The sequence below is a fragment of the Pseudomonas sp. Je.1.5.c genome (assembly GCF_051129895.1).
Classification (GTDB): Bacteria; Pseudomonadota; Gammaproteobacteria; order Pseudomonadales; family Pseudomonadaceae; genus Aquipseudomonas; species Aquipseudomonas urmiensis.
Window position 1 is genome coordinate 57,062 of record NZ_JBCPSP010000003.1, and the last position, 55,658, is coordinate 112,719.

Annotated in this window: 59 protein-coding genes, 1 tRNA gene and 1 pseudogene (2 of these 61 running past the window's edge); 48 read left to right on the forward strand and 13 right to left on the reverse strand. The window is 56.6% G+C overall.

Features of this window, described 5'->3' with window-relative positions; translation table 11 throughout:
• From AAZU54_RS03730 to AAZU54_RS03810, 17 genes and pseudogenes are all read left to right on the forward strand, one after another.
• Positions 1–85, forward strand: partial view of a DUF3275 family protein gene (locus AAZU54_RS03730; RefSeq protein ID WP_434726583.1) — the 3' end only. The gene continues 521 nt to the left of window position 1, outside the view; the window shows 85 of its 606 coding nt (coding positions 522–606); the start codon falls outside the window, past its left edge; the stop codon is at positions 83–85.
• Positions 82–336 (forward strand): hypothetical protein, encoded by a 255-nt coding sequence (locus AAZU54_RS03735; protein ID WP_434726584.1) that lies wholly within the window; start codon positions 82–84, stop codon positions 334–336. Before AAZU54_RS03730 ends, AAZU54_RS03735 begins: the two co-directional genes overlap by 4 nt.
• A 68-nt stretch (positions 337–404) precedes the next feature.
• Entirely contained in the window at positions 405–659 is a 255-nt protein-coding gene (locus AAZU54_RS03740) for a hypothetical protein (protein ID WP_434726585.1), read from the forward strand.
• A gap of 65 nt (positions 660–724) precedes the next feature.
• A complete protein-coding gene (locus AAZU54_RS03745) occupies positions 725–1,321 on the forward strand; it encodes a hypothetical protein (RefSeq protein WP_434726586.1) in 597 nt (198 codons plus the stop codon).
• A gap of 35 nt (positions 1,322–1,356) precedes the next feature.
• On the forward strand, positions 1,357–2,796 hold the full coding sequence (locus AAZU54_RS03750; RefSeq protein ID WP_434726587.1) for a DUF6094 domain-containing protein: 1,440 nt from the start codon (positions 1,357–1,359) through the stop codon (positions 2,794–2,796).
• 102 nt (positions 2,797–2,898) lie between these two features.
• Entirely contained in the window at positions 2,899–5,148 is a 2,250-nt protein-coding gene (locus AAZU54_RS03755) for an SNF2-related protein (RefSeq protein ID WP_434726588.1), read from the forward strand.
• Positions 5,149–5,500: 352 nt separating this feature from the next.
• Positions 5,501–6,583, forward strand: coding sequence for a metallophosphoesterase family protein (locus tag AAZU54_RS03760; protein ID WP_434726589.1), 1,083 nt, complete (start codon positions 5,501–5,503; stop codon positions 6,581–6,583).
• Positions 6,584–6,687: 104 nt separating this feature from the next.
• On the forward strand, positions 6,688–8,820 hold the full coding sequence (locus AAZU54_RS03765; protein ID WP_434726590.1) for a hypothetical protein: 2,133 nt from the start codon (positions 6,688–6,690) through the stop codon (positions 8,818–8,820).
• A 23-nt stretch (positions 8,821–8,843) separates the two neighbouring features.
• Positions 8,844–9,325: pseudogene (locus tag AAZU54_RS03770) on the forward strand (DUF4113 domain-containing protein); the annotation flags it as partial.
• A 207-nt stretch (positions 9,326–9,532) separates the two neighbouring features.
• On the forward strand, positions 9,533–10,039 hold the full coding sequence (locus tag AAZU54_RS03775) for a hypothetical protein (protein ID WP_434726591.1): 507 nt from the start codon (positions 9,533–9,535) through the stop codon (positions 10,037–10,039).
• Positions 10,040–10,319: 280 nt separating this feature from the next.
• Positions 10,320–11,015, forward strand: coding sequence for a methyl-accepting chemotaxis protein (locus AAZU54_RS03780; RefSeq protein WP_434726592.1), 696 nt, complete (start codon positions 10,320–10,322; stop codon positions 11,013–11,015).
• Between the two features lie 13 nt (positions 11,016–11,028).
• Positions 11,029–11,772 (forward strand): TIGR03759 family integrating conjugative element protein, encoded by a 744-nt coding sequence (locus tag AAZU54_RS03785; RefSeq protein WP_434726593.1) that lies wholly within the window; start codon positions 11,029–11,031, stop codon positions 11,770–11,772.
• Entirely contained in the window at positions 11,757–12,317 is a 561-nt protein-coding gene (locus AAZU54_RS03790) for a lytic transglycosylase domain-containing protein (protein ID WP_434726594.1), read from the forward strand. The genes AAZU54_RS03785 and AAZU54_RS03790 overlap by 16 nt, the downstream gene beginning before the upstream one ends.
• Positions 12,314–12,850 carry an integrating conjugative element protein gene (locus tag AAZU54_RS03795; RefSeq protein WP_434726595.1) on the forward strand — a complete coding sequence of 179 codons (537 nt, stop codon included), beginning with the start codon at positions 12,314–12,316 and terminating at the stop codon, positions 12,848–12,850. Before AAZU54_RS03790 ends, AAZU54_RS03795 begins: the two co-directional genes overlap by 4 nt.
• 70 nt (positions 12,851–12,920) lie before the next feature.
• Entirely contained in the window at positions 12,921–13,091 is a 171-nt protein-coding gene (locus AAZU54_RS03800) for a hypothetical protein (protein ID WP_434726596.1), read from the forward strand.
• Positions 13,092–13,095: 4 nt separating this feature from the next.
• On the forward strand, positions 13,096–15,312 hold the full coding sequence (gene traD, locus AAZU54_RS03805; protein WP_434726597.1) for a type IV conjugative transfer system coupling protein TraD: 2,217 nt from the start codon (positions 13,096–13,098) through the stop codon (positions 15,310–15,312).
• 10 nt (positions 15,313–15,322) lie between these two features.
• Positions 15,323–16,075 (forward strand): TIGR03747 family integrating conjugative element membrane protein, encoded by a 753-nt coding sequence (locus AAZU54_RS03810; protein WP_434726598.1) that lies wholly within the window; start codon positions 15,323–15,325, stop codon positions 16,073–16,075.
• Between the two features lie 66 nt (positions 16,076–16,141).
• Here the strand turns inward: AAZU54_RS03810 and AAZU54_RS03815 are convergent, their stop codons facing one another.
• Positions 16,142–19,654 carry a transporter substrate-binding domain-containing protein gene (locus tag AAZU54_RS03815; RefSeq protein WP_434726599.1) on the reverse strand — a complete coding sequence of 1,171 codons (3,513 nt, stop codon included), beginning with the start codon at positions 19,652–19,654 and terminating at the stop codon, positions 16,142–16,144.
• A 213-nt stretch (positions 19,655–19,867) separates the two neighbouring features.
• Positions 19,868–21,058, reverse strand: a complete 1,191-nt coding sequence (locus AAZU54_RS03820; protein ID WP_434726600.1) for an EAL domain-containing response regulator — start codon at positions 21,056–21,058, stop codon at positions 19,868–19,870.
• A gap of 191 nt (positions 21,059–21,249) precedes the next feature.
• Here AAZU54_RS03820 and AAZU54_RS03825 point away from each other — a divergent pair, with 191 nt between their 5' ends.
• The 9 genes from AAZU54_RS03825 (at position 21,250) to AAZU54_RS03865 (ending at position 28,647) form a co-directional block, all read left to right on the forward strand.
• Complete coding sequence (locus AAZU54_RS03825) at positions 21,250–21,876, forward strand: response regulator (RefSeq protein ID WP_434726601.1); 627 nt, start codon at positions 21,250–21,252, stop codon at positions 21,874–21,876.
• A gap of 176 nt (positions 21,877–22,052) precedes the next feature.
• Entirely contained in the window at positions 22,053–22,607 is a 555-nt protein-coding gene (locus AAZU54_RS03830; RefSeq protein WP_434726602.1) for a fimbrial protein, read from the forward strand.
• Between the two features lie 70 nt (positions 22,608–22,677).
• A complete protein-coding gene (locus AAZU54_RS03835) occupies positions 22,678–23,202 on the forward strand; it encodes a fimbrial protein (RefSeq protein ID WP_434726603.1) in 525 nt (174 codons plus the stop codon).
• Between the two features lie 44 nt (positions 23,203–23,246).
• On the forward strand, positions 23,247–25,733 hold the full coding sequence (locus tag AAZU54_RS03840; protein ID WP_434726604.1) for an outer membrane usher protein: 2,487 nt from the start codon (positions 23,247–23,249) through the stop codon (positions 25,731–25,733).
• A 21-nt stretch (positions 25,734–25,754) separates the two neighbouring features.
• A complete protein-coding gene (locus AAZU54_RS03845) occupies positions 25,755–26,513 on the forward strand; it encodes a fimbria/pilus periplasmic chaperone (RefSeq protein WP_434726605.1) in 759 nt (252 codons plus the stop codon).
• 32 nt (positions 26,514–26,545) lie between these two features.
• The gene (locus tag AAZU54_RS03850) at positions 26,546–27,115 is read left to right on the forward strand and encodes a fimbrial protein (protein WP_434726606.1); all 570 of its coding nucleotides are present in this window, start codon (positions 26,546–26,548) and stop codon (positions 27,113–27,115) included.
• A 10-nt stretch (positions 27,116–27,125) separates the two neighbouring features.
• A complete protein-coding gene (locus AAZU54_RS03855; protein ID WP_434726607.1) occupies positions 27,126–27,605 on the forward strand; it encodes a fimbrial protein in 480 nt (159 codons plus the stop codon).
• Entirely contained in the window at positions 27,602–28,105 is a 504-nt protein-coding gene (locus AAZU54_RS03860) for a fimbrial protein (protein WP_434726608.1), read from the forward strand. Before AAZU54_RS03855 ends, AAZU54_RS03860 begins: the two co-directional genes overlap by 4 nt.
• A gap of 8 nt (positions 28,106–28,113) precedes the next feature.
• Positions 28,114–28,647, forward strand: a complete 534-nt coding sequence (locus AAZU54_RS03865; protein ID WP_434726609.1) for a fimbrial protein — start codon at positions 28,114–28,116, stop codon at positions 28,645–28,647.
• Between the two features lie 224 nt (positions 28,648–28,871).
• Here the strand turns inward: AAZU54_RS03865 and AAZU54_RS03870 are convergent, their stop codons facing one another.
• Entirely contained in the window at positions 28,872–29,684 is an 813-nt protein-coding gene (locus tag AAZU54_RS03870; protein WP_434726610.1) for an MrpH family fimbial adhesin, read from the reverse strand.
• 574 nt (positions 29,685–30,258) lie between these two features.
• Between AAZU54_RS03870 and AAZU54_RS03875 the strand changes: the two genes are divergently transcribed.
• From AAZU54_RS03875 to AAZU54_RS03930, 12 genes are read left to right on the forward strand one after another with little or no spacing between them, the layout of a single operon-like run.
• The gene (locus tag AAZU54_RS03875; RefSeq protein ID WP_434726662.1) at positions 30,259–30,576 is read left to right on the forward strand and encodes an RAQPRD family integrative conjugative element protein; all 318 of its coding nucleotides are present in this window, start codon (positions 30,259–30,261) and stop codon (positions 30,574–30,576) included.
• The gene (locus tag AAZU54_RS03880) at positions 30,573–30,812 is read left to right on the forward strand and encodes a TIGR03758 family integrating conjugative element protein (RefSeq protein ID WP_434726611.1); all 240 of its coding nucleotides are present in this window, start codon (positions 30,573–30,575) and stop codon (positions 30,810–30,812) included. The genes AAZU54_RS03875 and AAZU54_RS03880 overlap by 4 nt, the downstream gene beginning before the upstream one ends.
• A gap of 19 nt (positions 30,813–30,831) precedes the next feature.
• Positions 30,832–31,182 carry a TIGR03745 family integrating conjugative element membrane protein gene (locus tag AAZU54_RS03885; protein ID WP_434726612.1) on the forward strand — a complete coding sequence of 117 codons (351 nt, stop codon included), beginning with the start codon at positions 30,832–30,834 and terminating at the stop codon, positions 31,180–31,182.
• A gap of 14 nt (positions 31,183–31,196) precedes the next feature.
• Positions 31,197–31,589 (forward strand): TIGR03750 family conjugal transfer protein, encoded by a 393-nt coding sequence (locus tag AAZU54_RS03890; RefSeq protein ID WP_434726613.1) that lies wholly within the window; start codon positions 31,197–31,199, stop codon positions 31,587–31,589.
• Positions 31,590–31,597: 8 nt separating this feature from the next.
• A complete protein-coding gene (locus AAZU54_RS03895) occupies positions 31,598–32,251 on the forward strand; it encodes a PFL_4703 family integrating conjugative element protein (RefSeq protein ID WP_434726614.1) in 654 nt (217 codons plus the stop codon).
• The gene (locus AAZU54_RS03900) at positions 32,248–33,150 is read left to right on the forward strand and encodes a TIGR03749 family integrating conjugative element protein (RefSeq protein WP_434726615.1); all 903 of its coding nucleotides are present in this window, start codon (positions 32,248–32,250) and stop codon (positions 33,148–33,150) included. The genes AAZU54_RS03895 and AAZU54_RS03900 overlap by 4 nt, the downstream gene beginning before the upstream one ends.
• The gene (locus AAZU54_RS03905) at positions 33,134–34,627 is read left to right on the forward strand and encodes a TIGR03752 family integrating conjugative element protein (RefSeq protein WP_434726616.1); all 1,494 of its coding nucleotides are present in this window, start codon (positions 33,134–33,136) and stop codon (positions 34,625–34,627) included. The genes AAZU54_RS03900 and AAZU54_RS03905 overlap by 17 nt, the downstream gene beginning before the upstream one ends.
• Positions 34,605–35,042 carry a TIGR03751 family conjugal transfer lipoprotein gene (locus tag AAZU54_RS03910; protein ID WP_253131198.1) on the forward strand — a complete coding sequence of 146 codons (438 nt, stop codon included), beginning with the start codon at positions 34,605–34,607 and terminating at the stop codon, positions 35,040–35,042. Before AAZU54_RS03905 ends, AAZU54_RS03910 begins: the two co-directional genes overlap by 23 nt.
• Positions 35,042–38,026: a conjugative transfer ATPase gene (locus AAZU54_RS03915; RefSeq protein WP_434726617.1), complete on the forward strand. Its 2,985-nt coding sequence runs from the start codon at positions 35,042–35,044 to the stop codon at positions 38,024–38,026. Before AAZU54_RS03910 ends, AAZU54_RS03915 begins: the two co-directional genes overlap by 1 nt.
• A complete protein-coding gene (locus AAZU54_RS03920) occupies positions 38,023–38,316 on the forward strand; it encodes a hypothetical protein (protein ID WP_434726618.1) in 294 nt (97 codons plus the stop codon). Before AAZU54_RS03915 ends, AAZU54_RS03920 begins: the two co-directional genes overlap by 4 nt.
• A complete protein-coding gene (locus AAZU54_RS03925; protein ID WP_434726619.1) occupies positions 38,313–38,966 on the forward strand; it encodes a DsbA family protein in 654 nt (217 codons plus the stop codon). The genes AAZU54_RS03920 and AAZU54_RS03925 overlap by 4 nt, the downstream gene beginning before the upstream one ends.
• A complete protein-coding gene (locus AAZU54_RS03930; protein WP_434726620.1) occupies positions 38,963–39,538 on the forward strand; it encodes a hypothetical protein in 576 nt (191 codons plus the stop codon). Before AAZU54_RS03925 ends, AAZU54_RS03930 begins: the two co-directional genes overlap by 4 nt.
• A 38-nt stretch (positions 39,539–39,576) precedes the next feature.
• Here AAZU54_RS03930 and AAZU54_RS03935 read toward each other — a convergent pair whose 3' ends face one another.
• Together AAZU54_RS03935 and AAZU54_RS03940 are read right to left on the reverse strand one after the other, a co-directional pair.
• Complete coding sequence (locus AAZU54_RS03935) at positions 39,577–39,933, reverse strand: histone-like nucleoid-structuring protein, MvaT/MvaU family (protein ID WP_434726621.1); 357 nt, start codon at positions 39,931–39,933, stop codon at positions 39,577–39,579.
• Between the two features lie 30 nt (positions 39,934–39,963).
• Positions 39,964–40,908: a hypothetical protein gene (locus tag AAZU54_RS03940; RefSeq protein WP_434726622.1), complete on the reverse strand. Its 945-nt coding sequence runs from the start codon at positions 40,906–40,908 to the stop codon at positions 39,964–39,966.
• A 269-nt stretch (positions 40,909–41,177) separates the two neighbouring features.
• Between AAZU54_RS03940 and AAZU54_RS03945 the strand changes: the two genes are divergently transcribed.
• From AAZU54_RS03945 to AAZU54_RS03965, 5 genes are read left to right on the forward strand one after another with little or no spacing between them, the layout of a single operon-like run.
• Positions 41,178–41,594 (forward strand): TIGR03757 family integrating conjugative element protein, encoded by a 417-nt coding sequence (locus AAZU54_RS03945; RefSeq protein ID WP_434726623.1) that lies wholly within the window; start codon positions 41,178–41,180, stop codon positions 41,592–41,594.
• Entirely contained in the window at positions 41,591–42,523 is a 933-nt protein-coding gene (locus AAZU54_RS03950; RefSeq protein WP_434726624.1) for a TIGR03756 family integrating conjugative element protein, read from the forward strand. The genes AAZU54_RS03945 and AAZU54_RS03950 overlap by 4 nt, the downstream gene beginning before the upstream one ends.
• 23 nt (positions 42,524–42,546) lie before the next feature.
• Positions 42,547–43,908: an integrating conjugative element protein gene (locus AAZU54_RS03955; RefSeq protein WP_434726625.1), complete on the forward strand. Its 1,362-nt coding sequence runs from the start codon at positions 42,547–42,549 to the stop codon at positions 43,906–43,908.
• A gap of 3 nt (positions 43,909–43,911) precedes the next feature.
• A complete protein-coding gene (locus tag AAZU54_RS03960) occupies positions 43,912–44,265 on the forward strand; it encodes a hypothetical protein (RefSeq protein ID WP_434726626.1) in 354 nt (117 codons plus the stop codon).
• Entirely contained in the window at positions 44,262–45,785 is a 1,524-nt protein-coding gene (locus AAZU54_RS03965) for a conjugal transfer protein TraG N-terminal domain-containing protein (RefSeq protein WP_434726627.1), read from the forward strand. Before AAZU54_RS03960 ends, AAZU54_RS03965 begins: the two co-directional genes overlap by 4 nt.
• A 36-nt stretch (positions 45,786–45,821) precedes the next feature.
• On the opposite strand, the gene AAZU54_RS03970 is transcribed toward AAZU54_RS03965, so the two are convergent.
• The gene (locus AAZU54_RS03970; protein ID WP_434726628.1) at positions 45,822–46,175 is read right to left on the reverse strand and encodes a hypothetical protein; all 354 of its coding nucleotides are present in this window, start codon (positions 46,173–46,175) and stop codon (positions 45,822–45,824) included.
• Between the two features lie 113 nt (positions 46,176–46,288).
• Here AAZU54_RS03970 and AAZU54_RS03975 point away from each other — a divergent pair, with 113 nt between their 5' ends.
• Together AAZU54_RS03975 and AAZU54_RS03980 are read left to right on the forward strand one after the other, a co-directional pair.
• Complete coding sequence (locus AAZU54_RS03975; RefSeq protein ID WP_253131209.1) at positions 46,289–46,567, forward strand: type II toxin-antitoxin system ParD family antitoxin; 279 nt, start codon at positions 46,289–46,291, stop codon at positions 46,565–46,567.
• A gap of 5 nt (positions 46,568–46,572) precedes the next feature.
• Positions 46,573–46,929 (forward strand): type II toxin-antitoxin system RelE/ParE family toxin, encoded by a 357-nt coding sequence (locus AAZU54_RS03980; RefSeq protein WP_434726629.1) that lies wholly within the window; start codon positions 46,573–46,575, stop codon positions 46,927–46,929.
• Positions 46,930–47,177: 248 nt separating this feature from the next.
• Here AAZU54_RS03980 and AAZU54_RS03985 read toward each other — a convergent pair whose 3' ends face one another.
• The 3 genes from AAZU54_RS03985 to AAZU54_RS03995 all read right to left on the reverse strand — a co-directional run bounded on the left by AAZU54_RS03985 (position 47,178) and on the right by AAZU54_RS03995 (position 48,917).
• Positions 47,178–47,627, reverse strand: coding sequence for a carboxymuconolactone decarboxylase family protein (locus AAZU54_RS03985; protein ID WP_060501481.1), 450 nt, complete (start codon positions 47,625–47,627; stop codon positions 47,178–47,180).
• 111 nt (positions 47,628–47,738) lie between these two features.
• Positions 47,739–48,404, reverse strand: coding sequence for an FMN-dependent NADH-azoreductase (locus AAZU54_RS03990; RefSeq protein ID WP_434726630.1), 666 nt, complete (start codon positions 48,402–48,404; stop codon positions 47,739–47,741).
• A 30-nt stretch (positions 48,405–48,434) separates the two neighbouring features.
• Positions 48,435–48,917 (reverse strand): GNAT family N-acetyltransferase, encoded by a 483-nt coding sequence (locus AAZU54_RS03995; RefSeq protein WP_183675034.1) that lies wholly within the window; start codon positions 48,915–48,917, stop codon positions 48,435–48,437.
• Positions 48,918–49,007: 90 nt separating this feature from the next.
• On the opposite strand from AAZU54_RS03995, the gene AAZU54_RS04000 reads away from it, so the two are divergent.
• The gene (locus AAZU54_RS04000) at positions 49,008–50,444 is read left to right on the forward strand and encodes a PLP-dependent aminotransferase family protein (protein ID WP_434726631.1); all 1,437 of its coding nucleotides are present in this window, start codon (positions 49,008–49,010) and stop codon (positions 50,442–50,444) included.
• Here AAZU54_RS04000 and AAZU54_RS04005 read toward each other — a convergent pair.
• Positions 50,437–50,916, reverse strand: coding sequence for a carboxymuconolactone decarboxylase family protein (locus tag AAZU54_RS04005; protein WP_012314955.1), 480 nt, complete (start codon positions 50,914–50,916; stop codon positions 50,437–50,439). The two genes, AAZU54_RS04000 and AAZU54_RS04005, sit on opposite strands and share 8 nt — an antisense overlap.
• A 412-nt stretch (positions 50,917–51,328) precedes the next feature.
• Here AAZU54_RS04005 and mobH point away from each other — a divergent pair, with 412 nt between their 5' ends.
• Entirely contained in the window at positions 51,329–53,212 is a 1,884-nt protein-coding gene (gene mobH, locus AAZU54_RS04010; RefSeq protein WP_434726632.1) for a MobH family relaxase, read from the forward strand.
• Entirely contained in the window at positions 53,202–54,449 is a 1,248-nt protein-coding gene (locus AAZU54_RS04015; protein WP_434726633.1) for a site-specific integrase, read from the forward strand. The genes mobH and AAZU54_RS04015 overlap by 11 nt, the downstream gene beginning before the upstream one ends.
• A gap of 344 nt (positions 54,450–54,793) precedes the next feature.
• Here the strand turns inward: AAZU54_RS04015 and AAZU54_RS04020 are convergent.
• From AAZU54_RS04020 to queE, 3 genes are all read right to left on the reverse strand, one after another.
• Positions 54,794–54,869 (reverse strand) — tRNA-Lys (locus AAZU54_RS04020).
• 62 nt (positions 54,870–54,931) lie between these two features.
• On the reverse strand, positions 54,932–55,606 hold the full coding sequence (queC, locus tag AAZU54_RS04025; protein ID WP_186555350.1) for a 7-cyano-7-deazaguanine synthase QueC: 675 nt from the start codon (positions 55,604–55,606) through the stop codon (positions 54,932–54,934).
• A gap of 11 nt (positions 55,607–55,617) precedes the next feature.
• Positions 55,618–55,658, reverse strand: partial view of a 7-carboxy-7-deazaguanine synthase QueE gene (queE, locus tag AAZU54_RS04030; protein WP_186555351.1) — the final stretch only. Its footprint extends 607 nt past the window's final position; the window shows 41 of its 648 coding nt (coding positions 608–648); its start codon lies beyond the right edge, outside the window — the gene reads right to left on this strand; it ends in the stop codon at positions 55,618–55,620.

Below are 55,658 nucleotides of genomic sequence, written 5' to 3' on the forward strand. Positions count from 1 at the left end.
ACTCCGTGCGCAGTGCACGCGACTCGACCAACTCGGATACACCATGGACTTCAAGACACAAACTTGGAGCAGGGAATCGTCATGACTCCTCTATTCAACCATCCCGAGTTCAGTAGTCTTCTTTTGACGGTGACCGCTGCTCTTAGAGAAGTCGAGATCGATGATGTTGCAGATCTCTTCAAAGACTCAATATTCGACCGCTCGTTAGTCGAGCCAGCTATAGAAGCTCTCCGTCGTCGAGTAAAAAACAGCCACTCGGCATTTGCTCAAGACACAGCACTTCGGTTACTGCAGCGCCTCAATCGCTGCATCCAGCTCAACCGAGTCTCTCTTTAAACGCTGTTCAACCACACCCTGAGGGGCCTCCTCAGGGGGCTCCTTTGACTCACCTGGAGCAAACCACAATGAACGCACTTTTCAGCAACCTGACCGCACAAACCCTCGCCAACATCGAGGACCAACTGTCCAACAATGAGGTGTCGACTGACGAGGAACTCGTCGACCTGTTCATCGAAGAGTTTGGGCTCACGCTGGACCAAGCGGAGGCGGCTATACATCTCCGAGACCAGTACCGGATCCAAGTATTCCTCGAGGGTCACGGACCGCTGCACCAACAAGACAGTGTGGCTTTCGATCCAGTCACCAAAACCTTCAACTAAACACCAGACCACCCCAGGGGGCGCTTCCGCCCTCTGGGATGGACGCCTCCACAACGGAGGCCATCATGCACCCATCCCCCTTATTCCAGATCGAGGAATGCCCGGACCTGTACGTCGACGCCTGTGTGTGCGACGAGCAGCGCAACCTGGTGTTCATGTCGGCCTGGGGTCGTGACACCGCACTACAAGAGTTCCTGGCCAGACTCACGCTTGGCCGGGAAGAGAATGGCCTCGAGCAGTTTCACATTATCGTCGACGGGCGGAGCATTCCCGTCTTTCCCAGTCAGGACCAGTTGGAAAAGCGCACCACACGGCAATTCCGCGGGACTTTGTTCGGCAGCATGTTGCACCTCTGGCTGTTCGATCGACGCGCCTCGGTCCCCGACCCTGCCAATCACTTCGCCTTCGTCCTCCTGGAGCGCAATGAGGTCCCACACCATCGGCTCTGGCCGCTGGTGATCGAAACCTGCCCGCTTCCTCTTCTTTCCCACTGGCGCGAGCCCGTGATGGAAGTTCTTACCCAGCACCAAATGCTGACCGCCCTCCCAGGGGCGATCGGAAATGTCTGCGCCTGGCGGCTCGCCTTGAAGCTCGATGTGCTCGAGCCTTCTCTCGGAGAGCTGATTCGCCAAGGCGCACTCACTACTGAAGCTCAGGCGTAGGCCTGGGCTCACCTACCCTACCTAAGGAACTCTTTATGGCCCTGATGTTTCCGCGCCTGGCGCGCAACTTTGCCCGCAACGGCTACTACCCCACTGATGAAGTCACTCTCGAGCGCACGCTACAGGCGCTCATTCCCGCCCCTTCGGGCAAGATGAGGATCTGCGATCCATGTGCCGGCGAAGGCGTGGCCCTGGCTGAAGCAGCCCACGCCCTGGGACGCGATCAGGTCCAAGCGTTCGCAGTCGAGTATGATCGCGAACGGGCCGACCACGCGCGCGGCCTGCTCGATCGGATGCTGCACAGCGACCTCTTCGACACCCTGATCAGCCGCCAGTCGTTCGGCTTGCTCTGGCTCAACCCACCCTATGGTGACCTAGTCGCAGATCACTCCGGTGCATCTCAGTACCAAGGCAGCGGCCGCCGACGTCTGGAGAAAGCCTTTTATCAACGCTGCCTCCCGCTCCTGCAGTACGGCGGCGTGATGGTGCTCATCGTGCCTCACTACGTGCTGGACGACGAGCTGACTGGATGGCTGAGCAACCACTTCGCCGATCTACGCGTGTACGGTGCTGCTGACCCCACCTTCAAACAGGTGGTGATCTTTGGCATCCGTGTGCGCCGGCAGGATCTGGCCCGGGCTTCCACCAACCAGGTGAGGTCTCGCCTGCAGGCGATCGGCGCCGGGCAAGAGCAGGCTGAAGAGATTCCGGCCAGCTGGCCATGGGAGCCGTACCTCGTCCCGTCAGTTGCCAGCGAGCTGGAGCATTTCTACCGCATTACCCTGGAGCCCGATCAGTTCGCCGGAGAAATTCAGCGGCTGCGGGGTCTCTGGCCTGACTTCAATTTGCACTTCGGGCAGGCAGGGCTCCAGCCTCGCCCCCCCGTCAGGGAGCTCTCCCGCTGGCACCTGGCTCTGGCCTTGGCTGCCGGCGCGATCTCAGGCGTTGTTCGCTCGAAGTCAGGGCGGGTCCTGGTCGTGAAGGGAGATACCTACAAGGACAAAGTCCGCAAGACGGAATTCACCGAAGACGAAGACGGCAACGTCACCGAGGTCCGGATCCTCACCGACCGGTTCATTCCGATCATTCGGGCCTGGGAAATGACGCCATCCTCGATGCACCACGGGCAGGTGCTGATCATCAGTTCCTCGCCGGAGAGCATCGACGAAGCGCCTGCAACTGATGATCCAGTTGCAACGCCGCTGTTTAACCCAGGACAGATCGTGATGACCGCCGCTGTCAGCCATCTGGTCGAAACCGGGCAGCTCAACCCTGCCCCCGCGCTGAAACGCCATCTGGCTGGCGACTGGGGCGAGCTGTGCGATGACGATCGGGCTTTAAATCAGCAGGCCCTGATGCACGGCGACCGACTGTTCTCAAGCTACGACATCGACGTCGGCGACGAATCCAGGCTCTGGATCATCACCGAAGCCGACCGTAGCTCCACCACCTTGCTGTTCCCCAACGACTACTGACCCTCGCCCAACGGCGCCCCACTCCCCATAACCCCGCAGGGTATGCCGATACCCATTGGGTCTCGTGCATGCCCTGTATTTATTCACCTGCAGGAGATGCACATGAACGCACTGACCCAGCCGGCCGCCTCGGCTAATTCCCCTCTGAACATCAACCTGACCGACTTTATCGACGAGTTCGGCGACGAGCTTCTGAAGTCTCTCAACCGCTCCAACCCTCCGGTTTATGCCGGCGTCACCAACGAACAACGCCAACGGGTGCTGGACAACCTCAAGCGAAAGCCCTTCGCGGCGCAAGCAGAGGTTGTCCAAGCCATCACGGCGGTGCTGCTCGATCGCAATGAACAAGCCGCGATTATCAACGCCGAGATGGGTACCGGGAAAACCATGATGGCCATCGCCGTTGCTGCCGTGATGCACGCGGCGGGCTACCGCCGATCGATGGTCATCGCTCCCCCTCACCTGGTCTATAAATGGCGCCGGGAGATCCTGGAAACCATCCCCAACGCTCGCGTCTGGGTACTCAACGGCCCGGACACGCTGGTCAAGCTGCTCAAACTGCGTGACCAGTCGCGGCAAACCTACGACGGTCGCCCGGAGTTCTTCATCCTCGGCCGTGTACGCATGCGGATGGGGTTCCACTGGCGGCTCGCCTGCGGGAAGAAACGCGCCGCCGGCCGCCAGCTGCTGGCCGCATGTCCAGACTGTGGCCAGGTCCTCGAGGACCTGGAAGGCAACCTGGTCACCGTGGACGACTTCGAACGTGGCGATCGACGTCGCAACTGCACGGTTTGCAACGCTGCGCTCTGGACGCTCATGCGGCCAGGCAAATCCGATGGTGGCGACCGCCGTTCGACGATCTTGAAGTCGATGTGCCGGATACCGACGATAGGCCCGGTTCGGGCTGAGCGGCTGCTGAATGACTTCGGCGAGGATTTCCTGGCCTCGATGCTTGTCGACAACGTCTCCGAGTTCATCAATCTGATGGACGCGAAGGGCAATTTCGTCTTCAGCGACCGTCAGGCCAAGCGCATGGAACGAGCGATGGCCAACATCGAGTTCGGCTTCGGCGAAGGTGGCTACCAGCCGACAGAGTTCATCAAGCGCTACCTACCTGATGGATTCTTCGACCTGTTGGTGGTCGACGAGGGGCATGAGTACAAGAACTGCGGTTCGGCCCAGGGCCAGGCCATGGGGGTGTTGGCCGCGAAGGCGCGTAAAACCGTCCTTCTCACCGGGACCTTGATGGGCGGCTACGCCGACGACCTGTTCTACCTCCTGTTCCGCATCCTCACCCGGCGCATGATCGAGGACGGCTATCGACCCAACGCACGCGGCAGCATGGCTCCTGCAGCCATGTCGTTCATGCGCGACCACGGTGTACTGAAGGACATCTACACCGAGCGCGATGGCGATTCGCACAAAACTGCCAAGGGTAAGAAGCTGTCGGTACGCACCGTGAAGGCCCCAGGCTTCGGCCCTAAAGGCATCCACCGGTTCGTGCTGCCATTCACCGTGTTCCTGAAGCTCAAGGATATCGGTGGCAATGTGCTGCCCAGCTACCAGGAGGAGTTCATCGACGTGCCCATGGCGCCGGAACAGGCTTCGGCCTACCAGCGCTTAGCGGCCACGCTGACCGCTGAGCTCCGCCAGGCTCTGGCTCGGAGAGATACTACCCTCCTGGGAGTGGTGCTCAATGTGCTGCTGGCCTGGCCGGACTGCTGCTTCCGATCGGAGATGGTCAAACATCCGCGCACCCGCGACACGCTGGCCTTTGTGCCGGCGCTCTTCGGCGACGATGAGCTGATGCCTAAGGAGCACGCGCTGCTGAACCTGTGCCTCGAGGAGAAAGCGAAAGGCCGCAAGGTCCTCGCCTACACCGTCTACAGCGGGACGCGAGATACCACGTCCCGATTGAAGAAGGTCCTCGAACAGGCAGGTCTCCGCGTGGCTGTTCTACGGGCCACGGTTGAAACGGCTCGGCGCGAGGACTGGATTCTCGACCAGGTCGACCGCGGCGTCGACGTGCTACTCACCAACCCGGAGCTGGTCAAGACCGGACTGGACCTGCTGGACTTCCCGACCATCGCGTTTTTGCAGACTGGGTACAACGTGTACACCCTGCAGCAGGCCGCAAGGCGTTCGTGGCGGATTGGACAGAAACAGCCTGTGCGCGTGATCTTCTTCGGCTACGCCGGCAGTTCGCAGATTACCTGCCTGCAACTGATGGCCAAGAAGATCGCAGTGGCGCAGAGCACTTCGGGGGACGTCCCCGAGTCAGGACTCGACTCGTTGAATCAGGATGGGGATTCGGTCGAGATGGCACTCGCAAGACAGTTAATTGCAGCATGATTGAGAGGCCACCATCGGTGGCCTTTTCTAAAATACCAGTAATCGGTCGAGGGACCGCGATTCGGCTTCGTAGGTTTTCGTGTAGAGCATTGCGGCTGCTCTCTGTGGCTTGAATGGTTAATGGGCAACGGCCAATATCCGAAGCTCATGCGTTGAGCTCAAGGACATGCGCTTTGCGAACAATTGGACAGATTTGGACCAGGCATGGCACGGCCTAAAGCGATGTCATTGTGCCTTGCGGCGAGAGGCTTTGTGATATAGATTTAATATAAAAATATTAGCGCACTTTGTAAGCACAGAGCTCAAGAGTCAGTATTAAAGTGCCAAAATTGGATTAAAACAGCATAAGAATATGGAAAATCTGAAACTACACTGGATGCATGTTAGTGACCTTCATCGTGGACAAGCACGTACCTCTGACGTTTGGGCTGTAGTCCGGGATGAGATCCACAATGATGTCAGAAGGCAAATTAGAGAAAGCGGCCCATTAGACCTTGTAATATTTTCGGGTGACATGACCTTCAAAGGTGATCCTGAAGAATTTTCGAGCGTTAAGGATGAGCTTTTAAAGCTTTGGGAAGCTTTCAAAAAAGAAGGATGCTGTCCACAGCTATTTTTGGTTCCAGGGAATCATGATCTTGTTCGGCCTGGTAAAAGCTCACCTCTCCTTAATTTTTCAGACATTCTCAGGCAAAAGACCGCTGTAAGGGACGAGATTTTAAGTGGTAAGCCCTCTAGTTATAGAGATGAAGCTGTACAAGCATTTGAGAATTACACGAATTTCGTTCAGGAGGTTTCTGATAGCGCTATACCTCTAGCGTTAGATGTTAAGGGTCTGCTACCTGGCGACTGCTCAGTTAAACTGAAGATAAATGGTTTAAATGTTGGTGTGGTCGGCTTGAACTCTGCATGGACCCATCTGGCTGCAGGCGACATGAAAGAAAAGCTTGATATTTCGGTGCAGCAATTGAACTCAGTGGTCGGAGGTGATTTGCCAGCTTGGTCAAGATCAAATCACGTGAATATTCTTGTTACTCACCATCCGATGACTTGGTTTTGCAAGTTGGCTCAAGATGAGTTCAGCGGAGAAATTTTCAACCCCGAATATTTCGACGCCCATCTTTTCGGCCATATGCATGACAATCGCCCAGAGCTGGTAAGTGTAGGAGCCCATAATCGACGGACCATACAGGCATCGTCGTTATTTGGACTTGAGAAAGTGGAGGACAAGGAAGACCGGAGGCATGGATATTACTTTGCGGCTTTAGATGCTAGCACAAGAAAATGTGTATATTGGCCAAGAAAATTTGAGCAGAAAGTAGGATCGGTTTGGCAGGTTTCTAGGGATGGTGAGATACTTAGTCGAGATGAAAAGTGCTTTCAACAAGATTGGGCGGTACGAGAGGTTGACGGTTTTCAGCTAAAAAAGCCATAGCCTCGTTCGGTGAAGGATCTTATAGCGAACGGGGCGTACAAAAAAAGAACTTCTCTAACGGCCTGGGTCGTTATAAGTATAGATTGCCTATATTTGCTAGGCACATGGACTGTCGCCGCCTGGAAACAAGAGAGGCTATCAGTAGTTTAGACAAGTGCAGCGTGGTTTGGATAGTTGCCGAACAAGACATGGGGGGAGATGAATTTCTTGCAAACCTACTGAATGCTACTGGGGAGGATGGTAAAGTAGTTTATCGACTCGACCTTCAGTCATTTATCGGGATTAGTGATGATCTTGACTCGCTGCAGGGCATAATTATTGGCGGAAATATTAATTCTTTTTGTGAGCAACTCGAAGCTGAAGATGCTTATCTATTGCTGGATGAGGTTAATGTCGTTGGCACCGCTGATGAAAAGCGAAACTTAGTGTTGGGTGTAGAAACAATTACGAGGATTTTTTTAGATTACTGCAAAAATCTGAAGATTGTTGTGAGAAGCTCTGTGGGTTTCTCGGCACCAGGAGTTAAACCGGTTGTTTTGCAAGCCTTGGATGAGCCAGAGACCAAAATCTATATTGAACTGCATCCTTATGCTGAAAGCGTCGGGCCAAGTGAGGTAAGATCAGGCGCCGTATATGCTTATACTGCGGGATTACCGGGACGCATCGATAATCTTCTCAATGAGCTTAGGTTTAGTAGCTTCGATAGCATCGCCTTAGGGTCATCTGATGAATCAATAGATGAGCAAGCTACTATTCCTGCCTCACTCCGCCAAGAGATTGAAAGGCTTAAATGCGGAAGCGATTACGACCAAAATATATACAATTTATTGGTTGCATTAACATTCTTTAAGAATGGCGAGAACGTGTCAACTATAAAGTATTTCGGTGATTGCAGAAGGCTTAGACCTGGAATGGCTAGTCATTTGGTTAATGTTGGCCTAGCCGAGCTTGCTGAAACAAATGAGTTGAATAGCGCGCAAGCGGATAATGATAAATTTGTAGCGGTAAAACCCGCTGTCCAAAGGTTTATTCACAGAGCATTGGGTGAAGAACGGCTTGTGAAAGGCTTCGAAGAGGCAGCAACTGTTTATTTTGGTAAAGGCTGGAAAATTGGTCAGCCGTTAAAAATCCATCGCTCTTTCGGTTTTTCTGTATATAGACTGAGCTCCATAGTAGAACAGAATGCAACTTTGATTTTGGCACGCCTGATCTCCGATGCGCTTGCATCGGAGGAAGAAGAGCTAAAGCCAAAAAAAGTAGTCGATCGAATAAAGATCTTTCACGACTATTTACAGCGACTGGCTGAGTCGGGTAAATATCTTTTCGTCGTACGCTTGTGCCGCGCGTTACTTCCGAAACTTTCGGAGTATGATGAGCATCATTTTGTCAAGAATATACGACTTCAATTTTCTCGGGCTCTCAGAATGCTTGGCGAGTATGAAGAAGCAATTGAAGAATGCGAACGGCTTCTTAAAGAAGAAAACCCTTCTGAGATTAGAGCCTCGCTGTATATAAACATGGCCTATGCCTATGAAAATCTAGAGAATGTCAGTCGAGCAAAGGAACTCGCAGACACCGTGAGGAAGATCAAACGTGCTGGGTCATCACGATTTCATGCTGAAAGCATTCTTATTGGACTTTCTGATGATGAGCATAAGTATAAGCGGCTAGTCGAATTGGCTGATAAGGCGCGAGGCAAAGGTGCAAAACTTGCATCCAATACAATTAGACTAGATATCATAGCTGAGATAAATGATACTCGAGTGCAGCTGGATGAATACTACAAACTAGCTGAACAAGCCGCAAAAGATGGTGATCACTTCAACATGATGCGGGCTAGAATCTGGTGGTTCGAACTAGCCATTAAACTTGGCGTCGATATAAACCCCAAAAAAATTGAAGACCTGCTGGATGCTTATATATATTCCTGCAGCCAAAGACAGCGCCAAATGTTTATGCAAAGCCATGCTGCATTGTGGGAGCTTTTGGAAAGAGCTGAGCAGGTAGAAGGGCTACTCAAGCTGTTTAGGCACAGCTCAACTTTGCAACGCCTTACGGGAAAAGTAAAGACTGAGTTAAATTATCTGAAAAGGCTGTGCCAATATATAAACTCGAAAGGCTTTGAGGGGGTTTTTCAAGATACAAGGATGCCAGCACTACGGTACTTCGCCACAAGAGCTATAACCCATAACCTTTTATCTAAGGAACAGATGGCGTTGGTTCACGCTTCAGCATAAGCCCTTTAGATAGACCTTAAAGCAAGCGGGACGAGGTTCTGCGCAACAGGAGGTGTGTGAGGCGTGGTGCATTAGCCAGCGGATGACGGCACACCTCGAGGCGATGGATTTAGCCAAGGCGGCCCTGTGGATGCTGCAGCAGAAGTTCAGCATGGTCGTTGAGAAGACGGCCAGGGAGCTTGCGGGAACACCTTGTCTCGAGCTCGAGGAGGCGGCTCCCCCCAAACAGGAGATCTGCTGCAGTCGGATATTCGGCAAGCGGCTGACCGAGTTGACGCCGATCAAACAGGCGCTGGTCACCTATACCGGGCGATTCGCTATGACACAGCCGGTGGCCTGTGACCGGCTGATGACGGTGCTGGACGAGATCAATGGGAAGTACGGGCGCGGCACAATGCGCACCGCCAGCGTCCCCCGCACCCCCGATTGGGGGATGCGCCGCGAGATGATGAGCCGCTCGTACACCACGCGGATCGATCAACTGTGGCGGGTCTTTAGCAGATAGCACCTAGGCCTTGCGTATGCCCGAGCAGCGGCAATAAACCGGAATCCACATTTGGTCGACCTACGCAATCCAAAATCCTGGGCCAAAAGCTACACGAGGTTTTGGGGAAATTTCGGAGGCCCAATATGGCTCGCGCATTATGAAACTCTCTATAGGATTGGAATCCGCCACCTGGTTGGCGAAACCTCTATATAGATAGGAGATTCCATGAAATTACCATTGAGAAAGGCACTTGTACCGATCGTTACGTTCCTGACGGTTTGTACCGCGTTTGCGCTGCTGCAGCGCAATGGGATCAATCTGGTTCGTCTGAATTACGACGCCTGTCACTATTTGCACGGTCTCGTGTTCCCGCTCTTCTTCGGCTACCTGTACGTGCCCACTTCTGCCAAAACTGACCACGTCCCCCTGCGTGTGCTTATCGCGCAGATCCGGGCGGTTCCAATCCTGGATTGGCCTCAGGCCCTGGTTCGTAATGCGGTCCGCGATCTGAAATGCGGTATCCCATGGAGCCCATGGGCCGGTGCGGGCTGGGTAGGCATCTATGCAACCTTCAACGAGGTAATCATTGACCCTTACACCAACGGTATTCCGTTCACGTCTGCCTATAGCAACCTGGTTGCGGATCTCCTCGGGATCGGCACCTTCCTCGTGATAGTCCATGTGTCTACACGAGGTCGACCGGACGCTGGCTCGACTGCTAGCACGGCGTGATGAAAGGCCCTGGCAAAATGCCGGGGCGAGCCTTGCAGTCATAGGCGAAGAATGACTTCTCTCGTGACGCAATCAATAGCCCCGCCCTGGTTGGTCAGGACGGGGCTTCCCCAAACACTCTCCTCGTAAGCGGTGTCCGTAGCGAGTGTCACCTCCTACTCCTCTCAACCAAATCGACACTCATAGCTGTTAAAAAAATTCCAACCAAACGGGTTGCGTATTTTCTACTGAAACAAAATCACGACTGCGCCAGGGTGTACTCGGCTTCGAGAGGACACCCATGAACCTGCCAAATTTGCCGCCCAGAAAAAAAATTCTCATCGCCTTGGGGGGGATCGCCCTCGGCGCCGCCTTGCTGTTCCAGCAATACCAGCTCGCAACATTGCGCAGCACGCTCACCGAGGCGGCGGATAAAACCACGCTCAATGCGCTGCAAAGCCGACTAAGCGGGATCGATGATCGACTCGACACTGTCGCCGGGAAGCCGATGGTCTCGATGGACGATTTCCGTGCCAGCCAACAAGCACTAGCGACGCGGATCGATGCTGCACAGGCGGCGGCAGTCCAAGCCCAAGACATGGCCCGGACGTCAGCCAGTGCCAGCGAGCTGGTGGTCCTGAAAGCCGATCTCGAATCCCTTACGGGCAAAATGCAAAAAATGGCGGCATCCCGGGCTACCGCAGTAGTCACGACAAAACCTCAAGCGCCTCCCAAGCCAAAAACGAAAGCCGCCATCGCCAAGGTGCCGCCTGTGCCATTAGCGCCTCCTCCATTCCAGATGGTGGGGCTCGAATACCGCGGCGGCGAACGCTTCCTCGCCATCGCCCCATCAGGCAGCACACGACTGAGCCAGATCTACTTGATCCGCCCAGGTGAGTTTGTCAGTGGCAGCACCTGGCACCTCAAGTCCGTCAATGATCGTACCGCGACTTTTGATGTCGACGGCGCCACCCGAACCCTGAACATTCAACCCTGAGACGACCTGAGCCATGTACCGACAGATCATCTGCTCCATCGTTTGTGCCTATTGGTTGACGGGCAGCGCCGCAGCGGCCCCAACGAGCAACACCTCCAGCAGCCAGCAACAGTTCTCGGCTGAAAGTGCAGCCGGCCAAAGCAAGCTGCAGGACCGATTGGCCAAGGAATGGGGGCTCACAAATAAAGAGTTCGAACGCTATCAGGAATTGATGCAGGGGCCTCGCGGGATCTGGAGTCCAGGCCTGGACCCTCTGACGGCACTCGGCATAGAAGCTCGCTCAGACGAAGAACGGCGCCGCTTCGCCGAGCTGCAAGTCCAGGCTGAACGCCAGCGAGTGGAGAAAGAGCTCGCGTATCAACGGGCCTTTGATGAGGCGTATAAACGACTCCACCCAGGGGAGAAGACGATTGAGCTATCGTCCGCACCTGTCCTATCACCCACCACCGTGAGCGGGCCGAGCCTACAAGGTAATGGTCGACTGGCCGTGTTCGTGAAAGAGAACTGCCAGGCCTGTATCGAACAGGTTAAACAACTGCAGGCTGCGCGGACTCCGTTCGATCTCTACTTCGTCGGGAGCCAGAATGATGATGAGAGGATTCGCCGTTGGGCCATTCTCGCCGGAGTCGAACCCAGTAGCGTTAAAAGCCGACAGATCACCCTCAATCATGACAAGGGACGCTGGCTCCGTCTGGGCCTTGGCGGCGATCTACCTGCGTCAGTGACCCAGGTTGGCGGCCAATGGCGGCGCCAATGAACCAGTACTGGGTGGCCTTCATGCTCATCATGGCTGTCGCTGGCACGGCCACTGCAGCCGAGGATCCGCCGCCGGCGTACAAGTCGATCGCAATCCTGCACGGCGTTCCGCCTGCTGTTCTGTACTCCGTGGCGCTGCAGGAGAGTGGCACCAAACTCCGCGGTCAGCTCGTGCCCTGGCCCTGGACATTGAATGTCGCGGGCAAGGGCTACCGGTTTGCAACCAGGGCAGATGCCTGCAGGGCATTGAACATGGCTATCGCAATCGTCGGCCCCGCTCGGGTCGACGTTGGCCTTGGGCAAACCAATATCAAAGCCAACGGACATCGCTATACCTCGCCATGCGAAGGCCTCGACCCCTACAAAAACCTGACTGTGACAGCCCAGATTCTGGCCGAACAGAAGGCCAAGGGTGGGAGCTGGATCGATGCTGCAGGCCGCTATCACCGACCAGCAGGCGGTGCCCCAGCCGCACGATACCGCGGCTACTTCGCGAAGCACCTTAGCCGGGTCACCGGCATAAACTTCTTGGCCACGACTCCATGACAAAGAGCAATCTCCCCCTTCTCGGGGCGCTTCGAGCGCTGCCCATCCTGACCCTCGCTGCGCTGGCCAGCGTCACCGTAACCATCAGCAGCGCCGCCGCAGCGCAATTGACGATCGTTGCTGATTACGGCGGTACATCCGCACTGCCGTACTACCAGGATCTGGAGCCCGAGCCCACCCAGGCGCCTCCTGTGACAGGCCTCCAAACGACCGGAGCCTTCCCCGTAGAGACGCCAGAACTGCGCCCAGGCACCGTTCAAGGGCGAGTGATCAACGCGCCAGGCCTGCAACCCATGTTCCTGATCGGTGATGACCAGCTCTCACAAACGTGGCTCACCCAGAGGCTCCAGGACCTGCAGCGATTGCAGGCGGTGGGCTTGGTGGTGAACGTCGCCAGCGCAGATCGCCTCGAGGTTATCCGACGCTGGGCACCGGGCCTGCAGGTAATGCCGGTACCAGCCTCCGACATCTCGGTACGACTGGGCCTGCAGCACTATCCGGTCCTCATCACCTCCACCACCCTCCAGCAGTGAGGTCCCGATGCGCTCGCCCATTATCACGCTGGTCATCAGCCACCCGTTAAACCGTCCAGGACGAGAACAGATGCTCGAGCAGATCCGGCACGTGAGCGAGCTTTACGGTGGGCGCGTGACCGGGCTTTCGGGGATCAATGAGATCGCCTTCGCGCAGCGCCTGGCCGAACGCCTCACCCCAGAGCAGATCGAGGTGGCTCGCAGCGAAGCCATCTCTCTAGTCAACCTCATGAGGGCATGACGACATGGCCACCTACACCCTTGAGTCACTCCTGCGACCGCCCGTAGAGCTGTTCACCACGGCTGTCTGTTATGTCGCAGCCGCCTTGTGCATCGGTGCTCCTTGGGCCTTTGCGCTGACTCCCCTGTTCGGGTTAGTGGCTGCACTCGGCTTTGCCTACATCGGCACTGTCCGGCTGCTTCAAGCCAGAGTGGTCCTGCGCTACCAAGCCAACCTCCGACGTCTTCCTCACTACACCATGACCAGCACCGAAATGCCGATCAGCAATGAGCGCCTGTTCATCGGCCGGGGCTTCCGCTGGACCCAGAAACACACACAGCGACTCGCTGATACTTACCTGCCTCAATACGCGTCGTATGTAGAGCCGACCAAGTTGTACACCCGGGCGCGGCTGGCTGAAGAGCGCCTGGAGTTCGCCCCCTTCCCACTGAAAGCCATCACGAAACTCACCAGCTGGGATTCCAGTTGGAACCCAGCCAGGCCCCTGCCTCCCGTAGGTGGCCTGCCGAGACTGCATGGTATCGAGCCCGATGAACAAAATGTCAGCCTTCCCCTGGGCGAACGGGTTGGACATACCATCGTGTTTGGCACCACCCGTGTCGGTAAGACACGCCTGGCCGAGGTATTCATCACACAAGACATCCGACGCACCCATCGCCGTGGACGCCGGGTACACATGGGGCGACGGAGCCAAGCCCGACATCGGTGGGCACGGCGGCAGCAACCTGCGCAAGCCGCTGATCATGAAGTCGTCATAGTGTTCGACCCCAAAGGCGACGCCGACCTGCTCAAGCGCATGTACGTCGAGTGCGAGCGCGCCGGGCGCCTGGATGAGTTCTACGTTTTCCATCTCGGCTGGCCGGACATTTCTGCCCGCTACAACGCCATTGGCCGCTTTGGCCGGATCAGCGAGGTGGCCACGCGTATCGCTGGCCAGCTCTCCGGCGAGGGCAATTCGGCAGCGTTCCGCGAGTTCGCCTGGCGTTTCGTCAACATCATTGCGCAATCGCTGGTCGCCCTGGGCCGCCGTCCCGACTACGAGCAGATCCGCCGGCACGTTATCAACATTGACGAGCTGTTCGTCGAATACGCCCAGAAGTACTTCGCGGAGCATGATCCAAAGGCCTGGGAGACCATTGTCGCTCTGGAGGCGAAGATCGATCGGAAGAACTTGTCCTTCGCGATGAAGGATCGTCCACTGCGGGTGGTGGCCATCGATCAGTACCTGACACAGAAGCGTATCAACGACTCCGTGATGGATGGTCTACGCAGCGCCGTGCGCTACGACAAGACCTATTTCGACAAGATCGTCGCATCGCTGCTGCCGCTCCTGGAGAAGCTCACCACGGGACGGATTGCCGAGCTGCTCGCACCCGACTATCTGGACCTCAACGATCAGCGGCCAATCTTCGATTGGATGCAGGTGATCCGAAAGCGCGCCGTGGTGTATGTCGGCCTGGACGCGCTGTCCGACACCGAGGTCGCCGCGGCTGTGGGCAACTCAATGTTCAGTGACCTGGTCTCCGTCGCTGGCCACATCTACAAGCATGGCATCGACGATGGGCTGCCAGGCCACATGGCAGGTGGCAAGGTGCGTATCAACCTGCACGCCGACGAATTCAACGAGCTCATTGGTGACGAGTTCATACCGATGGTGAACAAAGCCGGCGGCGCCGGCATCCAGGTGACCGCCTACACACAAACATTGAGCGACATCGAGGCGAAGATCGGCTCGAAGGCGAAGGCCGGCCAGGTGATCGGTAACTTCAACAATCTTTTCATGCTGCGCGTGCGCGAAACCGCCACCGCCGAGCTGCTCACCAATCAACTACCGAAGGTGCAGATCTACAACAGCACCCCTGCTAGCAGTGCGAACGACTCGGTGAACGGCAAAACGGCGTTCACCTCGAACACGAATGACTCGGTGCAGCTGACCAGTGTGCCGATGATCGAGCCTGCGCATGTCGTGGGTCTGCCCAAGGGCCAATGTTTCGCCCTGATCGAGGGCGGCAACCTGTGGAAGATCCGGATGCCACTGCCAGCAAACGACCCTGACGATGTCCTGCCTGCCAGCCTGCAAGACATCGCGACGGGAATGCGCCGATCGGCTGCAGCCTCGAGCGAATGGTGGGAAGCGCCTGGCTATCAAGACCTTAAATCCGCTCTCCCTGAAGACCTGGTGGACGACTTCCGTCATGTCGCAACCGACGAAGTAGCGTGAGGGGAAGGCCATGGCAGCAGATGACCTCTCCAAGCGGGCGCAGCATCAGCAAGAACAGCAGGAGTCGCTGTTCAGCAAAATTATCGGATTCCCGTTCTACTTTCTCGGCGTCATGTTCGGATCGCTGTTCACTGCGATCGTAGTTGACTGGATCTGCCTCTATTTCTTCTGGCCCGAGGCCGGGTGGCGGCATGGCCAACACATGCTGATGACAGAGCTGAGCTGGTTGTCGCAGGGGTTCCTGCACAGTGCAATTGTCCAGGAGCCTGGCCGTACCGCTACCTGGTTGGTCACCGAGGCCTACAACTGGCTGGTGGTAAAGACCGGGATGCTCAGCTGGGTCCAGGGCATGGAAAATGTGGCCAATGCAGGCCCCCGGGGCGAGCTGGATGTGCGCTACATGGCGGCGCAGAGCGTGACGACCATCCAGAACTACGCCCTGGCTGCCCTGTTCACCGTTCTGATTTTCTGCGTGCGCCTGGTAGTCCTTGCCTTGACCATTCCGCTGTTCGCCCTGGCCGCGTTCACCGGCCTGGTCGATGGCCTGGTTCGCCGTGACCTGCGGAGGTTCGGCGCGGGTAGGGAATCCAGCTACCTCTACCACAAGGCACGCGGAACCATCATACCGTTGGCCATCTTTCCCTGGACGTTCTACCTGGCCCTCCCGATTAGCATAAGCCCGATGCTGATTCTGCTCCCCTGTGCAGCCCTGCTCGGAGTGGCAGTGAGTATCACTGCTAGCACCTTCAAGAAGTACCTGTGAGTACTCCCCTTGGTCAATTGGATGTACCCAAGCTATTTATCAATCACCATCAGCCACAAATTGATCTCAGCTGGTCAAGGAAAATTTCAATGCTTTATTCAACGATCCAAGTGCCGTTTCAAGTTCTTCCACCGCACGCTCCAACTCCAGCGCCGGGATCTGGGCTAGCAAACATACCGCCTCCAACTGCCGGCAGCATTCGACCACCTGCTCACCCTTGACCACTCGCGCAGCTCCTTTGATGCGATGCGCAAGCTCGCCAAGCTTGTTGGTATCCCTCTCGCGCAGCAACACATTCAACTGCTCACAATCTCTGCGGTTGCTCTTGATCAGCTCGTCGAGTATTCGGCGAAACTTCAAAGGGTCACTGCTGATCATCATCTCCAGTGGCCCCAGATCGATGACCTGCGTTTGAGGCGGCGGCATCAACTGCTCCTGGCAGTGATCAAGTGGCTCCTCGGCAAATGCATCCTCCGGCTGCAATGCGCGTAGCCGAGCATCCAGTTCGTCCAGACTCAGTGGTTTAACTAAGCAATCATTCATACCGGCCTGAATGCACAGCTCGACTTCCTCCGGCTGAGCGTCTGCCGTCAAACCGATGATCACAGTCGCAGCCAAGCCCTTTTCCTGCTCGGTATGGCGTACGGCACGGGTGAAGTCGGCACCGTTCATTACCGGCATGTGGCAATCGGTGATGACAATGTCAAAAGGTTGCTCGCACCAACACGCGTAAGCCACCTGGCCGTTTTCCGCCTCGAACACGTCATGGCCGAGGTAGCTCAATTGCTGATGCAACACTTGGCGATTGATCCGGTGATCGTCCACCACCAGCACCTGCAATCGATACCGAGGAACATCCTGAGTCAAGATCGGCTCCTCATGGAAATCGATCGGCTCCAACACTTGCAAGCGCATCTGGACATCGACCCGAGTGCCCCGCCCCAAAGTGCTGGTCAGTTCCACCCTGCCCCCCATCATTTCGCAGAGTGAGCGGCAGATCACGAGCCCCAGCCCTGTCCCCTCGTTGTGCTGGACATTACGCTGGGCCTGGGCGAACGGTCTGAACAATCGATCTTGATCGGCCGTGCTAATACCCACGCCGGTATCCTTGACACTCAAGTTGACTGTGAGCAGGCTGGCATCGCTCAAAATCCCAGCAATATGGACGATGATCGTTCCCTCTTCCGTGAATTTGATCGCATTACTCACCAGATTGGAGAGAATTTGCTTGAAACGCAGGGCATCGATCAGCACGTCACAGTTGATGCTAGAGTCAATCTCGAGGACCAAGTTCAGGCGCTTCTGCCGTGCCAGGCCGTCAAAAACGCGTGCTACCGACTCCACAAGCTCTCGCAGGTTGGCGCGCTTGGGCGATAGGCTCAGCCGTCCGGACTCAATCCGGGCGATGTCCAGAATATCGCCGATCAACTCCAACAGGCTTTTTGCCGAGGTATGGGCGATCTCGATACTGGCGCGGTCAATTGGCTTGCTGTCGGCGCGTTTAAGCGCAAGCTCGAGTATGCCGATCACAGCGTTCATCGGTGTGCGGATCTCATGGCTCATGGTGGCCAGGAAACTGGTCTTGGCGCGACTAGCTTCGTCGGCAAGTGTCTTGGCCTCTTGCAGTTGCTGCACCAACTGGCGATGTTCGGTGATGTCCAGCCAGCCGCAGATCACCCCTTTGATCTCGCTTGTAGAGTCCCTGAATGGGTGCACCCAATGATTGATCCACACTTCCCTGCCCTGCAACACGATGACATGAACCGACTCAATGGTCTGGCCGTCACGCATGGCCTGCAGGTAGTTGTGATGAAAGTCCGGGAGGCTCTCGAATTTATCCTTGGGTAGCTGACGCACCGTTTTGTTCAGTACCTGATCAGCGTGCAGGCCGACACTTTCGAGAAAGCTGCGGTTGCACGACAGAATACGCCCCTTGGTATCACACACATACAACGGGGGCGGCATGCAGTCAGTCAGAGTTTCGACGAACTGCAACTGATCGTTGAGCATCCGTTCGGCCTTGAGCCGGGCCTTTATCTGGCGTCGCAGGTAAAACACCCATACCAGCAACAGCCCCAGCAGAACCAGGGCGCCGAGGACGATTTCGTTAATCACTAGCTGGTAATCGACCCAGGTCTGACCACTCATGCCCGGTGGCGAGCGCCAACGATTGGAGATCGCATTGAGCTCATCAGGCGCAACGGTCTGCAAAACCTTGTCAATGATCGATTGAAGCTCGACATCACTTCGGCGCATCGCAAAATTGGTCGCCGAGGGCCCAAGATCGAGCATCTGGTTGATTATCAGCTTGTCGCGGAACAACCGCTCGATGTAGTAACGCGCAGCGGGTAACGCAACCATCGCGGCGTCGGCCTTGCCTTGATAAAGCAGATTCATCGCATCCAGCGAGCCGCCCGCCTCGATCACGTCGGCTTCCGGGTAGCGCTTGCGCAGTTGCGCAATGGCCACGTGGCCGGTGGGTACAGCCACACGTTTTTCGATCAGGTTTTCAAGCCTGCCCTGTTGGTCGACTCCGCTAAGCAATACAAAGGGGCTGTTGAGCAGAGGCCGGGAAAAGCGCAGGTGCTCTTCCCTTTCCGGGCTCGCTGTCATCAGTGCCAGGTCAGCTTTGCCCTGGCGCACCGCCTCGATGATCTGCGGGAAGCCGCCACTGCGCGAGACCACTTCAAAATGCAGTCCCGTACTGAGGGTGATCACCTCAAGAAGATCGGCAATGGCACCAGAAAACATCCCGTTCGAATCAAAGTAAGCGCCCGGCGCTAAATCATCGTTGATTACCAAGCGTACCACCGGGTTGCGCTGGATCCAGCGCACCTGCTCTGCTGTCAGGTCGACAGGCTCCGTCCCGGGAATGAAGCTGTTGCCCACCCAGCGCTTGGCCAGGGAGCGCAGCTGATCTTCGCCGATCGTCTCGATGGCAGCGTCGACCAGCCGCTGCAACCGGGTGTTGCCCGCCTGCAGGGCATAGCTGTAGCCACCTCCCCGCACATCGGAGAAGCGCTCGAAGCGGACATAGTTGTAGAATGCCCGATTGATCAGGAAGTACGCGCTGTACAGATCGTCCAGGTATACGTCGGCTTGCCCAAACGCAGCCGCCGCAATCGCCTTTTCATGACTGGCATAGACCCGCAGGACAGCCCGCGGATAGCGTTGCCTGAGTTCCGCACTGTGTTCTTCGGTAATTGCCACGCGAAGCCCGGCAAGATCTGAAGGTGACTGTCGGCGTTCCGAACTGCGCCTGAATACCGCCAACCGGTCCTGAGCATAGGGCGTGCTGAGCAGCAGGTCCGGGCGCGGGGCGGCGCTGCCATGAACGCTGATGAGATCGACCAGGCCAGCCTGCAATGCCTTGCTGGCCTCCTGCTCGTTGGCAAAGGCCACGACCTTTATCTGCAAGCCCAGCAATTGCGCAACTAGAGAAGTGACATCGGCGCTGATCCCTTCGTACAGCTTGTCCTGCGCATTGATCAAGAACGGCTCGGATTCAGTAGCCGCAACCCCAATCTTGAGCTCGGCTTTATGCCATAGCCATTGCCAGTCTTCGATCGAAATTTTCATGTCTCGATGACCGACGCGCGGTTGGGTGGACAACACCTCGGAACTTACAAGCAGGGGCGTAGCCAGAACCGGTACACAACTCGAGAGCAAGCCGACAAATAAACAAAAAGTACGTAGAATCATGCTAGATAAAAGAGCCGAGAGCGGTCAGGGATTGCTGTGATTGCAACATGATGATAGTTCAACGACGTTGCCGCCGCTCACTTATCAAGATCAGTCCCGCACGGCCTGCTGGGCGCAGAAAGCAAGAAAATGACTCTTTGGCATAGGCCTGGCAAACAGAAAGCCTTGGGCAAAAATACCACCCAGTTCAATCAGCCGAACCTGTTGTTCGGTAGTCTCCACGCCTTCAATCACCAGGGAGATATCTAGCGCTCTGGCCAAAGCCACCGCACAACTGATGATCGCGGCGCATTTGGGCTGGCCTTGCATTTTGCGCACGAAAACTCTATCAAGCTTGACCTCGGTGAAGGGCAACTCGCTGAGCCGATCCAATGAAGAATATCCAGCGCCAAAATCGTCCATAGCCAACCCACAGCCCAGCATACGCAGGCGCACCAGATTCTCTAGACTGGTGGCCGGAGCGCTGATTAGGGACGACTCGGTAATTTCGAACATGATCTTGGTAGTAGGTATCTGAGCGCGCTTAAGCATCAGGGGGATGCGCTCGGTCAGCGAAGGACAAGCAAGCTGGGAAGGGTGCAGGTTAAATGCCAGAGGGATCTCTCCTCCCTCCAGCTTCAGCCTCTGCTGTAACGCCAGGCCCTGCTCGAACAGTTGCCAGAACAACCGGCCGATCAGATTATGCTCTTCCATGACCGGGAGGAAATGAGCGGGCGTTAAGACCCCCCATTGTGGATGCTTCCAGCGTGCCAGCACTTCAGCCCCGACCATAACTTGACCTTGGAGGGTGACCTTGGGCTGGTAATAGGCCTCGAACTCACCATTGCCCAGGCCTTCCAGCACATCGCTCAGGGTAGGCAGTTCGTCGGAAGATAGCCGTTCGGGTGGTGCGTTGCAAAGTTCTTGATAGGTTTTGAACACCTGACAGAAATCTTCAAGCATGAATGGTTTACCCAAATCCCCCAAAAAGGTTAGGCCCAGGCAATTAATCATCGCAATCGTAGCCTGACGCAATAGTGGATCCAGCTCACTACACAACACCACTGCTCTGACCTTGCCACTGCTACTGACATGTCGTAGAAATTCTAATCCATCCATACCGACCATTTTGAGATCGCACAGGACGATGTCTATTATGTCGCAGGAGGATAATAAGGCGACTGCCTCATGGCCGTCTGCCGCTTGCAAAATATGACCTGGTAGAAATTTTTCCAGTGCCGTCACGGTAACGAGACGCTGGAAAGGTTCGTCTTCCAACACCAGAACAGTGTAATCTTCCATTGCCGATCTACACACAAGGAATAAGGAAAGACAGTGTGCAATTATACACCCACCCTTTCCATCAGAAATTTCCTGCGCTTGCCGAGAATTTTCCTATTATAAGCTAGCAAGGCATGCAATGTTGTCAAGGCATGCATATACTGTGAATATTTCTCAGGGCCGTGCCGCACAATCAATCAAGGTGAATTTATATGGATAGCGTTGTAATAGTTGATGACCACCCCGTCATTCGCATGGCCATGCGTGTTCTGCTGGAAAAGCACGATATGCGCGTGGTCGGTGAAGCGGATAATGGCATAGATGCAATCCAGCTCGTACGAGAACTCAACCCTCAACTGGTAATCCTCGACATTGGCATACCTAAGCTAGACGGTTTTACCGTAATATCCAGGATAAAAAGCCTGGATGTGCATAGCGAGATACTAATCCTGACTTCGCAACCTGCCGATTCAGTTTGCCGACGCTGCATCCAACTGGGTGCGCGTGGCTTCATCAATAAAGAAGAAGACTTGACTAGCCTAATATCCGCAATCAAGGCGATAGAAGCAGGCTATACGTTTTTCCCAGCCTTGACGCACGACAACACAAACATGCACGATCAACCAACAGAAATAGAGCAGATCCGCTCATTAACTGACCGAGAAATGACGGTACTGCAATATCTGGCCCAAGGTTACACTAACAAACAAATTAGTGAAATGCTCCTACTCAGCAATAAAACCGTGAGCACCTACAAAGTTCGTTTATTACAAAAGCTGGGCATTTCCTCGTTAATAGACCTTGCCGATTTTGCAAAGCGCAACTCCTTAACGCCATGATGCGAAGCAGACCTACTATCGGAAATTTCCTAGGCCCGCTTCAGCTTCGTCCTACTTACAGTTTTCTTTGATTCTTCTAAGCTGACCATCAACTCAATGGCGCACGAATAACAAATCTACAGCGTGTTCCATTGAGCCCTTTTCCAAGGATTTCAACATCAACCTAGGAGTATCAAATGAACGTTCGTCCATTGGCTGGGGCAATCATGGCTGTGACATTGGCAGCAACTTCGGCGGCCAGTTTTGCCAAAGATCAGGGGCATGGTGTGATCACCTTCAAAGGCGCGATTATCGATTCGCCGTGCTCCATCGCTCAAGAGTCGCAATACCAGACTGTCGATTTGGATCAAGTTTCCAACGTCGCCCTGAAGAATGGTGGCAAATCCAACCCAAAAACCTTCAAGATCGAATTGCGCGGCTGTGAATTGGGCGCCCTGAAGTCGGCCACTGCCACGTTCACCGGCTCGCCGGCCGCCAACCCAGACTTGCTGGCCATCAAAGGTACCGCTCAAGGTGCGAGCCTGGCCATTGCCGACCACACCGGCGCGCTGATCAAGCTGGGTGACGCGTCGCCTGCCCAGACGCTGAGCGAGGGCGACACCTTCCTGCAGTTCAGTGCCTACCTGCAGGGCGATATGGTGAATCCGGTTGGTGGTGGTGAGGCAACGCCCGCCGAAATCGTACCGGGCGACTTCGAGACCTTCGCCAACTTCACCCTCGCCTATCAGTAACGGACGCCGTCACTGACGTGACCCGCAGTGCGCATGGCTGCGTGCTGCGGGGGAGCTCGCGGAGATTTGGATGATTCGCTCAAGCGCGCTGGTACTGGCCCTCTGCACGTTGGGCGTGCCCGTCTGTGCTGCCGATGTATTCAAGGGACGTGTACAACTGACCGGAAGCATCGTCGACAGCGCCTGCACTATTCGTATGGGTAATGACAGCCAGACCATTGCCTTCAATCCGTTGGCACTCAATAGCCTGGTCAGCGGCAATGCGTCAGCCCAACAATCGCTGAAGATCTCTATCAGCGACTGCTTTACATCGACCACAGCGCGCGACATCGCCCCTTCGCAACGCTTCAGGCTGACATTCGAAGGTCAGCCCGAGGGCAAGAACTTTGCCATTCAGGGCGCTGCAAAAGGCATTGCACTGCGGATTGAAGATGAACACGGGAAGTTGATTTCTCCCGGCGAGTCCATAGAGCACAACACCAACACTGCCGACCGTTTGCTACTCAACTATTCGCTGACGCTCGTCGGCAGCGGACATGCACTGGAAACGGGCGACTATCACGCCACGATCAAACTGAGTATTCAGCACTTCTGAATTGCAAGCACTCAGTGTGCAGTTTCGCTCAAGGATTTAGTCACGTGGAACACCATAAGTTACTGGCCGCCACGGCATTGTGCTGTGCCGCGACGTGGGCAAATGCAGCCGAAGAATTCCAATTTAACACCGATGTCCTGGAACTCAAGGATCGCGAGAACCTTGATCTTGGGGTGTTCGCCTCGGCCAACTTCATTATGCCCGGCCAATACAACCTGTTGGTACACGTGAACCGCGATACATTGACGGAGTATGCCGTCGACTATATTCCCGCCGATAACGACCCGAAAAGCAGCGTAGCCTGTCTTTCGCCGGCCTTGGTCAATGAACTGGGTCTCAAGACACACGTCATAAAGTCACTCAAGTGGTGGCACGACGGCGCCTGCCTGGACCTGAGCAGTGTCCCGGGCATGCAGGCCCGTGGCGAGCTGGGCCCTTCGGCCCTGTACCTGAGCATCCCTCAGGATCAGCTGGAATATACCGCACCGAACTGGGACCCGCCCTCACGTTGGGATGACGGTGTTTCCGGCGTGCTGCTGGACTACAACTTCAACGCCCAGACCACCGAGCGCAAGCAAGGCAAAGGGCGTAGCGACAATCTAAGTGGCAATGGCACCGCCGGCATCAACCTCGGCGCCTGGCGGTTGCGCGGCGACTGGCAGGCCCAGCTGCAGCGCAGTGACGACCAGCCATCGCTCGATCAGTTCGCCTGGAGCCGCTTTTATGCCTTGCGCGCCGTGCCGTCGTTGCGCTCGAACCTGATCGTCGGTGAGGACTATCTGGACTCCAGTCTGTTTGGCAGCTTTCGCTACACCGGCGCTAACCTGAGCAGCAACGACAACATGTTGCCCCCCAACCTCAGAGGGTATGCTCCGGAAGTCACTGGCGTGGCGCGGACCAACGCGCGCGTGGTGATCCGTCAACAAGACCGGGTGCTCTATGACACCCAAGTGCCACCCGGCGCGTTTCGTATCCAGGACCTCAACGATGCAGTCTCTGGCCAGCTTGACGTACGCATCGAAGAACAGGATGGCAGCGTCCAGGAGTTCCAGCTGGACACCGCCAGCATCCCCTACCTGACCCGTCCTGGCACCGTTCGCTACAAGCTGGCCGCCGGCAAACCCTCCGACTGGGAACACCAGATGGACGGGCCGGCGTTCGCCACCGGTGAGTTTTCCTGGGGGGTGAGCAATGGCTGGTCGCTGTATGGCGGCAGCCTCGGTGCCAAGGACTACGGTTCCCTGGCCGTGGGCATAGGCCGCGACCTGATGGCCTTCGGAGCGCTGTCGTTCGACGTCACCCAGTCGCGTGCGACGCTGCAGGACGACACGCTCAGCGGCAAGTCCTACCGTGCCAGCTATTCCAAGCGTTTCGATGAATACGACAGCCAGGTCACCTTCGCCGGTTATCGGTTCTCCGAGCGGAACTACCTGAGCATGAACGAATTCATCGAGGCCCAGCGTGGCAGCCAGTCGCTGAACCAGAGCAAGGAGCTGTACACCGCGACCTTGAGCAAGCAGTTTCGAAACTCCGCGCTCAGCCTGTACTTCAACTACAACCACCAGACGTACTGGAACAGCCAGGCCAGCGACCGCTACAGCCTGTCGCTGTCGCGCTACTTCAATGTCGGTGGCCTGAAAAACCTAAGCCTGTCGCTGACCGCGTACCAGAACAAGGCCAACGGCACCTCCGACGACGGTGCTTATCTGTCGGTGAGCATCCCCTGGGGCAGTAGCGGTTCGGTCAGCTACAACTCCTCGGTCAATCGCGGCGATACCAGCCACAGCCTGAGCTACTACGACCGGATCGATGAGCGCAACCACTACATGGTCAGCGCCGGCCAGGCTTCAAATGGTCAAACCGCCAGCGGTTACCTGTCCCACGACGGGGACCTGGCCCAGGTCGTTGCCAGCGCCAGCTACCAGGCCGGCGAGTACACCTCGGCTGGGTTGTCCCTGCAGGGCGGTGCCACCCTCACCGGGTACGGTGCCGCGCTGCACCGGAGCAACGTCATGGGCGGCACCCGGCTGCTGGTCGACACCCAAGGGGTTGCCGACGTCCCGGTCCGCGGCAACGGCGGAATCACCCGCACCAACCGTTTCGGCAAGGCCGTGGTCACCGACGTCAACAGTTACTACCGCAACCAGGCCAGCATCGTGTTGGACAGCCTGGCCGATGACGTCGAGGCCACGCAGTCAGTCACCCAGGCGACCCTGACCGAAGGCGCAATTGGCTATCGCCGCTTCGATGTGATCGCAGGCCACAAAGCCATGGTCGTCATTCGCATGAACAACCACCGTGCGCCACCGTTCGGCGCCTCGGTACAGAACAGCCGCGGCCAGGAAACCGGCATTGTCGGTGAGGACGGCTCGACCTACCTGAGCGGCATGAAACCGGGGGAAACCATGTCGTTGCATTGGGACGGCAGCGCACGCTGTCACTTCACCCTGCCCGACCCCGTGGTCTCGCCCGACCGACAACTGGAGCTGCTGTGCCTGCCGGCCAGCGACGCGGACAACGCCACTGCTTGATTCACCACACCAGGTACATTCATGAACACAAGCTACAAACGCACTACCCTAACCCTGCTCGCCCTGTTGAGCACCTGCGCGGCGCAAACCAGCCTGGCCGCCGTGTCGCTGGACCGCACCCGCGTGATCTTCACTGGCAGCGAAAAGTCGGTCAGTCTCAGCATCAGCAACCAGAACACCCAGTTGCCCTACCTGGCCCAAGCCTGGATCGAAAACGAACAGGCTGAGAAGATCACTACCCCATTGGTGGTGGTACCGCCGATCCAGCGTCTGGAAGCCGGGGCCAACAGCCAGGTGAAAATCCAGGGCCTGCCTGCGCTCGGTCAGTTGCCCCAGGACCGTGAATCGCTGTTCTACTTCAACCTGCGCGAAATACCCCCACGCAGCGACAAACCCAATACCTTGCAGATCGCCCTGCAGACGCGGGTCAAGTTGTTCTATCGACCTGCGGCGATCGCCCCGAGGGCGGGTGTCAACCAAGCTCCCTGGCAGGAACAGCTGACCCTGACACGCCAGAACGACCGCTACCAGGTGAACAACCCGACGCCCTTCTACATCACACTGATCGATGCTGCGCCCAACCTCAAGGCTGACGGCGTCACCGGCTTCAAACCGCTGATGATCGCCCCCAAAAGCCAGCTCGATCTGGGGGTGAGCAGCAAGGTCCTGGGCGACAAGCCAGTGCTGACCTACGTCAACGATTACGGCGGCCGTCCCCAGTTGCAGTTCAGTTGCGCTGCCGGCACCTGCAAGGCCAGCCCCGTTGCCAACAAACAGTGACTTCCCATGCTGTGTTCCTGTGAGGGCCAATCATGAAGATCGGACGCCGTAGTGCCCTGGCCGTCTTGCTGTGGGGGGCCAGCCTCTCGACTCACGCGGCCAGCCCTGCGCAATCGGCCGAGTTCCAGGTCACCGGCACCCTGCTTGAGAGCGCCTGCTACCTGGACCCCAGCTCCGCCTACCAGCACTTGTCGCTGGGTGAGCTGAGCACCACTCGCCTATCGCACATGGGCGACCAAGGCACGCCCGTGGCCCTGCACCTGAAGCTGCAGGGCTGTGTGCGCAGCGACGGCGGTCGTCATGACGAGCAGCAAGGCTCGCTGGTGTGGAGCTCCATCGAACCGGTGGCGGCAGTGACCTTCCAGGCGGTGGCCGACGCCGACACTCCCACGCTGATCAAGGTAGTCGGTGCCGAGGGGTTCGGCCTGCGCTTACTCGATGTCCAAGGCAATGACGTGCGCCTGGGCCGAGCTGCCCCGGCCTGGTTCGTCTCGCCCGGAGACAGTCAGCTGATCTATTACATTCGCCCCGAGCGCACGGCGGCCCCGCTGCGCCCGGGAGCTTTTCGCGCCAGCCTTAATGTGAGCTTGGCATATGACTGAGGCGCTCATTATGACTGTCGCACGTCCCGCGCTGCTGGCCCTGCTGCTTGGCTGCAGCCCCTTGGCCCAGGCCGCCGAACAACTGCTGACGATCAAAGGTGTCATCTATGCGGCGATTCCCTGCGTGATCAACAAAAACGCGCCCATCAGCGCCCCGTTCAATGATGTTCAGATTGCCAGTATCGATGGCCAGTACAAGACCATCTCTATCGACTACACACTCGATTGCAGCCGCTCCGCCACCAATGAGCTGCGCATGCAAGTGCGCGGAAATTCGGCCTTCGACCCCACGATGCTTGAGATACCCGGATACGACGACATCGGTATCGCATTGAAGAAGGACGGCGAACGGTGGGCGCTCAACAGCTGGTCCAACTTCGATACGCGTAAAAAACCCGTGCTGCAAGCCGTGCTGGTCAAGCGCGAGGCCAGCGAAATCAAAGCTGGCGCGTTCAAGGCCAGCGCAACCCTGGTGGTGGACTATCGATGAGCCTCCTAAATCGCACTTTGGCAATCCTGTCGATCGCTGCCCTGCCCTTGTCGTGCGTTGACGCGGGCAATCTGGAGTTCAGCGGGACGCTGTTGGCGCCGCCTGGTTGCACCGTCAGCGACAAAGGCGGACGTATCGACGTGCGCTTCACGCAAAACATTGCCGTCAACCGCATCGATGGCGAGCGCTATCGCCAGGCGATCCCCTATCAGATCGAGTGCCCGGGTGCGGCCGATCACAACATCGCCTGGCACATGCGCCTGACCCTCAAGGGGACACCCGCATCTTTCGACACCACTGCGCTGGAAACCTCGGAAAAGGATCTGGGCATCAGAGTCCTGCTTGGCGGTACCGCATTGGCGCCCAACGAGCCACGACAGATCGATGTCCGTGCATCGACACCACCCGTACTGGAAGCCGTACCGGTAAAGCTCGCTGGCGCGGCATTGCCCAGCACCGAATTCACTGCTTCGGCGCTTTTGATGGCTGAGCTCTACTAGGAGGATCCATGGGCAAATGGGCCATTACCCTGGGCGCCTGGGTTGCCGCCAGTTTCTGGTTACCGACGACCCAGGCGGCAGAAGACAACCTGTATTTCTCAGGCACCTTGGTGAATGAGCCTTGCGTGCTCGCCGAGGGGGATAAGTTGATCGAAATGGACTTCAAAAGCGTGATCGACAAGGACCTTTACCTCAACGGCAGGACCAAAGGCCGTCCCATCGAGCTGCACCTGCAGAACTGCGACTTGGACGTCGGCAAACGCATGGTCAGCATCATCTTCAGCGGCAATGAGAGCAGCGAGCCGCCTGGTTTTCTCGTGCTGCGAAGCACAACCGTGCAAGGCTTGCTGGTAGGCCTGGAAACCACGAGGGGGCTGCCGCTGCCACTGAACAAGACCCACCGCGTGGGCGAGCTGACCCTTGGTGAAAACCTGATCAGCTTCAATGCCTACCTGCAGGGCGATCCAAAAGTGCTGGCCAACCGCACCCTTGGCCAGGGAGACTTCGACGCGTCCCTGACCTTTGCCCTGAGTTACGAGTGATCACCAAGAAGACAGCCCGTGAGACAGCTCTGCGCTCGGCAACATTGCTGCAATGACCTTAGTGGCATGGGAGTATTTTCTACAACATAGGAGAATTTCATAGTCACTGTCCGCTACTCTAAGTTCAGGAGCAATATGAATCGCCCATAGGTTTCCTTGGCACTCTCCAAGCTGAGAAAATGGCGTTTCTCATAATGATTGAGGGCATCCCCTCAAAAATCAATCTAAGGTGGCGAGATTGTCAGCACGGTAGACCCGGAGAAGCCCCCCGGCTCGACACTACCGGCACTGAATAGCTGCGACCTAACTGTGACTGGAGTGGCCAAACCGCCCGCCACATCTATTGGAACACCAGCTGCGGCGGGCTTACCTTCAATCGTTATCTTGGAGTACAGACTACCATCGGCTCGCAACTTGATTCCTTCCGGGCTTTCTTTGCTTGCACTAACAGTTACGCTAGATGTCCCGGTACACGTCAATTGTAGAGTCGTTTCTGCCTCATTACCTTCAACAGCACTATCAGCTAATTCGCCGTGATCAATTATTCCATCACCTTTTACCTCACACTTCATTGATGGATTTATAACCGGCGCACAAGGACCAATTGGAACTTCAATACCCCCCGTCCCGCTATAAAGAAACAGATGCGTAAAGGTAATGCAAAAAGTATCAGTATGCCTTCTCCCATCCGGGACAAACAGCGAGCCTTTAAAAGGAACTGAGAAACCTTTCATTTGCTGTTTTAAAACAAGCATCGAGCCTGTTGGATACAAATTGTCCCACCGATGATCACTTTCTACCATATAAAAAAAACTACCAGGACGCTGAGCCCCTTTAATACTTAACGTGCAACGAATCGCTTCAGGATCCCTGCAAAATCCCTCCTCCTTTCCCTCCCATTGGGTAACGGTAAAAAAATAACGCACACCACCTGGTTCATATTTGCTTCCAGTGGACTCTATCGAAACAGCATAAGTTGTATTTGAGGCCGCGCAAATCAGCCAACAAAATACAAGCCGAATATATATCTCTAACATCCCCTGACACCCCTTGATTATCGTGAACAGGAATGATAGGAAAATTTTTCGATTTACGATCTAGGAGTTTTCCGCCCTCCTTGTAGGAATCCTCTGAATGCAATAGATCAGCTGGCATTCATGATGGTGCACTAAACTGATAAGACATCGGTACCGGCACTGACGCCGACATGCGATCTAATGGGAGTAAAAGTCATGTTCAACTCGAGCAGTACCAATGCGTGCTTGCTATCTTTAAACTGCTGATGATGTGTAGTAGTCCGGAACAAGACGTTAAGTCTTTTCTCGGGCTGTGCCCCTGGTCCAAGTGAAACAGCATGCATCGGGGCTTGCCGCATTGCTCCTAGATCATACCAACGGCCTGATCAATATATCCGCACTCCACCACGCCTCTCCGCAGCTGGTGAGCTGCTTAGGCAGAAGGAATTTTTCCTCTCAAAAAATTCCACACCACCCAGATAAGTATTTCTTGAGGCGCGCTCCCTGACGCTCTCGGCATCCTGATGCACATAGTCAGTCTTGCCAGAGCCCAGCCGTGAACAAACACCTTCTATCCCTTGCAACAGCGCGCCGCATTCTCTGCGGTTCGCTGATCGCCATCACAGGCAGCTTCCTGGCCGTGCCGACGGCCGAGGCTGCAAGCGCGTCCGAGCAGACCAACATCGAGGTCATGATCCGCCAGCTCAATGCCCTGGAGGACTCAGCACGCCGCAGTGCCGCTCTCTCCAGTGAGCCAGGCCAGCGTTACTACTTCGACTACGAGCGCCTGGCGGGCGACATCGAACGTGTTCGCAACGGCCTGCAGGAGTACCTGACGCCAAGTCGTGCCCAACCACGGGATCCCGCCGAGCTCGCCGGGAAATACACCCTCACAGGAGGCCGGATGCCATGAGTATGAGTGGAGCACAAGTCGCTGCATTCAACGCCGCCAGCGCCGCAACACCCCAGGCGTTTTCGACCTTTTTCCTGAGCATCGTCATTGCCCTCTCGATGCTCTGGGCTGCTTGGGCCCTCTACAGCATCTATCGCGGCTGGGCCACCCAGAACATTGATCGCTCTACCGCGGGCGCGTCAGCGGTGCGCATCTTCGTTCTGCTTCTGATTCTTTCCGCACTCGTCCTTAGCTAAACAACCAGGAACTTCAACCATGTCTAAACCGAATCACGTTAAGTCCTTCTTCTTGGCCGTCACTTGCGTACTGGCCTCCGTCCCCATGTTGGCTCAGGCCGCTCTTCCAGGAGCGCAAGCGCCCACCCGCGGCGAAGGCACCAACATGATCCAGACAATCCAGAACTATGCATATGACGGCTTCATGTTGCTTGGTCTGCTGGTTGTTGGTGGTGCAATGATCGGCGTGGCTCACCATGCCTACGGCACTTACCACGATATTCATGAGGGCAAGAAGAAGTGGCGTGACCTCGGCATGACCGCAGTTGTCGGCGTCGTCCTGATCGGCGTGGGCATCTTGCTGGTTACCAAGGCTACCGGCGTGCTTTAAGCAGGTAGGTTCGCATGGCTGAGACCCAGTACCTCAAGGACGGAACGCTCGACTTCCTTCCGCATAACCTAAACAGGCAGCCCATGGTCATGGGCGGCCTCACCGCAGACGAACTATGGGGAACCATTGCGGCATGCGGAGGCACAGGTTTTGTGCTGGGCATCCCAATGTCGTTCCTGTTTGGCAACTGGGCGCTCCTGATCGCGTGCGCCTTGGTTGGCGGCGTGTTGGGTCTAACCGTCGCCCGCCGGGTTCTTCGTCAATTGAAACGTGGCCGCCCAGATACCTGGTTCTACCGCCAACTCCAGTTACAAGCCACGCATCGAGCGCCATTCCTTCCATTCCTTGGTGACACCACGCTGGTGGTCCGGGAAGGGGCCTGGACCTGCCGCCGCACCGGAAAATAGGACATCTCATGACATTCAGAAAAAAGGTGGAGGCGCAGTACGCGCATATCCTGAGCTTACGCACAGCGCTCGGGTTGATAACCGCCGTCTGCTTGGTATTGGCCTACGGATGGTGGTCGGCCCCACGGTCACTCACCGTCCATGTACCGCCAGATCTTCGCTCTGGCAGTACCCGGCTGTGGTGGGACGTACCGCCCGAGAATGTCTACGCATTCGGCTTCTACATCTTCCAGCAGCTGCAGCGCTGGGAAAAAGACGGTGATGTCGACTACCAGGACAACATCGATCGGCTGACCAACTACCTCACCCCAAGCTGCAAGGAGTATTTGCAGAAGGATTACGAGCTTCGCCGCAATGCCGGCGAGCTGCGCAAGCGTGAGCGTAGTGTGTCCGAGATCCCAGGCCGGGGTATTTCGGATCCGAACCTGCAACGGGTCGTCGTCAATAGCATCAATGATTGGACGGTAAAACTAGATCTTGTAGCAGACGAGTACGTCAGCGGTGAACGGGTGAAGCGCGCCCTGTCTCGCTATCCACTGAGCGTTGTGCGCACAGATGCTGACCCCGAAAAAAACCCCTATGGGCTGATGTTGAACTGCTACGCCAGTGATCCCCAGCGCATCGAGGTGGACCTTCAAGCCGTCGCCGGAGCCAAGCCATGACGATACGCAACTGGGTCCTGGCCCTAGGCCTGACCGTCATGGCTGATGCGCATGCCATCGAAATCATGCAGTGGGAGCGAATTCCGTTGGCCATCCCCTTGCAGGTCGGCAAGGAACGCATTGTCTTTGTCGATCAGAACGTCCGGGTAGGCATGCCCCAGGATCTGGTGGGCTCGCTGCGAGTCCAGAGCACTGGCGGAGCGGTCTACCTCATGGCCACTCGCGAAATCCCTCCGACCCGCCTGCAACTGCAGAATGTGGCGACCGGTGAAATCATGCTGGTCGATATCGCAGCAGCACCAGGGACCGAAGGTCAGTCGGCGCTGGAGCCGGTCAAGATCGTTCCTGGCGTGACGCCTGCCACACGCTACGGCCAATCAGTAACGCGAGTCGTGGAATCCACCGCATCGACCCCAAGCGCTGCAGCAGATGAAGACGACACCCCTGCCCCACCGCGCCACGAAACCCCTGCACCCGTAGCCCTTACACGCTACGCCGCCCAGATGTTGTATGCCCCCCTTCGCACCGTCGAACCGGTAGCCGGTATCTCGCAGGTGCGTATTGATCGGCAGATGGACCTCAGCACCCTCTTGCCCGGCTTGCCCTTGGAAGCATCAGCCTTGGGCGCATGGAAGCTCGATGACACCTACGTCACGGCGGTCAAGCTGCGCAATCTGAGCGTACAGCAGTTGGTGATGAACCCAACTGACCTGATGGGCAACTTCGTCACTGCTACCTATCAACACCCTTATCTAGGTGCACGCGGGAATGCGAGCGACACGACCACGCTTTATTTGGTGACCAAGGGCCGGGGCCTGAAGCAGGCATTGCTGCCCTCCTCGATCAGTCAGGTCGACCCCAAAATGAAAGGAGGCCGTGGTCATGACGCTGACCAGTAACCCACTGCTGAAATTTCTAGTCCCCACCGTGGTGGTGGGCGCGCTTTTTCTGATCTTCAGTGGACCTTCAAAACAGGAAGAAAAAACATCAGGGGAACCGCTGACGATCGATCAGGAAGACGCCAGAAGACTGGGCGTCGATGGCGATACCCCCGCCGACACCCTGAGGACACTGGTCGCTGAAGGCCGCGTGCTGAAAGAGCAGGTCAGTCAGGCGTTGTCCGACAACCAACAGTTGAAGAACCAGAATGAGGAACTTCAACGCCGGTTGAAGCACATCGATGACAACGTCGACAACAAGCTCGCCAATGCCAAGGACCAACTTAAAGAAGAGGTTCAGAACCAGGGCAAAGGCATGCTGGATCAGCTCCAGAATCAGTTGAACAACTTGAGTCAAAACTCGCCCAACGGAGCTGGCCAGGATCTGCCCATTGGCATCGGCATCCAACCCGGCGATGGAGCAGGCTTCGAACATACCGCCAAGGCAGACACCAATGGGACCGTGTGGATTCAACCCGATGACGCCACTCAAGTGGACGCCAACGGCAAGCCCCTGCCACCAGGGTCTAGCCAGGTAGCCAGTGGCTTCAATTTCCCCACCAGCTTCGGCAATACCATGGACAAAGGTCAGACTGTTCTGGCCGCGACCGCGCAGAACGTCGGGGCAGAAATTTCCCCACAGGATGCGCGCAAGCATGTCCGGAAGGCCTACACCCTGCCGCAAAACTCAACGTTGATGGGCTCGGTTGCGATGTCGGCCCTCATCGGCCGGGTCCCGATCGACGGAACGGTAAACGACCCCTTCCCCTTCAAGGTACTCATCGGTCCAGACAACCTGACCGCGAACGGCATCGAACTGCCTGACGTCGTCGGCGCGGTCGCCAGCGGTACCGCCTCAGGTGACTGGACGCTGTCATGCGTGCGTGGCCAGGTCCGCAGCCTGACGTTCGTGTTCGCCGACGGCACCGTGCGCTCGTTCCCGGCTCCAGCCGAAGAGGCAAACGGCAGCCAGAACAACAACCAGAACAGCAGCAATGGCCAGCAATCCATTCAGGGCGGGCTGGGCTGGATCAGCGACGCCTACGGCATCCCCTGTATTTCCGGCGAGCGCCGATCCAATGCCAAGGAATACCTGACCAACCAATCCCTGGTGACCGCTGCCGGCGCCGGCATCGCGAAGCTTCTGAAAGCGGACGAGCAGACCAGTGCGACCACGTTCAACAGCGGCGGCACATCGTTCGGGACCATGGGCTCAACGGGGAACTCCGCCATGGGCTCCATCCTTACCGGTGGTGTGAGCGATATCCGCGCCTGGATGAACAAGCTCTACGGCGAAGCATTTGCTGCCGTGTACGTCCAGCCCGGGGCGAAGGTAGCGGTCCATCTGGATCAGCAGCTCGCCATCGACTACGAGATCAAGGGCCGCAAGGTCGACTACAACGCCGGAGCGAATCATGTATCCGCAAACCTCGATTAAGCCGCGCCTGCTGGTCGTGGTGCTCGCCCTGTTGCTGGGTGGGTGTTCAACCAATAAAGACGAGCTGCTCCCTCACGGTGACGCTAGCATGATGGACGTATGGCAGCACGGCACGATGGGCGGTGCGGGCAGCTCGAGTAGCCGAACCCTCCTCGATGCGCGCCAAGAGCTTCGCCGGCCGCTCGATGAACCCCAGATGGTTCGCCAGCGGGCGAGTGCCGACGCCTTTACCCGCACGCCTCAGAACGAGATCTACAGCCAGTTCAAGCGGCTGCCCAACCCCGACCTGGTCATGTACGTGTTCCCGCACCTGGCAGGGACAGATCCGGTACCGGTCCCTGGTTACACCACCGTGTTCCCTATGTATCAACGCGTGCAGTACGCGATGCCCGGTGAACGAACGGAGGACTATTAATGAAGTTCCTGCAACGGTTCTTCCCGGCCACCAGCAAGCCGCAGGTGGAACCCACCGTCGAGGACAACCTGGACGCCCCCGTTCAAGTGCAGATCGATGACACCTCAGACGTAACTGCAGAGGAGCGCGAGGAGGCGGTTGAACGATACCTGGATCGCCTACAGGCGCTCGGGATTCCTTCTCCTACAGACTGGCAAAACCCAAAGCGACGGCCAGCCACGAAGCAGGATGTGTCCCGCCTCTATGAGGTGAATCCGTCGTTCGTCGACTTGCTGCCTTGGGTCGACTACCTGCCCCAAGAGCAATCCATGCTCCTTGAGGATGGTGTTTCCCAGGCTGCATTTTTCGAACTGGTTCCGATCGGTACCGAAGGACGTTCAGACGACTGGCTTGAGCAAGCGCGAGATGCACTGCAAGGTGTCCTGCAGGACAGTTTCGATGAACTGGAAAGCTCTCCCTGGGTTGTTCAGCTCTATGCCCAGGATGAGACCAACTGGGACGACTATCTGCAGCGGTTGCATGCTTATGTTCAGCCCCGAGCAGAAGATACCGGGTTTAGCGAACTGTACTTGGCGATGTTTCGGCACCATTTGGAGTCGATTTCCAAGCCTGGCGGTTTGTTCATCGACACCGCGGTGAGCAACCTGCCTTGGCGTGGCCAAAGTCGGAAGGTCCGACTGGTCGTGTATCGCCGAGTACAGAAACAAGATTTCATGGTCCGTGGTCAGGACCCTGGCGCCTACCTGAAAACCATCTGCGATCGACTCAAAGGCGCGCTGGCGAATGCCGGTGTCACAGCACGGCGCATGGATGAGAGTGACATCAAAAAGTGGCTGCTGCGTTGGTTCAACCCCCACCCTGACCACCTTGGCCAGGCCGATCGTGACATTCGCCGTTTCTACGAACTTGTCTGCGAGCCGGTGCCCGAATTGGCACCTGGTGAACTGCCGTTGGCGAGTGGTACTGACTTTTCTGAGAACCTTTGTTTTCGCGAGCCTCTCTCGGATCTGAAAAAAGGTCTGTGGGTGTTTGATGGCATGCCCCACCGTGTCGTGATGCTCGATCGGATGAAAAAAGCACCTACGACGGGTCACCTGACCGGTGAAACGAAGCAAGCGGACGCCTTAAATTCTCTGTTCGACCGACTGCCTGAGGATACGGTGCTGTGCATTACCATGGTGCCGACACCACAGGATCTACTCGAAGGACATTTGGAGAAGCTGGCTCACAAATCAGTGGGAGATACCCAGGCCTCCCTCCATACCCGACAGGATGTTGACGAGGCTCGATCGATCCTGGGTCGCAAACACAAACTGTACCGTGGCAGTGTCGCGTTCTTCCTCCGCGGCCAAAATCAGACAGTGCTCGAGGAGCGCACTGTCAGCCTGTGCAACGTGCTTCTCGCCGCGGGCATGCAACCCGTCCAGCCCCAAGATGAAGTCGCCCCGTTGAACAGCTATCTCCGCTGGCTGCCCTGCAATTTCGACCCAAGCGAACGCCGGGCGATGGACTGGTACACCCAACTGATGTTCGCCCAACATATCGCCAACCTGGCCCCTGTGTGGGGGCGTTCCACGGGTACTGGCCACCCAGGTTTCACTTTTTTCAATCGGGGTGGTGCACCACTGACCTGTGACCCGCTGAACAAGCACGACCGCCAAATGAACGCTCACCTGTTTTTGTTTGGTCCTACAGGTGCAGGCAAATCCGCGACGGCCACCTACATGATCATGCAGGCGCTGGCTTTATACCGTCCCAGGATGATCATGGTAGAAGCAGGTAACAGCTTCGGCCTTTTGGGCGAGTTCGCCAAACGCCTTGGTTTGAGCGTCAACCGAGTGCGCCTCGCCCCGGGCTCGGGAGTCAGCCTGGCCCCGTTCGTGGATGCGGTGCAGCTGGTCAAAAATAAAGAGAAGGTGAAAGTTCTCGATCCCAACGACGTCGAAGCCTCCGACGAGCATTTAGCAGGTGCTCTTGAGGGCATGGAGGATGAGCAGCGCGACATCTTGGGTGAGCTCGAGATCACGGCGCGCCTGATGATCACCGGCGGCGAACCAGGTGAAGATGCTCGCTTGAGCCGTGCGGACCGAAGTGCCATCCGCCAGTGCATTCTGAACGCTGCCGAACTGTGCGTTCGCGAGGATCGCCCAGTCCTGACCGAGGACATCGTCGAAGCCTTGAAAATGATGGCTGCTGACGCCGAGGTGCCCGAGATCCGACGTAACCGCTTCATGGAAATGGCGGAAGCCATGGGGATGTTCACCATGGGTACCGAGACGGAGATGTTCAACCGCCCTGGCACCCCGTGGCCCGAGGCGGATGTGACGATTGTGGACCTGGCCACCTACGCCCGTGAGGGCTACCAGGCACAGATGGCCATCGCCTACATCTCGCTGCTCAATACCGTCAACAACATTGCTGAGCGTGACCAGTTCAAAGGTCGGCCACTGATCTTCTTCACCGACGAAGGTCACATCCAGTTGAAGGTACCCCTGCTCTCCCCCTACGCGGTGAAGATCACAAAGATGTGGCGGAAGCTCGGCGCCTGGTTCTGGATGGCCACCCAGAACGTCGATGACGTTCCCAAGGAGGCTTCAGCCCTCCTGAACATGATCGAATGGTGGATTTGCCTAAACATGCCGCCAGATGAGGTCGAGAAGATTGCCCGGTTCCGCGAGCTGACGCCGGCACAGAAGACCATGATGTTGTCGGCCAGGAAGGAGAACGGGAAGTTCACCGAGGGTGTTGTCCTGGCCAAGCGGATCGAGCTGCTGTTCCGTGTCGTCCCTCCCAGCCTGTGTCTCGCCCTCGCCATGACCGAGCCCGAGGAAAAGCGGCAGCGCTACGACATCATGCAGGCCCGTGGCTGCGACGAGTTGACAGCTGCGCTGGAGGTGGCCGCTGACCTGGACCGGAAGCGCGGGCTCACCCCCTACCCCATCACTTTCCCTGTATCAACTAAGGCCGTGGAGAGCATGGCATGAGAGTCATGAATCACCTGACCCAGAGCTTGATTGAAAGCCTGACCCAACTGCTTAAAAAACCCGGCCAGGACACTCTAAAGTCCCTGGAGATCTGCGCTCCTGTCCTCATCGATGAACTGCAACAGATCAAGGACAATGCCCTCGATCGACGAGATCTTATGCCCCTGATCCATACCGCCCTGAATGAGTGGCTGCAACAGCATCCCCAACCGGAAGGGGCTGTAGAAGATCTGATCGACGCACTTCGCCGGCAGGCACTTGCCCCAGCTCCAAAAGGGGGAGGTCGATGAACAAGCTATCAAAGGCAAAGGTGATCAGTACGATCATCCTTGTCGCTGCGGTAGTGTTACCGATGCTCGTATGGGGAATAAAACGAGAAGCACCTGCCCCAGAGGCCTGGTTCTTTGGACCTGCCTCAGCCAGGTGGTTAATCACTGAATACGCAGATCTGGAATGTCCGTATTGCCGGGCATATACCCCAGAGCTCAAACGGTGGGTAAGCCAGCAGCCTGACGTCAAGCTCAAGTGGCACCACTTCCCGCTCCAGGATCATGGCTTTGCCGCTGAACGGGAGGCGCGCCTCGTGGAGTGTGCTGGCCAGCTCGGAGGTGCCGAAGCCTTCTGGACCGCAATCGACCAGGTTCTGCTGCACAGCCGTGGCAATGGCCAGGGCCTGGCTGCCGAGATCGAGGTCGGCACTATCCCTTCTGACACCCTGAGAAACTGTGCCGACACGGATCGAGAAGTAGCCTCTCAGGTGTTCAAACAGCGGTCGGATGCACAGCACCGGGGCATTGTCGCCACCCCCACCCTGGAGATCACTGACACCCTCACAGGACACTCTATGCGCCTGGAGGGAGCAGTGGATGAGGTGACGCTACTGTCCGCAATGGATGGCCTGGCCGCCCAGGCCGGTTCTCAGGGGGAGCCAGTGCAGTGAACGAAGCGTTTGAATGCGCGTTATCAGCACGACTGCATTGGATGGAAAAACGCTACTTGGAAACCCTAGGGTTCCTCACCCTAGCCCAAGCCGCCCAAGAGCAATCGCTAGCCCTAGTTTGTCAATTGGCTGGGAACGAGGCCCACACTGTCGAGTCCTCACAACACTATGGCGCAACCATTCCACTGATTCTTTCTGACGTGCCCGAACTCGCACAGGAGTACCGAGAAACCTACGATTATTGGATAGCCGAGTTTGAAGAGTGGGAGGCTGAAGAAGCAGCTCGGCGAAAACAGAAAGAGCGCGAGCTACAGGCGCAGGATTGTATTGCTCGTGAAGCGTGGGAGGAGATGGGTCTTCCGACACCTGGAGAATTGGCCGCACATCTTTTGACTGGAGAGTCGATCAGGATCGAGGGTCACTTTCTGCAATATGACCGATCTGACGGGTACACCTGGATGGACAATCCCTATGGCGTACCTGGTGCACTCGGTGGTCGACCTACCCCCGAACTAACTCGTGAGTTTCTCGTTACCGTTGCGACTGGGGGAATGTATGGGCCTGAACCGTAGGAGACAAAAAAGCCCGTCATTCTGACGGGCTTGTGATATCACTGGAGCCAAGACGCAACGGCATCGACACCGTATTGATCTCTCCATTCTTTGAGACCTTTGTGATTACCGCCTTTGGTTTCAATAACCTCACCAGTGTGTGGGTTTTTGAAGATCTTGACCGCACGAGGTTTACGGCTAACCACTGGCAGCGCAACAGGACGGACTGGAGTTGCTGGATCCAGAATACCGATCACTTGCCTCAGCCCTACCCCATATTCGTCCAAGAGCGATCGGAGTTTCTGCTCGAACTCAATCTCACGCTGAAGCCCTTCATCATTTCTCAATGACTCCAACTCTGCTAACTGGGCTGCGAGCTGTTGCTCCAACCGACGATATTCTACCAATCGGGACATTGAATACTCCACGCTAAAAAACAAATAAAATTAGTGTCCTCTACGAGCTCGAGGGCCTGAATTTTCAATCTTTCTAATTTCGTTGCTCACAGCAGTGACTGCTTGCTCGGTGCTATCCCACTCTACTCCGCCCTTAGATAAGTCCTCTATGAGCTGTGAAACAGAACCAATTTTAAACAGCAAGTCACGCAGGAGCATTAACGACGACACATGATCGTCGTGATAATTCACATAACTCACAACATGAACATATTCATGCCGACACATACTCTCATTCCAAACTGTACTTTGTGGTCGAGATCGCTCCAACGCCTCGAGCTTGAGTTGACTCGGCGACAAATCAACACTTTCTATAGCCAAAAAATCTGGAGCATCGTCGGGCCTCCTAAAGACCATGTATCTTATCAAGTCATCACTATCCGGCCCTCTGACTGCCTCATAAACATCCCAAATAAAATCTTTTAATTCATTGCTGTATCGTTGAAGCACAGTATCATTCTTGAACGATGCCACCTCAATGCTAGCCTTGGCATACACATAAAACAGCAGGGCATTTATATAAGTATTACAGTACCCTTTTAGGGACCGAACAAACTCCAATCTATTGAAGCTATTCATTTGGCCAAGCTTCCAAACTTGCACACCTTGGAACTTAAACCTCACCTTGGAGAGCAGAGAGTTAGCTTGTTTACAAGTATCTCCTGCGCGAGATATTTTTACCGCCTCAGCACTATAGCTTTTTGACTCTGCCCAGTAGGTATAAAGGTCATTGTAGTCGACATGTATGTCATCATTTCGCATTTGCCCTATCAGGCCATGCAAAGCTTCAATTAGCGGCGAGTAGTCAAGCAGCCTCCTCTGGGCGCTATCGCCTCGTATCAATGCAAAAAACTCTGGAAGAGAGTAACCCTCCGACAAATAGCCTATCTGACCATTTCCTCGACGCAGACCAATCATAAACTTAGATTGCTTCACTTATTCATTTCCACATCAAGAATGGGGTTATCTACACCCATAACAACTGGGCATAGAGCTATTCACTCAGACTAAATTTAAACTCACAACGCCTTGAGACTAAAAATATTCCAAACGAAAAGTCAACCTCAAATGCCCGGTCCCTCGCGCTCGCCGCTAGCGAAGCAGAGCACCTTCAAAAATTCGAACGATCTGCATTATCTATTTCCAGCTGCCCTACCTTCATGGGTCCTATTTGATGTACCTGTTCAACCACCAGGTGCAGCACCATGCCCCCTTTCCAGCACTATTGGCCTGCCGCTGCTCTACTCGGCGTCCTGGCCTCCATCAGCAGCGTCCAGGCTGAAACCTGGGCAATCACCGACTCAGCGCATCCACTGAACGTACCAACAGGCGTACGCCTCATCCGCCTGGATGACCAGCAGCGCCTCGAGGCGCAGTTGTCTCGATCACTGCCCTCCAACCCACAACAAGCCACTATGGCCGCGCAGCAGCTGCTGCATAGTCCAGAGGGCGCACGACTACTGACTGAGCTCGCCCGCGCTCAGCAAGGTGCTGCCGACGCCTGGAGCATTGGGATCACGAAGGTGCCGGCAGTGGTTGTCGATCGGCAGTACGTGGTCTATGGCCAGTCTGACGTTGCAGGCGCCATCAAGGAGATCGAAGCAGCCCGGGGGTACCCATGAAAAACGCCCCTCGCCGACTGCTGGCCATCGCGGTGGCCACTGCCTCATTTACCGCTACGGCCGCAATCAATTCGGCGGCCATCAGCGCCTCCGCCCTGTCGCCGACGTGCCTGGAATACAAGGTAGTCGGGATCTGCTACTGGCTGCTGTGTACCCCGTTCGGCTGCTCGGTGAAGACGTCGACCAAGGTCCGCCATTACATCCCCGACGCAGTGGTCTCGGCCTACGCCAATACCGGCGACAACCCGTGGACCGAGATGAGCCCTCTCGGCACTCCAACCGTCGCCGCCCAGGGCGGTAATGACGGCACCACCAATCACAACGCCGAAAACAACATCACAAAGTTCAAGGAGGCCGATGTCATTGGCCATCCAGGTGCCGGGATGTTCAACAGGTTCGCCAGCTCCTATGGCTATTCGTGCCAAGGAGCGACAAGCCCGCTAGTGCCCTACATGGTCAGCACCCTCGACTTCCTCGCCTGGCGCCACGGTATTCCCGAAGTTGTATACCCCGAATCCCTGGTACCTGGCAGGCGAGAGGTAGGTGGAACCTTGTCAGGGGATCTCTGGGGGAACGTGTATCCGCGCAGTGGAACTGTTCTCCAGGCCGACGACTTCAAGGCCGGCGCTGTAATAGCGCAACGCGCTGGCGATATCACCACCCGCATTGGCCAACCTCATATCTACAGGCCCATGCGAGCGCTCCCCAAGCCCGGGTACTGGCCGGCAGGTGACCTACTCGAGGGTGATGCCAAGACCGGGAAATGGCAGCAACTCACGCCCACCCTGAGCCCAACCTGCGCCGTATTTCCGAACAACGAGGCGAATGTCCAGGCCGTGGACGAGGCCTACGCCTGGGCCTTGTGGCGCCCCTACTCCTGCTGCAAACGCCGCGGCCAAACCCTCCTCGGCAGCACCGACTTCCAATGACGAACTTTAGACGGGAGACCTACATGAAGACATTGACCCAGGCCTTTGGGCTTGCCCTCAGCTTGTGTTGCACGGCCGCATTTGCTGCGACAGGAGACCCCATCAAGGTGGAGAGCCAGGGCTCAGTGATTGGAGACGATGTGCTCTACAGCATCGGGGGTGGCAGCGCCGTCACCATGGGCAGCGCGGGCCAAATGGAAAGCGTCACGGTCGGTGCCGGATGGCAGAACAACCTGATCTGCGGAAACATGAACATGAGCAACACCCTGGAGAACCAGTTGAATGGTGCGACTCAGGGCTTTCAGCAGATCATGGGAAGCGTGATCCAGAACGCCACAGGTGCTGTGATGTCGTTGCCGGCGATGCTCCTGCAGCGCGCCAATCCACAACTTTACAACCTGCTCACCAACGGCATTCTGCAGGCCCGTTTGGACTACGACCGCTCCAAAGGCACCTGCCGCGCAATGGCTGAACGCATGGCCGATATCGCGGGCGGCCAGGGTTGGGGCAAAGTCGCAGAAGGACAGAAGATGGGCCAAGCGCTGGCCAGCGGCAACGCTGATGCTGTGGCTGTCGTTAACAGCGTCGAAGCGGGATCTGGCAATGCCGGCGTCACCTGGGTCGGTGGTACACAGGCCGGTGGTGAGGGGCAGAAGCCCATCCAGGTGGTGGGTGACATCGTCAAGGCAGGCTACAACCTGCTCAATAATCGTCCGGCAACAGAGACCTCGAGCATTGAACAGTCCAGCTGTTCGAATGGCCTGGTCTGCAGCTATTGGCAATCACCTGCAGAAGCGGCGCAATTTGCGAACCGTGTGCTGGGTGAACAAGAGATTCAGACCTGCCAAGGGTGTCGCGGCACCTCCACCCCCGGTGTAGGCCTTACTCCCCTGATCCAGGAAACCTACGAACAGAAGCTCACGGCCCTGCAGGATCTTCTCAAACCCGGTGCACAAATCACCTCCGAGAAACTTCGAGAAGCGGGCAGCGACCCATTGCCGATCACCCGCGGCGTAATCACTGCATTACGCGATGAACGTGACCAGGCCGTACTCGCCCAACGGCTCGCATCGGAAGTTGCGCTCTCGGAGATCTTGGGCAAATCGTTGATGCTCAACCGCATGCTCATTTCTGGTTCCAAAGAGTCGAACGTGGCCTCGAACCAGCTTGCCACCACGGCTGTGGGAACTCAGTCCGAGGTCCTGCAGAAGGAAATCGAGAACCTCAAAATGGAACTGGATCTTCGCCGTGAGCTGTCCAGCAACAGCCCGATGGCGATCATCGAGCGCGGCAAGTCACGCGCCGAAAACTCCCGCTCGATCTATCAAGCCGCCCCTGAAACGAACCGCCTGCAGCAGCTGCAGAGCCCAGCTGGCAAGGAGTAACTCATGGAACAACAGAATGCGAAATTCACCCTCCTCAAGCAGGTAGGGATCGGTCTTCTCATCAGCTTAATCATGCTCCTGGCGAACGTAGCGCTTGGAGTGATTGCCCTGAATCATCTCGGGGTATTCGAGAACTGGCTCAGGTGGCGCGGTGACAACTATCTGATGCTGTTGGCTTGGAGGATTTTTCTCTATGCCGTAGTGATCGTGGGCTGGCTGAAAGTGCGCGATCGCCTTCCGCTAGACCAGTCCGATGTGACCTCGAATCGCCGCAGGCGGGTAGAAGGCCTGGTCATCTTGCTCTTCGTGATTATTGAAATCGCCAAGGCCCCGATCGCCTGGTTGGAGATCGTATGACGCTCTACACCAATGACTACCTAGAGTATTACCTGACCATCGTGGGCTGGCTGATTAACAATGGGATCTGGGACATGATCTCGGACACTGGCCTCTTCGCCCTGCCCTTCATCATCATCGTGGCACAAGAATGGATCAAGGTCCGCGGTGAAGGCGCTGACGAGGGCAACAAGGGCGTACTGTCACTGGCCCGTATCGAAACGAAGCTCTACGTTGGCTACGTCGTCGTAATGATGTGCGCGATTCCACTGGTATCGGTCGGCTTCGATACCCTTGCGTTCGATCAGCAGCGCGCTAAACAGTGCCAGGTGATGACCCCGGCCCCATCAGAGACAGGCTGGAACACCACCTTCAGCTCCCTGGCGGGCAAGAGCGCGAGGATTCCAGTCTGGTGGGCGTTCATGCACGCGCTGTCCAAGGGGTTCAACAGCGGCGCGGTAGCAGCAATCCCGTGTGGTACCGATCTTCGGCAGATGCGGATGGATGTCGATGCGACTCGGATCAACAACCCCCTACTTGCCCAGGAAGTCGCTGACTTCAGCCATGACTGCTTTGGCCCTTCGAGGGCGCGTCTGTTCATGCGTCAGCCCGACATCGGATCCATCGCCAAAAATCCAAAGGCACTCCAGGACCTCAACTGGATCGGGTCACGCTATCTGCTGAACACCTCCGGCTACTACGACACCGACTATTCGAGGACCCCGCGAGCGGCCTGGCCATACGACGTGAAACGTGATGACGGTTTGCCTCAGGTCACGGGTGGTGGTGGGTATCCCACCTGCCGGCAGTGGTGGTCGGACGGTACGATCGGCCTGCGCGATCGCCTGCAGGCACAGGTCGACCCAACCCTGATGAATCAGTTCCTGGGCTGGGCGAAGTGGCTGTCACCGGAAGAAGTCACCGACTCGATGATTCGGCAGATCGTATCGCCATCCAGCCAGGTCAATGGTGACATCTACACGGATTATGGTGGCCAGATCGATGGCACTATGTGGAATATGATGGCGCGCGCCGGTGGGACGGTAGGTGTCGCGGTCGGCTCCCTTGCCTACTTCCCTGCTATGGACATTGTTCGCCAGGCATTGCCCATGGTCATGGCGTTCCTGAAGATGGCTTTCATCATCTGCATCCCGATTGTGTTGATCATTGGTGCCTATCAACTCAAAGTCGCTATGACAATGTCAGTTGTTTTCTTTGCACTGACCTTTGTTGACTTCTGGTTTCAGCTTGCCCGTTGGATTGATAGTACGATACTTGATGCCTTCTACGGATCTGGCTCCCCACACTTGTCGTTCGATCCAGTCATGGGTTTGAACGCCACAACTCAAGATGCAATCCTAAACTTCGTAATGGGGGCAATGTTCCTGATTCTTCCTGCATTTTGGGTAGCTGCGCTTGGCTGGGCAGGCGTTCAAACCGGAAATCTTATCTCGGGTCTTACAACGGGAACCAAAGATTTACAGCGATCGGGCGACAGCGTTGGAAAACTCTCAACGGACACGCTCAAATCTGTGAAATAAAAAAAGCCGGACATCGGTCCGGCCTTATTTCATGACTCAGTCTTTGTAATACATATGATAATCGGGATGCTCATACTCACCATAAAAGGGCACTTCTGGCTCGGCATCTTCGGTGCCAACGACGCCTCCACCTTGGCCTAGAGCCGATGTAAGAAGTGTCGAATCCCCTTTCGTTAATGCTAGAACCAAGAGTCCAAGACATCCCAGCGTGATTACAGAACTGATGAGCCAAGTAAAAGAGGTCACAAACAGGGCTAGGAGGACTGAAGCGACAATCGCACGCTTCACCCAACGAACCTTTGGTTTGCGGTCATGGAGACTGAAACGCACAGCAAGCCCCACAGTCCGACCAAGGCGGTGAGGGAATGTCGTCGAAGCGGCTGAGGTCATGATCCTATCTCCTTGCTCTGAGAGCACCTTGCCATCATGTATACGATACCTTTGGCAATTTATCAAGGCATATGGCATAAGACGCCATACCTAAATATCCGTTGGAGCAGCCCATGGCCACCCACAATATCGTCGTCCCAAACCCGATGGAGCAGTCCATTGAAGCGCTCGTGAAATCGGGCCGGTATCAGAATTTCAGTGAGGTCGTGCGCGCAGGCCTACGAATGGTGCTCGAGCATGAGGCTGAAGAGTCGGCGCGCCTCGAAGCTCTGCGGAACGCCACCTCGGTTGGCCTGATGCAGCTCGAAGCGGCTGAGTTTGATGAGGTTGATGCAGACCAGCTTGGCACCTATCTCGATGAGCTGGGCCAGGTGGCGAGTAAAAAAGAATGAGGAAGATGGCGTTTAGGATCTCACATCAAGCACGCACTGACATCGTGGACATTCTTCGCTTCACCGAGGTGAAGTTTGGCGAAGGCGCTCGTCGACGCTACCAAGGTCTGCTGCAGACCACATTCCTGTCGATCGCAGAAGAGCCTAGCCGAGTGGGCAGCTCAGCACGAGATGAGCTCGCACCTGGTCTCAGGAGCCTGCATCTGTTTTTCTGCCGGCTCGAAGTGGCAACTGACCGCGTGATCCGCCCCCGACACGTTGTGTTCTACCGCCAGGTGGACGACCAGGTGATCGAAATTGTCCGGATTCTCCATGATGCCATGGAGGTGTCTTTGCACCTGCAGCACCTACACCAGACTTAAAGGGGAATGGCCCAAAAGGAAATGGCCTGAAGGGATAATGGAATGGATCAGAATGGTAAAAGCCCTACCCCAAAAGGGGAAGGACAAAAAGGCCTTCCAAATAATGAAAGCCGCCGGTCGCGACTGACTGCTTCCGACCCATAGCGGTCGTTCGGAAAGGGCAGCAATTGGCCTGAAGCAGACGGTACGCGATAGGAGCGAGGTGCCGTCTCCGAAGTATTACCTCTCCAGGCCGAGCCACTAGGTCATCAAGCCCTAGCCGCAGGTTTGAGTCGGAAGCTGACGCCCATACGGTTGAACGCATTCATTGCGGCAATCGCCGCTGTCAGGTCAACAAGATCCTTTTCAACAAACATCGCCGATGCGGCTGCATAAGCTTCGTCGGATACCTGTGTCTCGCTTACCCTGGTGACTTCTTCCGCCCAAGCCAGTGCTGAGCGCTCCTGATCCGAGAACAAATATTGCGCTTCATGCCATACCGGCACTAACAGCACCTTGTCCACTGACATACCTGCTTTGATCAGATCGCGTGAGTGAAGATCAATGCAATGAGCGCAGCCGTTGATTTGAGACACTCTGAGAAACACGAGGTGGATCAACGAGGCTGGCAAATTTGTCGCGGTGGTCACGAAATGATGCACGCCGCCGAGGGCCTTAGCTGCACCAGGCGAAGCTTCAAACCAATTGAGACGATTCATGATTTCTTTTCCTTTGTATGAGCGATGAAGAGCGTGGCCGCTTGTTGGCATACGGCCCAGTTGAGATGCAAACCTAAACACTTGGAGTAGATGTCGGCCCTGAAGCGGACTTTAGACTTGATCCACTCGACGGCTATGCCTAACAAAGTACGCCTGCACATCACCGTACCCTGTTGCCCTTCCAGTATTCAGTGACTCTACCCCCTTGGCGGTACCCTCAACGGTGAAGTAATGCACCTGAGTGAGACCGATGGTGGCAAAGACGGCGGACAGGTAGGGGCGCAGAAAGTCCGGTTGACGGGCCTGTGGGCCGTTGATGTAGCCCCCGCTAGCGATTGCGACGTAAACCGGACGATCCGTCAGATTTCCGACTTTGCCTTTGGCGGTGCCCACAAACGTTTTGCCCACGCGTACCACGTGGTCGATCCACATCTTGAGTGGAGCGGGCACGCTGTAGTTGTGCATCGGCGTGGCAATCAGCAGTACGTCGCATGCTTGCAGTTGGTCGATCAATTCGTTGGAACGGCTCAACGTACTGTCCCGCCCACTTGCCGTGACTACGCGTTGATTCGCTAATGCCTGGGCGTAAGGGGCATCGACTGGGGCCATGGTGTTGAGGTCTAAATCGGTCAACTGGATACCCCTTCTGCCGGCCTCGGTGGCCAAGGCGAACAGGATCTGCTGGGACAGCTTCAGACTTTCCGAAGCCTCTGCATTGGGGCTGGTGACCAGGCGAAGAATGCGCAAAGGAGCAAGTGGCTGTTGGGACGATGTCATGAGGTTTGCCTCCTTGGATGTGCATGCGGGTTATGGCGTATCGAACTGTTTTTGAAAGCGCAGTGCACCCGTCAACAGGCCTTCACGGAAGTAAAAACGTTGCGCGCGGGCGTTGGCCAAACCCGTGTCGAGCACCAGGCGTGCACAACCGCTGGCGCGCGCCAGTCGTTCCAAAGCTTGCAATAAGCGCGATCCCCACTGGCCACCCCGCTGAGCCTCGGCGGTTACAAGGTCATCGACATACAGGAATGCGCCGTAGACCAGGTTTTCCTGAAAGCGGTAACTAGCCAGTGCTACAAGAACGCCTGCGTCATAAGCGCCAATCAGGCGATAGCCTTCAAGGCGCATACGCTCGATGCGGCTGACGAAGTCGGCTTCGCTCGTCAGATGAGGGCGCAATTGCTGCATTACCGGGAATGCGCTGCACAGGTCATGGGTGCTGTCCAAGGGACGCAGGGCGGTATCGGCCAGGTCGAGCACGCTGGGTATGAAGTTGTGCAAAGGGAATTTCATGGGAGTTGCCCTCATCAGTAGGTGATGGAGCTATATTGGACTACCATTGACCCACTTGATTGATCCAAGAAATGGGATATGAACTAGGCCATGATGACCTCCCCCAAGCCGCCTTTTGCTCCCTTGGAAGAGCAGTCCGCCTTGCCCCTGTATCGTCAACTGTACGACCGCGTGCTGGCCGCCGTTGCCGCTGGCACGTTGTCCCCCGGTGACCGCTTGCCGTCGGCGCGCGCCATGGCTAAGGAGCTGGGGGTGGCACGTGGCACCGTCGAACTGGCCTATTCGCTGATGGCCAGCGAAGGGTACCTCCTGGCGCTCGGGCAGAAAGGCACCGTAATCAATCCTGAACTGCAGAAGCCTGTGTCAGCGGCCACCGTATTGCCAGTCAGCAGCCAAGTGATCGAAGACGCGCCTGATTCGCTCTGGCGTCCACCGCAGCTGTTGCCGTTCCAGATGGGGGTACCGGCGCTGGATGCATTTCCGCGCAAGATATGGGCGCGTCTCGGTGCTCGGTATCTCCGTGGGATGCGTCTGGGAGATCTGGACTATCCTGCACCCCACGGCCTGGCAGCGTTGCGCAGCGCCATTGCTTCGTATCTGCAGGTGTCCCGAGGTATCGATTGCGGTGCCCATCAGGTGTTTATCACCAGCGGTTGGCGCAATAGCCTGTCCTTAGTCGCACATACCCTGTTGCAGCCAGGCGAGTGCGCCTGGGTGGAAGACCCGGGCTATCCCACTACGCGCCAGGTGCTTCGCCAGTTCGGCCTGGACCTGGAAGCGGTGCCGGTTGATGCAGAAGGCATGAACGTAGAACACGCCATCGCGGGTTCTCGGGCTGCTCAGGTCGTCATGGTGACACCAGGGCATCAGAGCCCGCTGTCGATGGCACTGTCGCTGCCACGCCGACAACTGCTACTCGATTGGGCTGCCCGCACCGGTGGCTGGATTGTCGAGGACGATTACGACGGCGAGTACCGCTACGTCAGCCGTCCACTTCCAGCGCTGGCCAGCTTGGATCGCCATGGGCGCGTGCTGTATGCCGGCACCTTCAGCAAGGTGCTGTTTCCCGGTATTCGCCTGGCTTATCTGGTGGTGCCGCAGGCGCGGGTGGCAGCGTTCGAGCGCGTCGGACGGGCCTTGTTTGCTGCCGGGTCACCGTCAATTACCCAGGCTTTGGTGGCGGAGTTCGTTGCCGAGGGACACTTCGCTCGGCATATCCAACGCATGCGCCGCCTCTACAACGAGCGACGGGCATTGACCATCGAAGCACTGGAGCGGAGTTTGCCGAAGGGTATGCAGGTGGAACGCTCGCCAGGCGGTATGCACCTGGTACTGCGTTTACCGGAGGACGTAAGCGACACCGCCCTGGCCGAGCAGGTGCTGGCGAGGGGCATGTCGGTACAAGCGTTGTCGCGCTGGGCTGCCTCATCGCAGCGTCAGTCAGGTCTGCTCCTGAGTTTTACCAACTGCGCCACGACTGCTCCAGGCGAGCAGCTTGGCGCGTTGATCAGCAAGTTACTCAGTTGAGGTTGGCCTTGTTCAGGCCGAAGAGTTCATCGGACGAGCCCGGGATCGCCTGGAAAGCCACATTGAGGCGATTCCAGCCATTGATGGCGACGATCAGGAACGACAAATCCGACAGCTCCTGCTCGGAAAACTGCTCACGCGCACTCGCATACAGGCTGTTGGAGATACCATGAGGCGGCAGTTGGGTCAGGGCTTCAGTCCACTCCAGCGCCGCCCGCTCTGCTGGCGAAAACAGCTGTGACTCACGCCAGACGGCCACGTGGTGAAGACGCAGCTCGCGCTCGCCATGGATCTTGGCCTCTTTCACATGCATATCCACGCAGAACGAACAGCCGTTGAGCTGCGAAGCGCGCAACATGATCAGGTGGGCAAGATCGGCCAGTAGCGGCTTCTTGCTCAGTTGCAGGGTGAGCTCCACCAGTTTGTTGGACGCTTGGGGAGACAGTTTGAAGTAATCAAGGCGGTTGTTCATGGGGTAGTTGCTCGTAGTGGGTGTTGGAGCCCACTGTAGCAACGCTTGAAATAGCCCCACAGGGCCAAGATGGTAGCTTCGAACTAGGCCATATCTGTATCGAAGTGCGCCATGATCACCTATCGAGCGATAGGGTCGAAGGGGTGCAATGGGCCGTTTATTGGCCTCCGCGAATGGCCGCAATGGGTCGGCACCTGCCAGTCAAGGACATGCCGTGCGTTAGTCAATTTCACTTCAAATGTCTGGTCATTGGCAGTGCAACGGGTGGCAGAATGAGTTCAATTTCCCACCATTCAACAAAAGATGGCCATTTGCCTCAAAATCATGGGCTCGCCTGAAAATGCTTTCGGGTAGATAGCAAGAGGCCATTTCAAGGAAAAGCCCGCTCCATGCACACCCCATGGAGCACTCTATGCACCTCCTCTCCTGGTTGGGCCGCAAGTCGGCCAAACCAACGTCAAAAGCATCTCCCCAAGGCTTCCACTTGCCGACGAAGGCAGCAGCTCTACTTCAGAGCCCTCTCCGTCAGGAGTTGCTGGAGAACATCTGGCGCCACGCTTCGTTGTCACGCCCCCAGTTCAATACCCTCTACCTTAAGCCGCTCGAGCGCTATGCCGAACTGGTGCAGTTGCTCCCAGCTTCTGAGAATCACCACCACGCCCACTTGGGTGGCCTGCTGGATCATGGCCTGGAGATCGTGGCTTACGCGCTCAAGATACGCCAGACCCACCTGCTCCCGATCGGAGCTCCGCCTGAGTCGCAATCGGCACAAGCAGAAGCGTGGACTGCGGCAGCAGCTTATGGAGCCCTCCTCCACGACCTCGGAAAGATAGCAGTCGACATCCGAGTGGAGCTCCAGGGTGGCCAGCTCTGGCATCCGTGGCACGGTCCGATCGCTAGACCATATCGCTTCAAGTATGTGAAAGGTCGGGAGTACCAATTGCATGGTGCTGCATCAGCGCTGATCTACATGCAGATCCTGGACGCGGGCATCCTCGACTGGCTCAGTGGCTTCCCCGAGTTGTGGAAGCAGTTGATCTACCTGCTGGCCGGCCGCTATGAGAATGCCGGGATCCTGGGCGAGATCGTGATCCAGGCCGACAAGGCGTCGGTAGCCCAGCAACTGGGCGGCAACCCAGAACGCGCTCTTTCGGCACCCAAGAAGTCTCTACAACGTCAGCTGGCCGACGGCCTTCGCCTGCTGGTCCTAGACAAGTTCAAACTGAACCAGCCTGATGGTCCTGCAGATGGATGGCTGACACAGGATGCTCTGTGGCTGGTCAGCAAACCTACAGCGGATCAACTTCGAGCATACCTACTTAGCCAGGGCATTGAGGCGATCCCCAGCTCGAACGCGCCATTCTTTAACATGCTCCAGGACCAAGCTGTTATCCAGACAAATAACCAGGACAAGGCTATCTGGAAAGCCACAGTTGATAACGGCCGAGGATGGAAGAACACGTTCACATTCTTAAAAATTGCGCCGGCACTCATTTGGCCAAACGCAGCTGATCGGCCCGAGGCCTACGTCGGGAGTATCTCGATAGAGGCTGATCCAGAACCCGCGTCCACCGCTCAAAGCCCTGAAACTGTCTGCACAGTCCCCGATGAGCCTGTGGTGGCGCCTGAGAACCCCTCAACTCAACCACCGACACCAAGGAAATTGGTCCAGCCAGGTCCGAGAGATGGGATCCAGTCGTCGGAGCGCGACGAATTATTGTCGCTTTTTGGTAGTATCACTTCGCCATCAGAAGAGCTAAACACTAGCCCTGGCCCGGCAGCCGCTCCGACCCCACTTACGGAGGAGCTGGAGCAGGCTGAAGACTCTTCAGAGACCCTGGATGGGTCTGCTGCACCGAAAGACAAGAATACAATGCCTATCAGTACCACTCTGGGGGATAGCTTCGTTGCCTGGCTACAGGCCGGCATCAACTCCCACAAAATTATCATCAACGACGCCAAGGCCCTGGTTCACACTGTTGACGATACCGCGATGCTCGTAACACCAGGGATTTTCAAGCGCTATGTGCTTGAACATCCTGAGCTGGAACGTCAAGTACAGAACCAACCAAACAAGGCCTGGCAGTTAGTCCAGCGTGCATTTGAAAAAGAGAAGCTCCATCAGAAGACACCGAAAAAACTCAACATTTGGACCTTCAACGTAGTGGGTCCCCGCAATACCAAGCAATTGAAGGGATACCTTCTCCTCGATCCAAAGATTCTGTTCAACCAACTCCCGCTCAATAACCCAAGCCTGTCGCGGATCGCAGAAGGAGGGCCTCAGAATGAGGCCTGATGAACTGCTGCAGAACTACATCCTCGATCATGACCTTCGTGTAGCAAGCACGAAGATTTATGGTGCTGCGATGAAGCGTTTGGTGAAGTATTTCGGTAAGGATGCCGATGTCACCCTTCTTGAGCGACGGCAGATCCTGGCATGGCGAACCAGTCTTCTTGACGAAGGCTTGTCGAAACGAAGCTGGAACACCTACTCGAATCATCTCCGGACTATCTGGGGCTATGGCATTGAGTACGGAATCTTGCCCAAGTCCATTGTTAATCCGTTCAAGAAAACTACCGTGATCGCTCCGAAGCGACCGAGCAAGATTATCGCCAGCAACGCTATTCTCGATGCAAGGCGCTGGCTTCGCAGCCTGGTCGATCAAGAGCTGGCCACAGGTGAGAGAGCTCGGATCACACCGGCCTGGTTCTGGCTCGCAACGTTTGAAATGTTCTACTACACCGGCGTGCGCTTGAATGCTCTGCTGTGCATACGTCGCCAAGATATCGACTGGGACAACCAGCTAATCCTGGTCCGTGGGGAAACTGAGAAGACCCACCGAGAGTTCCGCATCCCGATTGTTGACGGGCTTGCGCCGTATATCTGGCGGCTGCTGGACGAAGCTGATCGTTTTGGATTCCAGCCTGGGGATCAGTTGTTCAACGTCAACCGATTCTCGAGGCACTACAGGGGGTCTGTCATGACCTCCGATCAAGTCGAGGCGATGTACAAGAAGCTGATCGAGAAGCTCGGCGTGCGTATGACACCGCACCGGTTCAGGCACACACTGGCCACCGACCTGATGAAACAGCCGGAAAGGAACATCCACGTCACCAAAAACCTGCTGAACCACTCGAACATCGCCACAACGATGAGTTACATCGAGGCCGATTACGACCACATGAGAGACGTGCTGCATCAGCGCAGTGTCCAACAGGGTGCTTTGCATTTGGTCAGGCGTGCTGACGAAAGTGGGGCGCCGTCCGCAAGGGCCGGTCAAGCGCAGGCACGCGTAGAGTCGGGACGACGTCGAACTGAGGCGCAGAATCATCATGGTGGTGGAGGACCTGAACCAGGCCTGTGTCTGCTGCCCAACAACGAGATCTGCCCCAGCACACTGCATCCCCCAGAAGAGATGTTCAGTCCTAACCTGCTGTTCAACCTGATATCGAGGAATGCTGGAGCAACACCTTTCATCTGCGCTTCATCTTCTCACACACGCTCGATGTACTCCGCCAGAGCCTCTCCATAGCGCTTTGCCGACGAATGGCAATCAGCCATTACGAGCAACGCTAAAGCTGCCGGGGTAGGAAAGTGCTGCCTCAATGAATGGTGCTGGAAATCCGGCGCCATGCCTTTAGCTGCGCGCTTTAAAAGCCTCTGCACATCCAAAACGAAAACGCACTGAAACAGCCCTGAAAGCTGCTAAGTCATTGAGTTTTTTGATCCAGAAACGGAAAAACCCGCCATAAGCGGCGGGCTATTCCATATTGACATCACATCAAAGCGGGCCTAAGGTTCGCTCCAGACGGCAGCACGACTAGATTGGCTGTGACGGGCCTTCCCTTCCTAGTACCTGCATTACCGCTGTGAATATGGTGGGTCGTGTAGGATTCGAACCTACGACCAATTGGTTAAAAGCCAACTGCTCTACCAACTGAGCTAACGACCCGTTGGATGGCGCGTATAATACTGATTTCTAACGAGAAATCAACACCCCATCACACGTTTTTTTTAAAAATATGGGGTCGGATCTTCGACGCCAGCAGCCTTGAAGCCATCAGCCCGCAAGCGGCAGCTGTCGCACTTGCGGCACGCGCGGCCCTGGTCATCAGCCTGGTAGCAAGACACCGTCAGGCTGTAGTCGACACCACGCTCGACGCCAGCCTGGATGATCTGCGCCTTGCTCATGTTCTGCAGCGGCGCCTGGATGCGGAAGCCCTGCCCTTCTACCCCAGCCTTGGTCGCCAGGTTGGCCATGCGCTCGAACGCTTCGACGAACTCAGGACGGCAATCGGGATAACCGGAATAGTCCACCGCATTGACGCCGATGAAGATGTCGCGCGCCTCGAGCACTTCCGCCCAGCCCAGCGCCAGGGACAGGAACACGGTGTTACGCGCTGGCACGTAGGTCACCGGGATGCCCTCACCTGGCGTCTCAGGCACATCGATGCTGCTGTCGGTCAGGGCCGAACCACCAATACCGTTGAGGTTCAGGCCGATCACCTTGTGCTCGACCACTCCCAGGTCACGGGCGACACGCGCCGCTGCATCGAGCTCGGCGCGGTGGCGTTGGCCATAGTCGAAGCTCATGGTGTAGCAGCTGTAGCCCTCGGCCTTGGCCATGGCCACGACCGTGGCCGAGTCCAGCCCACCGGACAGCAGGATTACCGCGCGTTTGTCAGTCATGTAGTTTCCTCTCAGCGTCCGGGTTCGTCGTTCCACAGCAACTTGTGCAGTT

What these genes read in the sequence shown, in the direction of transcription:
- AAZU54_RS03735 (WP_434726584.1), top strand. Translation starts at nt 82, where the DNA reads ATGACTCCTCTATTCAACCATCCCGAGTTCAGTAGTCTTCTTTTGACG.
- AAZU54_RS03740 (WP_434726585.1), top strand. Translation starts at nt 405, where the DNA reads ATGAACGCACTTTTCAGCAACCTGACCGCACAAACCCTCGCCAACATC.
- AAZU54_RS03745 (WP_434726586.1), top strand. Translation starts at nt 725, where the DNA reads ATGCACCCATCCCCCTTATTCCAGATCGAGGAATGCCCGGACCTGTAC.
- AAZU54_RS03750 (WP_434726587.1), top strand. Translation starts at nt 1,357, where the DNA reads ATGGCCCTGATGTTTCCGCGCCTGGCGCGCAACTTTGCCCGCAACGGC.
- AAZU54_RS03755 (WP_434726588.1), top strand. Translation starts at nt 2,899, where the DNA reads ATGAACGCACTGACCCAGCCGGCCGCCTCGGCTAATTCCCCTCTGAAC.
- AAZU54_RS03760 (WP_434726589.1), top strand. Translation starts at nt 5,501, where the DNA reads ATGGAAAATCTGAAACTACACTGGATGCATGTTAGTGACCTTCATCGT.
- AAZU54_RS03765 (WP_434726590.1), top strand. Translation starts at nt 6,688, where the DNA reads ATGGACTGTCGCCGCCTGGAAACAAGAGAGGCTATCAGTAGTTTAGAC.
- AAZU54_RS03775 (WP_434726591.1), top strand. Translation starts at nt 9,533, where the DNA reads ATGAAATTACCATTGAGAAAGGCACTTGTACCGATCGTTACGTTCCTG.
- AAZU54_RS03780 (WP_434726592.1), top strand. Translation starts at nt 10,320, where the DNA reads ATGAACCTGCCAAATTTGCCGCCCAGAAAAAAAATTCTCATCGCCTTG.
- AAZU54_RS03785 (WP_434726593.1), top strand. Translation starts at nt 11,029, where the DNA reads ATGTACCGACAGATCATCTGCTCCATCGTTTGTGCCTATTGGTTGACG.
- AAZU54_RS03790 (WP_434726594.1), top strand. Translation starts at nt 11,757, where the DNA reads ATGGCGGCGCCAATGAACCAGTACTGGGTGGCCTTCATGCTCATCATG.
- AAZU54_RS03795 (WP_434726595.1), top strand. Translation starts at nt 12,314, where the DNA reads ATGACAAAGAGCAATCTCCCCCTTCTCGGGGCGCTTCGAGCGCTGCCC.
- AAZU54_RS03800 (WP_434726596.1), top strand. Translation starts at nt 12,921, where the DNA reads ATGCTCGAGCAGATCCGGCACGTGAGCGAGCTTTACGGTGGGCGCGTG.
- traD (WP_434726597.1), top strand. Translation starts at nt 13,096, where the DNA reads ATGGCCACCTACACCCTTGAGTCACTCCTGCGACCGCCCGTAGAGCTG.
- AAZU54_RS03810 (WP_434726598.1), top strand. Translation starts at nt 15,323, where the DNA reads ATGGCAGCAGATGACCTCTCCAAGCGGGCGCAGCATCAGCAAGAACAG.
- AAZU54_RS03815 (WP_434726599.1), bottom strand. Translation starts at nt 19,654, where the DNA reads ATGAAAATTTCGATCGAAGACTGGCAATGGCTATGGCATAAAGCCGAG.
- AAZU54_RS03820 (WP_434726600.1), bottom strand. Translation starts at nt 21,058, where the DNA reads ATGGAAGATTACACTGTTCTGGTGTTGGAAGACGAACCTTTCCAGCGT.
- AAZU54_RS03825 (WP_434726601.1), top strand. Translation starts at nt 21,250, where the DNA reads ATGGATAGCGTTGTAATAGTTGATGACCACCCCGTCATTCGCATGGCC.
- AAZU54_RS03830 (WP_434726602.1), top strand. Translation starts at nt 22,053, where the DNA reads ATGAACGTTCGTCCATTGGCTGGGGCAATCATGGCTGTGACATTGGCA.
- AAZU54_RS03835 (WP_434726603.1), top strand. Translation starts at nt 22,678, where the DNA reads ATGATTCGCTCAAGCGCGCTGGTACTGGCCCTCTGCACGTTGGGCGTG.
- AAZU54_RS03845 (WP_434726605.1), top strand. Translation starts at nt 25,755, where the DNA reads ATGAACACAAGCTACAAACGCACTACCCTAACCCTGCTCGCCCTGTTG.
- AAZU54_RS03850 (WP_434726606.1), top strand. Translation starts at nt 26,546, where the DNA reads ATGAAGATCGGACGCCGTAGTGCCCTGGCCGTCTTGCTGTGGGGGGCC.
- AAZU54_RS03855 (WP_434726607.1), top strand. Translation starts at nt 27,126, where the DNA reads ATGACTGTCGCACGTCCCGCGCTGCTGGCCCTGCTGCTTGGCTGCAGC.
- AAZU54_RS03860 (WP_434726608.1), top strand. Translation starts at nt 27,602, where the DNA reads ATGAGCCTCCTAAATCGCACTTTGGCAATCCTGTCGATCGCTGCCCTG.
- AAZU54_RS03865 (WP_434726609.1), top strand. Translation starts at nt 28,114, where the DNA reads ATGGGCAAATGGGCCATTACCCTGGGCGCCTGGGTTGCCGCCAGTTTC.
- AAZU54_RS03870 (WP_434726610.1), bottom strand. Translation starts at nt 29,684, where the DNA reads ATGTTAGAGATATATATTCGGCTTGTATTTTGTTGGCTGATTTGCGCG.
- AAZU54_RS03880 (WP_434726611.1), top strand. Translation starts at nt 30,573, where the DNA reads ATGAGTATGAGTGGAGCACAAGTCGCTGCATTCAACGCCGCCAGCGCC.
- AAZU54_RS03885 (WP_434726612.1), top strand. Translation starts at nt 30,832, where the DNA reads ATGTCTAAACCGAATCACGTTAAGTCCTTCTTCTTGGCCGTCACTTGC.
- AAZU54_RS03890 (WP_434726613.1), top strand. Translation starts at nt 31,197, where the DNA reads ATGGCTGAGACCCAGTACCTCAAGGACGGAACGCTCGACTTCCTTCCG.
- AAZU54_RS03895 (WP_434726614.1), top strand. Translation starts at nt 31,598, where the DNA reads ATGACATTCAGAAAAAAGGTGGAGGCGCAGTACGCGCATATCCTGAGC.
- AAZU54_RS03900 (WP_434726615.1), top strand. Translation starts at nt 32,248, where the DNA reads ATGACGATACGCAACTGGGTCCTGGCCCTAGGCCTGACCGTCATGGCT.
- AAZU54_RS03905 (WP_434726616.1), top strand. Translation starts at nt 33,134, where the DNA reads ATGACGCTGACCAGTAACCCACTGCTGAAATTTCTAGTCCCCACCGTG.
- AAZU54_RS03910 (WP_253131198.1), top strand. Translation starts at nt 34,605, where the DNA reads ATGTATCCGCAAACCTCGATTAAGCCGCGCCTGCTGGTCGTGGTGCTC.
- AAZU54_RS03915 (WP_434726617.1), top strand. Translation starts at nt 35,042, where the DNA reads ATGAAGTTCCTGCAACGGTTCTTCCCGGCCACCAGCAAGCCGCAGGTG.
- AAZU54_RS03920 (WP_434726618.1), top strand. Translation starts at nt 38,023, where the DNA reads ATGAGAGTCATGAATCACCTGACCCAGAGCTTGATTGAAAGCCTGACC.
- AAZU54_RS03925 (WP_434726619.1), top strand. Translation starts at nt 38,313, where the DNA reads ATGAACAAGCTATCAAAGGCAAAGGTGATCAGTACGATCATCCTTGTC.
- AAZU54_RS03935 (WP_434726621.1), bottom strand. Translation starts at nt 39,933, where the DNA reads ATGTCCCGATTGGTAGAATATCGTCGGTTGGAGCAACAGCTCGCAGCC.
- AAZU54_RS03945 (WP_434726623.1), top strand. Translation starts at nt 41,178, where the DNA reads ATGCCCCCTTTCCAGCACTATTGGCCTGCCGCTGCTCTACTCGGCGTC.
- AAZU54_RS03950 (WP_434726624.1), top strand. Translation starts at nt 41,591, where the DNA reads ATGAAAAACGCCCCTCGCCGACTGCTGGCCATCGCGGTGGCCACTGCC.
- AAZU54_RS03955 (WP_434726625.1), top strand. Translation starts at nt 42,547, where the DNA reads ATGAAGACATTGACCCAGGCCTTTGGGCTTGCCCTCAGCTTGTGTTGC.
- AAZU54_RS03960 (WP_434726626.1), top strand. Translation starts at nt 43,912, where the DNA reads ATGGAACAACAGAATGCGAAATTCACCCTCCTCAAGCAGGTAGGGATC.
- AAZU54_RS03965 (WP_434726627.1), top strand. Translation starts at nt 44,262, where the DNA reads ATGACGCTCTACACCAATGACTACCTAGAGTATTACCTGACCATCGTG.
- AAZU54_RS03970 (WP_434726628.1), bottom strand. Translation starts at nt 46,175, where the DNA reads ATGACCTCAGCCGCTTCGACGACATTCCCTCACCGCCTTGGTCGGACT.
- AAZU54_RS03975 (WP_253131209.1), top strand. Translation starts at nt 46,289, where the DNA reads ATGGCCACCCACAATATCGTCGTCCCAAACCCGATGGAGCAGTCCATT.
- AAZU54_RS03980 (WP_434726629.1), top strand. Translation starts at nt 46,573, where the DNA reads ATGGCGTTTAGGATCTCACATCAAGCACGCACTGACATCGTGGACATT.
- AAZU54_RS03985 (WP_060501481.1), bottom strand. Translation starts at nt 47,627, where the DNA reads ATGAATCGTCTCAATTGGTTTGAAGCTTCGCCTGGTGCAGCTAAGGCC.
- AAZU54_RS03990 (WP_434726630.1), bottom strand. Translation starts at nt 48,404, where the DNA reads ATGACATCGTCCCAACAGCCACTTGCTCCTTTGCGCATTCTTCGCCTG.
- AAZU54_RS03995 (WP_183675034.1), bottom strand. Translation starts at nt 48,917, where the DNA reads ATGAAATTCCCTTTGCACAACTTCATACCCAGCGTGCTCGACCTGGCC.
- AAZU54_RS04000 (WP_434726631.1), top strand. Translation starts at nt 49,008, where the DNA reads ATGATGACCTCCCCCAAGCCGCCTTTTGCTCCCTTGGAAGAGCAGTCC.
- AAZU54_RS04005 (WP_012314955.1), bottom strand. Translation starts at nt 50,916, where the DNA reads ATGAACAACCGCCTTGATTACTTCAAACTGTCTCCCCAAGCGTCCAAC.
- mobH (WP_434726632.1), top strand. Translation starts at nt 51,329, where the DNA reads ATGCACCTCCTCTCCTGGTTGGGCCGCAAGTCGGCCAAACCAACGTCA.
- AAZU54_RS04015 (WP_434726633.1), top strand. Translation starts at nt 53,202, where the DNA reads ATGAGGCCTGATGAACTGCTGCAGAACTACATCCTCGATCATGACCTT.
- queC (WP_186555350.1), bottom strand. Translation starts at nt 55,606, where the DNA reads ATGACTGACAAACGCGCGGTAATCCTGCTGTCCGGTGGGCTGGACTCG.